At 62.5% G+C, this 55,556-nt stretch carries 53 protein-coding genes, 1 tRNA gene and 2 pseudogenes (2 of these 56 cut by a window edge); 17 read left to right on the plus strand and 39 right to left on the minus strand.

Features of this window, described 5'->3' with window-relative positions:
- The 5 genes and pseudogenes from hyfB to NKJ46_RS10145 form a co-directional block, all read right to left on the minus strand.
- A protein-coding gene (gene hyfB, locus NKJ46_RS10125; protein WP_502903379.1) for a hydrogenase 4 subunit B crosses the window boundary here: on the minus strand, nucleotides 1–1,940 show its 5' portion. 82 nt of this gene lie to the left of the window's left edge; only the first 1,940 of its 2,022 coding nucleotides appear in the window; it begins with the start codon at nucleotides 1,938–1,940; its stop codon lies off the left edge, out of view.
- Nucleotides 1,937–2,251, minus strand: a complete 315-nt coding sequence (locus tag NKJ46_RS10130) for a helix-turn-helix domain-containing protein (protein WP_023675522.1) — start codon at nucleotides 2,249–2,251, stop codon at nucleotides 1,937–1,939. The genes hyfB and NKJ46_RS10130 overlap by 4 nt, the downstream gene beginning before the upstream one ends.
- Nucleotides 2,252–2,626: 375 nt before the next feature.
- A pseudogene (locus tag NKJ46_RS10135) lies at nucleotides 2,627–3,394 on the minus strand (YoaK family protein); the annotation flags it as partial.
- Between the two features lie 115 nt (nucleotides 3,395–3,509).
- Nucleotides 3,510–3,782: a helix-turn-helix domain-containing protein gene (locus tag NKJ46_RS10140; RefSeq protein WP_352664542.1), complete on the minus strand. Its 273-nt coding sequence runs from the start codon at nucleotides 3,780–3,782 to the stop codon at nucleotides 3,510–3,512.
- Between the two features lie 318 nt (nucleotides 3,783–4,100).
- Nucleotides 4,101–4,177, minus strand: a tRNA-Met gene (locus NKJ46_RS10145).
- A 236-nt stretch (nucleotides 4,178–4,413) separates the two neighbouring features.
- Between NKJ46_RS10145 and NKJ46_RS10150 the strand changes: the two genes are divergently transcribed.
- Nucleotides 4,414–5,373 carry a Gfo/Idh/MocA family protein gene (locus tag NKJ46_RS10150; protein ID WP_352488920.1) on the plus strand — a complete coding sequence of 320 codons (960 nt, stop codon included), beginning with the start codon at nucleotides 4,414–4,416 and terminating at the stop codon, nucleotides 5,371–5,373.
- Between the two features lie 12 nt (nucleotides 5,374–5,385).
- Here the strand turns inward: NKJ46_RS10150 and mnmA are convergent, their stop codons facing one another.
- Nucleotides 5,386–6,576, minus strand: a complete 1,191-nt coding sequence (mnmA, locus tag NKJ46_RS10155) for a tRNA 2-thiouridine(34) synthase MnmA (RefSeq protein ID WP_352664544.1) — start codon at nucleotides 6,574–6,576, stop codon at nucleotides 5,386–5,388.
- A 261-nt stretch (nucleotides 6,577–6,837) separates the two neighbouring features.
- On the opposite strand from mnmA, the gene sciP reads away from it, so the two are divergent.
- On the plus strand, nucleotides 6,838–7,113 hold the full coding sequence (gene sciP, locus NKJ46_RS10160) for a CtrA inhibitor SciP (protein ID WP_023679563.1): 276 nt from the start codon (nucleotides 6,838–6,840) through the stop codon (nucleotides 7,111–7,113).
- A gap of 57 nt (nucleotides 7,114–7,170) precedes the next feature.
- On the opposite strand, the gene NKJ46_RS10165 is transcribed toward sciP, so the two are convergent.
- On the minus strand, nucleotides 7,171–8,097 hold the full coding sequence (locus NKJ46_RS10165; protein WP_352664546.1) for an NADP-dependent oxidoreductase: 927 nt from the start codon (nucleotides 8,095–8,097) through the stop codon (nucleotides 7,171–7,173).
- Nucleotides 8,098–8,189: 92 nt separating this feature from the next.
- Between NKJ46_RS10165 and NKJ46_RS10170 the strand changes: the two genes are divergently transcribed.
- Nucleotides 8,190–8,585: a winged helix-turn-helix transcriptional regulator gene (locus tag NKJ46_RS10170; protein ID WP_352664548.1), complete on the plus strand. Its 396-nt coding sequence runs from the start codon at nucleotides 8,190–8,192 to the stop codon at nucleotides 8,583–8,585.
- Between the two features lie 61 nt (nucleotides 8,586–8,646).
- On the opposite strand, the gene NKJ46_RS10175 is transcribed toward NKJ46_RS10170, so the two are convergent.
- Nucleotides 8,647–9,024 carry a flagellar export protein FliJ gene (locus NKJ46_RS10175; RefSeq protein WP_023719275.1) on the minus strand — a complete coding sequence of 126 codons (378 nt, stop codon included), beginning with the start codon at nucleotides 9,022–9,024 and terminating at the stop codon, nucleotides 8,647–8,649.
- A gap of 450 nt (nucleotides 9,025–9,474) precedes the next feature.
- On the opposite strand from NKJ46_RS10175, the gene ctrA reads away from it, so the two are divergent.
- Nucleotides 9,475–10,170: a response regulator transcription factor CtrA gene (gene ctrA / locus NKJ46_RS10180; protein WP_006203583.1), complete on the plus strand. Its 696-nt coding sequence runs from the start codon at nucleotides 9,475–9,477 to the stop codon at nucleotides 10,168–10,170.
- 106 nt (nucleotides 10,171–10,276) lie between these two features.
- Here the strand turns inward: ctrA and NKJ46_RS10185 are convergent, their stop codons facing one another.
- Together NKJ46_RS10185 and chpT are read right to left on the minus strand one after the other, a co-directional pair.
- The gene (locus NKJ46_RS10185) at nucleotides 10,277–10,645 is read right to left on the minus strand and encodes a response regulator (protein ID WP_292659972.1); all 369 of its coding nucleotides are present in this window, start codon (nucleotides 10,643–10,645) and stop codon (nucleotides 10,277–10,279) included.
- A 239-nt stretch (nucleotides 10,646–10,884) separates the two neighbouring features.
- On the minus strand, nucleotides 10,885–11,514 hold the full coding sequence (gene chpT / locus NKJ46_RS10190) for a histidine phosphotransferase ChpT (protein WP_292659970.1): 630 nt from the start codon (nucleotides 11,512–11,514) through the stop codon (nucleotides 10,885–10,887).
- A gap of 340 nt (nucleotides 11,515–11,854) precedes the next feature.
- On the opposite strand from chpT, the gene NKJ46_RS10195 reads away from it, so the two are divergent.
- Entirely contained in the window at nucleotides 11,855–12,436 is a 582-nt protein-coding gene (locus NKJ46_RS10195) for a DUF1134 domain-containing protein (RefSeq protein ID WP_352664551.1), read from the plus strand.
- Nucleotides 12,437–12,583: 147 nt separating this feature from the next.
- Complete coding sequence (locus NKJ46_RS10200; protein WP_352664553.1) at nucleotides 12,584–13,747, plus strand: coiled-coil domain-containing protein; 1,164 nt, start codon at nucleotides 12,584–12,586, stop codon at nucleotides 13,745–13,747.
- A gap of 40 nt (nucleotides 13,748–13,787) precedes the next feature.
- Here the strand turns inward: NKJ46_RS10200 and NKJ46_RS10205 are convergent, their stop codons facing one another.
- Nucleotides 13,788–14,585, minus strand: coding sequence for a TrmH family RNA methyltransferase (locus NKJ46_RS10205; RefSeq protein WP_352664555.1), 798 nt, complete (start codon nucleotides 14,583–14,585; stop codon nucleotides 13,788–13,790).
- 314 nt (nucleotides 14,586–14,899) lie between these two features.
- Here NKJ46_RS10205 and NKJ46_RS10210 point away from each other — a divergent pair, with 314 nt between their 5' ends.
- Entirely contained in the window at nucleotides 14,900–15,904 is a 1,005-nt protein-coding gene (locus tag NKJ46_RS10210) for a L,D-transpeptidase (protein WP_352664557.1), read from the plus strand.
- Between the two features lie 54 nt (nucleotides 15,905–15,958).
- Here NKJ46_RS10210 and NKJ46_RS10215 read toward each other — a convergent pair whose 3' ends face one another.
- From NKJ46_RS10215 to NKJ46_RS10230, 4 genes are all read right to left on the minus strand, one after another.
- Nucleotides 15,959–16,297 (minus strand): ArsR/SmtB family transcription factor, encoded by a 339-nt coding sequence (locus NKJ46_RS10215; RefSeq protein ID WP_292663671.1) that lies wholly within the window; start codon nucleotides 16,295–16,297, stop codon nucleotides 15,959–15,961.
- A 173-nt stretch (nucleotides 16,298–16,470) separates the two neighbouring features.
- Entirely contained in the window at nucleotides 16,471–17,211 is a 741-nt protein-coding gene (locus NKJ46_RS10220) for a HugZ family pyridoxamine 5'-phosphate oxidase (protein ID WP_502903380.1), read from the minus strand.
- 37 nt (nucleotides 17,212–17,248) lie between these two features.
- Nucleotides 17,249–18,010 carry an SDR family NAD(P)-dependent oxidoreductase gene (locus NKJ46_RS10225; RefSeq protein WP_352664561.1) on the minus strand — a complete coding sequence of 254 codons (762 nt, stop codon included), beginning with the start codon at nucleotides 18,008–18,010 and terminating at the stop codon, nucleotides 17,249–17,251.
- A gap of 63 nt (nucleotides 18,011–18,073) precedes the next feature.
- Nucleotides 18,074–18,610 carry a GNAT family N-acetyltransferase gene (locus NKJ46_RS10230; RefSeq protein ID WP_352664563.1) on the minus strand — a complete coding sequence of 179 codons (537 nt, stop codon included), beginning with the start codon at nucleotides 18,608–18,610 and terminating at the stop codon, nucleotides 18,074–18,076.
- Between the two features lie 282 nt (nucleotides 18,611–18,892).
- Here NKJ46_RS10230 and NKJ46_RS10235 point away from each other — a divergent pair, with 282 nt between their 5' ends.
- Nucleotides 18,893–19,882, plus strand: a complete 990-nt coding sequence (locus NKJ46_RS10235) for a glutathione S-transferase family protein (RefSeq protein WP_352664565.1) — start codon at nucleotides 18,893–18,895, stop codon at nucleotides 19,880–19,882.
- A gap of 10 nt (nucleotides 19,883–19,892) precedes the next feature.
- Here the strand turns inward: NKJ46_RS10235 and NKJ46_RS10240 are convergent, their stop codons facing one another.
- Together NKJ46_RS10240 and NKJ46_RS10245 are read right to left on the minus strand one after the other, a co-directional pair.
- Nucleotides 19,893–20,381: an ABZJ_00895 family protein gene (locus NKJ46_RS10240; RefSeq protein WP_352664766.1), complete on the minus strand. Its 489-nt coding sequence runs from the start codon at nucleotides 20,379–20,381 to the stop codon at nucleotides 19,893–19,895.
- Nucleotides 20,382–20,455: 74 nt separating this feature from the next.
- On the minus strand, nucleotides 20,456–20,956 hold the full coding sequence (locus NKJ46_RS10245; protein WP_352664567.1) for an NUDIX domain-containing protein: 501 nt from the start codon (nucleotides 20,954–20,956) through the stop codon (nucleotides 20,456–20,458).
- Nucleotides 20,957–21,009: 53 nt separating this feature from the next.
- Between NKJ46_RS10245 and NKJ46_RS10250 the strand changes: the two genes are divergently transcribed.
- Nucleotides 21,010–21,954, plus strand: coding sequence for a metallophosphoesterase family protein (locus NKJ46_RS10250; protein WP_352664768.1), 945 nt, complete (start codon nucleotides 21,010–21,012; stop codon nucleotides 21,952–21,954).
- Nucleotides 21,955–21,993: 39 nt separating this feature from the next.
- Here NKJ46_RS10250 and NKJ46_RS10255 read toward each other — a convergent pair whose 3' ends face one another.
- The 4 genes and pseudogenes from NKJ46_RS10255 to leuA form a co-directional block, all read right to left on the minus strand.
- Nucleotides 21,994–22,611, minus strand: coding sequence for a hypothetical protein (locus NKJ46_RS10255; protein ID WP_352664569.1), 618 nt, complete (start codon nucleotides 22,609–22,611; stop codon nucleotides 21,994–21,996).
- A gap of 133 nt (nucleotides 22,612–22,744) precedes the next feature.
- Nucleotides 22,745–23,549, minus strand: a pseudogene (locus NKJ46_RS10260) (alpha/beta fold hydrolase).
- Nucleotides 23,550–23,762: 213 nt separating this feature from the next.
- Nucleotides 23,763–25,553: a tetratricopeptide repeat protein gene (locus tag NKJ46_RS10265; protein ID WP_352664571.1), complete on the minus strand. Its 1,791-nt coding sequence runs from the start codon at nucleotides 25,551–25,553 to the stop codon at nucleotides 23,763–23,765.
- Between the two features lie 143 nt (nucleotides 25,554–25,696).
- The gene (leuA, locus tag NKJ46_RS10270) at nucleotides 25,697–27,373 is read right to left on the minus strand and encodes a 2-isopropylmalate synthase (RefSeq protein ID WP_502903381.1); all 1,677 of its coding nucleotides are present in this window, start codon (nucleotides 27,371–27,373) and stop codon (nucleotides 25,697–25,699) included.
- A gap of 872 nt (nucleotides 27,374–28,245) precedes the next feature.
- On the opposite strand from leuA, the gene NKJ46_RS10275 reads away from it, so the two are divergent.
- Genes NKJ46_RS10275 through NKJ46_RS10285 form a run of 3 tightly spaced genes read left to right on the plus strand, consistent with a single transcriptional unit; the run spans nucleotide 28,246 to nucleotide 30,526 of the window.
- Nucleotides 28,246–29,412: an ATP-grasp domain-containing protein gene (locus tag NKJ46_RS10275; protein ID WP_352664575.1), complete on the plus strand. Its 1,167-nt coding sequence runs from the start codon at nucleotides 28,246–28,248 to the stop codon at nucleotides 29,410–29,412.
- Nucleotides 29,413–29,416: 4 nt separating this feature from the next.
- On the plus strand, nucleotides 29,417–30,193 hold the full coding sequence (locus NKJ46_RS10280; RefSeq protein WP_352620494.1) for an esterase family protein: 777 nt from the start codon (nucleotides 29,417–29,419) through the stop codon (nucleotides 30,191–30,193).
- Nucleotides 30,194–30,211: 18 nt separating this feature from the next.
- Nucleotides 30,212–30,526, plus strand: coding sequence for a nuclear transport factor 2 family protein (locus NKJ46_RS10285; protein WP_352664577.1), 315 nt, complete (start codon nucleotides 30,212–30,214; stop codon nucleotides 30,524–30,526).
- Nucleotides 30,527–30,544: 18 nt separating this feature from the next.
- On the opposite strand, the gene NKJ46_RS10290 is transcribed toward NKJ46_RS10285, so the two are convergent.
- The 4 genes from NKJ46_RS10290 to NKJ46_RS10305 all read right to left on the minus strand — a co-directional run bounded on the left by NKJ46_RS10290 (nucleotide 30,545) and on the right by NKJ46_RS10305 (nucleotide 33,742).
- Nucleotides 30,545–31,633, minus strand: a complete 1,089-nt coding sequence (locus tag NKJ46_RS10290; protein ID WP_352664579.1) for an AbrB family transcriptional regulator — start codon at nucleotides 31,631–31,633, stop codon at nucleotides 30,545–30,547.
- A 422-nt stretch (nucleotides 31,634–32,055) separates the two neighbouring features.
- Nucleotides 32,056–32,364: a putative quinol monooxygenase gene (locus NKJ46_RS10295; protein ID WP_352664581.1), complete on the minus strand. Its 309-nt coding sequence runs from the start codon at nucleotides 32,362–32,364 to the stop codon at nucleotides 32,056–32,058.
- 49 nt (nucleotides 32,365–32,413) lie between these two features.
- On the minus strand, nucleotides 32,414–33,211 hold the full coding sequence (locus NKJ46_RS10300) for an SDR family NAD(P)-dependent oxidoreductase (protein ID WP_352664583.1): 798 nt from the start codon (nucleotides 33,209–33,211) through the stop codon (nucleotides 32,414–32,416).
- A 72-nt stretch (nucleotides 33,212–33,283) separates the two neighbouring features.
- On the minus strand, nucleotides 33,284–33,742 hold the full coding sequence (locus NKJ46_RS10305; protein ID WP_352664585.1) for a DsrE family protein: 459 nt from the start codon (nucleotides 33,740–33,742) through the stop codon (nucleotides 33,284–33,286).
- A 101-nt stretch (nucleotides 33,743–33,843) separates the two neighbouring features.
- Here NKJ46_RS10305 and NKJ46_RS10310 point away from each other — a divergent pair, with 101 nt between their 5' ends.
- Nucleotides 33,844–34,932 (plus strand): hypothetical protein, encoded by a 1,089-nt coding sequence (locus NKJ46_RS10310; protein WP_352664587.1) that lies wholly within the window; start codon nucleotides 33,844–33,846, stop codon nucleotides 34,930–34,932.
- Between the two features lie 222 nt (nucleotides 34,933–35,154).
- On the opposite strand, the gene NKJ46_RS10315 is transcribed toward NKJ46_RS10310, so the two are convergent.
- Both NKJ46_RS10315 and NKJ46_RS10320 read right to left on the minus strand, forming a co-directional pair.
- A complete protein-coding gene (locus NKJ46_RS10315; protein ID WP_502894484.1) occupies nucleotides 35,155–36,084 on the minus strand; it encodes a cation diffusion facilitator family transporter in 930 nt (309 codons plus the stop codon).
- Between the two features lie 32 nt (nucleotides 36,085–36,116).
- Complete coding sequence (locus NKJ46_RS10320) at nucleotides 36,117–38,306, minus strand: anthranilate synthase (protein WP_352664589.1); 2,190 nt, start codon at nucleotides 38,304–38,306, stop codon at nucleotides 36,117–36,119.
- A gap of 319 nt (nucleotides 38,307–38,625) precedes the next feature.
- Between NKJ46_RS10320 and NKJ46_RS10325 the strand changes: the two genes are divergently transcribed.
- Nucleotides 38,626–39,396: an isocitrate lyase/PEP mutase family protein gene (locus NKJ46_RS10325; RefSeq protein ID WP_352664591.1), complete on the plus strand. Its 771-nt coding sequence runs from the start codon at nucleotides 38,626–38,628 to the stop codon at nucleotides 39,394–39,396.
- 14 nt (nucleotides 39,397–39,410) lie between these two features.
- Here NKJ46_RS10325 and NKJ46_RS10330 read toward each other — a convergent pair whose 3' ends face one another.
- The 3 genes from NKJ46_RS10330 to NKJ46_RS10340 all read right to left on the minus strand — a co-directional run bounded on the left by NKJ46_RS10330 (nucleotide 39,411) and on the right by NKJ46_RS10340 (nucleotide 42,399).
- On the minus strand, nucleotides 39,411–40,463 hold the full coding sequence (locus NKJ46_RS10330; protein WP_352664593.1) for a M14 family metallopeptidase: 1,053 nt from the start codon (nucleotides 40,461–40,463) through the stop codon (nucleotides 39,411–39,413).
- Nucleotides 40,464–40,564: 101 nt separating this feature from the next.
- Entirely contained in the window at nucleotides 40,565–41,941 is a 1,377-nt protein-coding gene (locus NKJ46_RS10335; RefSeq protein ID WP_352664595.1) for an FAD-containing oxidoreductase, read from the minus strand.
- Nucleotides 41,938–42,399 carry a DUF4126 domain-containing protein gene (locus NKJ46_RS10340; RefSeq protein WP_352664597.1) on the minus strand — a complete coding sequence of 154 codons (462 nt, stop codon included), beginning with the start codon at nucleotides 42,397–42,399 and terminating at the stop codon, nucleotides 41,938–41,940. Before NKJ46_RS10340 ends, NKJ46_RS10335 begins: the two co-directional genes overlap by 4 nt.
- Before the next feature lie 147 nt (nucleotides 42,400–42,546).
- Between NKJ46_RS10340 and NKJ46_RS10345 the strand changes: the two genes are divergently transcribed.
- Complete coding sequence (locus tag NKJ46_RS10345) at nucleotides 42,547–43,104, plus strand: sugar O-acetyltransferase (protein WP_352664599.1); 558 nt, start codon at nucleotides 42,547–42,549, stop codon at nucleotides 43,102–43,104.
- Nucleotides 43,105–43,110: 6 nt separating this feature from the next.
- Here NKJ46_RS10345 and NKJ46_RS10350 read toward each other — a convergent pair whose 3' ends face one another.
- Nucleotides 43,111–44,097 carry a helix-turn-helix domain-containing protein gene (locus NKJ46_RS10350; protein WP_352664601.1) on the minus strand — a complete coding sequence of 329 codons (987 nt, stop codon included), beginning with the start codon at nucleotides 44,095–44,097 and terminating at the stop codon, nucleotides 43,111–43,113.
- 128 nt (nucleotides 44,098–44,225) lie between these two features.
- On the opposite strand from NKJ46_RS10350, the gene NKJ46_RS10355 reads away from it, so the two are divergent.
- Complete coding sequence (locus NKJ46_RS10355; protein ID WP_352664603.1) at nucleotides 44,226–44,873, plus strand: cysteine hydrolase family protein; 648 nt, start codon at nucleotides 44,226–44,228, stop codon at nucleotides 44,871–44,873.
- Nucleotides 44,874–44,952: 79 nt separating this feature from the next.
- Here NKJ46_RS10355 and NKJ46_RS10360 read toward each other — a convergent pair whose 3' ends face one another.
- From NKJ46_RS10360 to NKJ46_RS10395, 8 genes are all read right to left on the minus strand, one after another.
- Nucleotides 44,953–46,632: a formate--tetrahydrofolate ligase gene (locus NKJ46_RS10360; RefSeq protein WP_352466802.1), complete on the minus strand. Its 1,680-nt coding sequence runs from the start codon at nucleotides 46,630–46,632 to the stop codon at nucleotides 44,953–44,955.
- 307 nt (nucleotides 46,633–46,939) lie between these two features.
- The gene (locus tag NKJ46_RS10365; protein ID WP_352488967.1) at nucleotides 46,940–48,064 is read right to left on the minus strand and encodes a DUF2333 family protein; all 1,125 of its coding nucleotides are present in this window, start codon (nucleotides 48,062–48,064) and stop codon (nucleotides 46,940–46,942) included.
- Between the two features lie 15 nt (nucleotides 48,065–48,079).
- Complete coding sequence (locus NKJ46_RS10370; RefSeq protein WP_352664605.1) at nucleotides 48,080–49,384, minus strand: DUF6638 family protein; 1,305 nt, start codon at nucleotides 49,382–49,384, stop codon at nucleotides 48,080–48,082.
- A 198-nt stretch (nucleotides 49,385–49,582) separates the two neighbouring features.
- Entirely contained in the window at nucleotides 49,583–51,493 is a 1,911-nt protein-coding gene (locus NKJ46_RS10375; RefSeq protein WP_352664607.1) for an AAA family ATPase, read from the minus strand.
- Between the two features lie 24 nt (nucleotides 51,494–51,517).
- Nucleotides 51,518–52,663: a hypothetical protein gene (locus tag NKJ46_RS10380; protein ID WP_352565770.1), complete on the minus strand. Its 1,146-nt coding sequence runs from the start codon at nucleotides 52,661–52,663 to the stop codon at nucleotides 51,518–51,520.
- A gap of 35 nt (nucleotides 52,664–52,698) precedes the next feature.
- On the minus strand, nucleotides 52,699–53,787 hold the full coding sequence (locus NKJ46_RS10385; RefSeq protein WP_352615510.1) for a hypothetical protein: 1,089 nt from the start codon (nucleotides 53,785–53,787) through the stop codon (nucleotides 52,699–52,701).
- A gap of 203 nt (nucleotides 53,788–53,990) precedes the next feature.
- On the minus strand, nucleotides 53,991–54,380 hold the full coding sequence (locus NKJ46_RS10390; RefSeq protein ID WP_352664609.1) for a c-type cytochrome: 390 nt from the start codon (nucleotides 54,378–54,380) through the stop codon (nucleotides 53,991–53,993).
- 126 nt (nucleotides 54,381–54,506) lie between these two features.
- The gene (locus tag NKJ46_RS10395) at nucleotides 54,507–55,118 is read right to left on the minus strand and encodes a thymidine kinase (RefSeq protein ID WP_352664611.1); all 612 of its coding nucleotides are present in this window, start codon (nucleotides 55,116–55,118) and stop codon (nucleotides 54,507–54,509) included.
- A gap of 236 nt (nucleotides 55,119–55,354) precedes the next feature.
- Between NKJ46_RS10395 and NKJ46_RS10400 the strand changes: the two genes are divergently transcribed.
- Nucleotides 55,355–55,556, plus strand: partial view of a choline ABC transporter substrate-binding protein gene (locus tag NKJ46_RS10400; protein WP_352664613.1) — the 5' portion only. 734 nt of this gene lie beyond the right edge of the window; only the first 202 of its 936 coding nucleotides appear in the window; its start codon is at nucleotides 55,355–55,357; its stop codon lies beyond the right edge, outside the window.

Here is a 55,556-nt window from a genome sequence, read left to right on the forward strand (position 1 = left end):
TGCAGATGGTTGAGGTGGTCGGTCGCAAAGTCGAGGGCCCGGCCGATAGGCAGGTACAGCGTCTCCCAGATCACATCATGCATTTCGACATTCAGACGAGCCGGACCGGTCTCGCCAGGTGCCGGCATTTCGACGGTTTCCCTTGCACGGAATACAAACGTGCCGAAGACGCGGCGGATAGGCTGCGCGAAGCTGACGGCCGTATACTGCGAGCTTGGGACCACATCCGGGAAGCCACAACCCCAGGCGGGACCCCGACGGAGTGCATGTGATGCAAAGCGATGGATCACATATGTCGCAGCGGATGCGGAAAAGGCGATGAACAGGAACACCAACAGGCCGTTGTAGGAACTGCGGCTCGCTGCAATCGGCACGATAGACAGCCAGGGCTGCGCCATCTGCACAGGCATCCGGCTGCCGATCAGTGGCAGTGTCACCGATGATAGGCCGTCTATCACAAGACCGGGCAGAATGCCGGCCAGGAGACAAAGGGCAGCGAGAACGAACATTGCCGCCAGCGAGTGGCGGTCGACCTCATGCGCCAGTTCCACCGCGGCCGAGCGTGGCCGGCCGAGGAATGTAATCCCGAACGCCTTTACAAAGCAGGCCGCGGCCAGTGCCGCCGACAGCGCCAGCAGACCGCCAACGGCGGGCACCATGACCTTCAGGCCCCATTGCGGCAGATCTGGGCTCTGCAATATGGCCTGAAAGGCCAGCCATTCGGAGACAAAGCCGTTGAAGGGTGGAAGTGCCGAGATCGCGACGCAACCGACGAGAAAGGCAAAACTTGTAAAGGGCATGCGATGGATGAGACCGCCCAGCTTCTCCATATCCCGCTCTCCGGTTGCCGTCAGCACGGCGCCCGCGCCGAAAAACAGCAGGCTCTTGAAAAAGGAATGATTGAGGACGTGGAACAGCGCGGCGGTGAGCGCCAGCGCTGCAGCCGATGGCATGGCGTTCGCCTTGAACGCGAGCGCGAGACCAAGGCTTACGAAGATGACGCCGATGTTTTCAATGGTGCTATAGGCGAGCAGTCGCTTCAGGTCCTTTTCCATCAGCGCGTAGAGGATGCCGAGAACCGCCGTCAGGCCGCCAAGAAAAAGCACGGCAACGCCCGACCACCATGCCCGCTCACCGAGCAGATCGAAAATAACGCGTATGAAGCCATAGACTGCGACCTTGGTCATCACGCCGCTCATGAGAGCCGAGACGTGGCTTGGCGCAGCCGGATGAGCGAGTGGTAGCCAAACGTGCAGCGGGACGAGTCCAGCCTTGGAGCCGGCACCCAGCAGCATGAGAACCAGGACGAAAGCAGCGGCGAACGGCGTGGGGTCGGCAGCTCGCATCGCGTCGAATGTATAGGTTCCATCGGATCCGGCGAGCAGGCCGAACGCAAGCAGCAGCGCGAGTGTGCCGAAGCTCGCCATCACGAGATAGATGTAGCCCGCCCGCGCATTGTCCTGCTCGCGATGGTGCGCCATGACGAGCGCCCAGGAGGCGAGCGACATGAATTCCCAGGAAAGCAGGAAAGTGAAGGCGTCGTCGGCGACCACGACAAGGTTCATTCCGGCTAGGAAAGCCGGGAAGAACGGCAGCACCCGATGCGGCGCAGACTCATGCCTGCCATAGCCGAGGCCATAAAGACTGGCCATGGAGCCGCCGAAGTTGACGACGATGAGGAAGAAAGTCGAGAGCGCATCCAAACGGAAATGAGCGCCAATCCATGGCAATCCAAGAGGCAACACCACAGTCGACGGGGTGACGGGATTGTCGGCGATGCGGCTCGCCAGAACCATGAGCACAGCCGCCGAAATACCTAGCGTCAAGCCGTAGATCAGGCGTGTTCCCGAGTCCGATCTGCGGCTTTCCGCAATCGCAAGCACCGCAGTCCCCAGGAGCGCAGCAACGCCCCACAGGAGGACCGCGGCCCCCGAAATCACGCCACGCTCCTCACGGGGAGTTTGGCATCCGTATCGACCCCGCCCAGAATCTTGGCGGGGTCAAAATCCGCTTTCAGTCGCACGCCGCGCCCGCCGATTTGGCTGGAGGCGCCTTCAGCGATCAATTCCACGCCGGCGAGGTCAAGTGCCCCGATCAGCTTCATGAGAGAATCGACGTTACCCCGAATAATCGACTCGCTGGCTTCCATGCGTTGAATTGTCGGCACGGAAAGACCGGACAATTCGGCAAGCCTGCGCTGGTCGATGCCAAGGAGTGCCCTCGCGGCACGCAACTGTGGAGCAGTTATCACGGTCGCATCCCCTTTTTGATCAGCTTTGAGATATTATCTCTACGCCTTGCAGCATATATTAAAATGCGGCGCATTCAATTAATGATGCGTGACGCATCTGTCTTGAAGTTGTAGAAAACCGGGCGATACGTCCCGCGCCTCGAACCAAAGCATGCGACCAGTCCCGTCACGGCCAGTGTTGTCGCCAGCCATCTCGGGTTGCGCCTGATGGGGCTGGAAATGGGCCTTATCTCGGCCGGCTCTTGCCGTTGGGGCCGGTCTCATCGTGCTTCAGGATCAGCCCAACAGATAGCTGCCGAAATCTAGGAACCGCGCCTTCGCGAATGTGCTGCCAAATCTGGCATGCGGCAAAGCTCTGTAGCGCTACTGCCAAAGCCGCCTCATGCGAACGGAGACGTCCTCCAGGACTGGCATGGAGGCCAGCACGAGGAGAATGGCCGCGAGAAACAATGTCGCCGCGAAGCCGACATGCTTGAAACCCACAGCGCCGATGACGCCGCCCAGAAAGAACAATGCCACAAGCGACGCCAGCAGCCTCAGCTTTCTTCGATCCGCCTTCACGAACAGTTCGTCCGAGTCACTCCCCGAGATGTTCCAATAAAGCAGCTTGCCGAGCTCGATGCCCATGTCAGTCACCAGGCCAGTGACATGCGTTGTCCGGATTCTGGCTTCCGACAGCTTGGTGATGATGGCGTTCTGCAAGCCCATGATGAAGCAAAGCAGCATCACCGTCATCGGCACAAACAGGGCTTCATGACGCGCAAGATGGCTGCCGAGCAGACCGAAGCAGATCAGCAGAACCGCTTCCAGGACAAGCGGGAACGCGTACTCGCCCTGCAGACCCTGCCGCCTTCCCCAGTTGACCAGCACCGCTGAGCAGGCGGCGCCTGCGACAAACGACAACAAGGCCCCCAATCCGGAAAGCGCCAGTTCGACATTGCCGAGTGCCAGGTGATCAGCCATCGACGAAACGATGCCTGACATGTGGGATGTATACTGTTGGACCGCCAGAAAGCCGCCAGCATTGGCGGCTCCTGCGATGAACGTCAGAAAGCGAGCGAGGTGCCGGTCGGCTCTTTCGCTACGCTCTTTTCCGGTCAGCCGGCGCAGATACAGGATCATGAGCGAACCTTGCCTTTCCATGCGGAAAAGCGGGACCGCAAGCTGACATGCCGGGAGAGGCTCATTGGGTGTTTCGGGAAGAAAGGGAAGACGAAGGACGGTGAATGCGTGGCGCCGAGGGCGTGCTTTGTATGATCTAGTCTGGCATGCCCAACAGCGTATCTGGATGCCGGAACCTGACGCCACGGCCGCCATCGTCGCTACGCATATGTTCGCTGAGAAGGTCGACACCGGCGCGGTTCAGCACGTTGATCATTTTCATCAAACTATCGACAACGCCCCGCACATTGCCTTGGCTGGCTTCCATTCGATGGATCGTGGGCAGCGAGAGGCCTCCCATTTCCGCCGGGGTTTTCTGGTCGATGTTGAGAAGGGCGCGGGCGGTACGAAGCTGGGAAGCAGTGATCATCGAGGTGTCAGTGTCTGAATATGAGAAGTGATACTCGCGATAGTATCATTGACGTATCAGACATCAATACAAAGCGAAAAATAATGATCTGCCCTTCGCAGAGAGAACCTTGGCGATTATCGTGTCCGCATGACTCAACGCTACAGACCTTTCAGGATCCGACCGGCACCTGGACCGTCAAGGATGCTCGTACCGGGCGGCCCCCCGAGATGGGCAGCCGAACCATCGTTGGAATGGACCAGCACGATGCCGAGGAACTCGCCGATCTCCTCAACGGGCTGAATGCACAAAGGCAGGAAGCGAAATCATGAAGGAATTTGGTAGCGGGAGAGGGACTTGAACCCCCGACCCCAGGATTATGATTCCCGTGCTCTAACCAACTGAGCTACCCCGCCAGGGCGGCGAAGGCCCGAAATCCAGCTTAAATCGGCAGGCATATCGGCGCGTTCGCCAAGGTCGCGCGGATATAAGGTTGCGAGGCCAAGCCTGTCAAGCATCGAAGTGGCCGCCGCGCCGGCATATTGCTGGCGCCCAAAGCTTTGCCGGGCAGACATTTGGGCGCACAGGCCGGGGTTGAGTTCAGCGAGGCACGTCGCTATGTCTCGGCCACGAAAGCCATGGTCATGAATTGATGAAACCGCGCATTGCAGTCCTCGGTTGCGGATACTGGGGCAGCAACCACATCCGCACCCTCAAGGCGCTCGGCGCGCTGCATGCGGTTTCGGACGTCAATCCGGCGCGTGCGGAGGGTTTTGCCAGCGAGCAGGATTGCCTGGCAATCGAGCCAGAGGCGCTGTTTGCCCGCGACGATGTCGATGCCATTGTCATGGCGCTGCCGCCGCAGTTCCATGCCGACATGGCGGTGCGCGCCGTGCTCGGCGGCAAGGACGTGCTGGTGGAGAAGCCGATCGCGCTGACGGTGGCCGATGCCGAGCGCTCGGTGCAGACGGCCGCCGACAATGGTCGTGTCTTCATGGTCGGCCACGTGCTGCGCTTTCATCCCGCCTTCGAGACGCTGAAGGCGCTGATCGACAATGGCGAGCTAGGCGAGGTCCGCTACATCCACTCGCATCGGCTCGGCCTCGGCAAGTTCCACACCGAAAACGACGCGTTGTGGGATCTGGCGCCGCATGATCTGTCGATGATCCTGGCCATCACCGGCACGGAGCCGGTCGAGGTGCGCGGCGAAGGCGCTGCTCTTCTCGACAATCTGAGCGATTTTGCGCATCTGCACATGCGCTTTCCCAACGGCTTGCGCGGCCATCTGTTTGCCTCGCGGCTCAACCCTTACCGCGAACGGCGGCTGACCGTTGTCGGCACCAAGGCGATGGCGGTGTTTGACGACGTCGAGCCGTGGGAGCGCAAGCTTGCCGTCTACCGCCACGCGGTCTGGCAGGACAGCGGCCAATGGGCGTTCACCGCCAACGAGCCGTCCTATGTCGCGGTCGGCGAGGGCATGCCGCTGACGCGCGAGCTGGAGCATTTCATCCACTGCATCGAGACACGGGCCGAACCGCGCACCAGCGGCGAGGAAGCCATCCGCGTGCTGCGCATCCTGACCGCCGGCACCGTCGCCCATACAAGGTCCTAAGCGAAACGCCGCCTATTCGGCGGGAACCCGCGCCGGCTGGACGGCCAGCCGCGTCAGCATCGCCTCGGCTTCGGCGCCGCGCTCGGAGCGCTCGATGAAGCCGCCGCCGAACACACGCGCCTCGTTGCCATCGTCGGAATAGAGCACGCAAGCCTGACCGGGCGCGATGCCGGATTCGCCGTCGACCAGCTCCACCGAAGTGATGCCGGCGCGGTGATGCAGCACGGCCGGGCGCGGCGGCCGCGTCGAGCGCACCTTGGCAAAAAGCTCAAGCCCGGTCGCCGGGATAGCTGTCAGCGGGCCATCGCCCAGCCAGTTCATGTTGCGCAAGAAGATCTTGTGGGTCTCCAGCGCCTCGCGCGGGCCGACCACGACACGGGCCCGGTCGGCGTCGAGATGAACGACGTAGAGCGGCTCGCCCGAGGCGATGCCGATGCCGCGGCGCTGACCGACGGTGTAGCGCAAAATGCCCTCGTGGCGGCCAAGCACGCGCCCGTCTATATGGACGATGTCGCCCGGATTGGCGGCAGCCGGCTTCAGCTTGGCGATGATGTCGGAATATTTGCCCTGCGGCACGAAGCAGATATCCTGGCTGTCCTGCTTGGCGGCGACTGTCAGTCCCATCTCCTCGGCGATGGCGCGAACCTCAGGCTTCGACAGGCCGCCGAGCGGAAAGCGCAGATAGTCGATCTGCGCCTGGGTGGTGGCGAACAGGAAGTAGCTCTGGTCGCGGTCGGCGTCGACCGGCCGGTAAAGCGCGCGGTGGGCGCCATTGGCGCCGGAACGGATGTAGTGGCCGGTGGCCAGCGCGTCGGCGCCGAGTTCCTTGGCGGTCGCAAGCAGGTCGGCGAACTTCACCGTCTGATTGCAGGAAACGCAAGGGATCGGCGTTTCGCCGGCGACATAGCTCTCGGCGAACGGGTCGATCACCGCCTTGCGGAAGCGCTCCTCGTAATCGAGGACATAGTGCGGGATGCCGAGCGTCTCGGAGACGCGACGGGCATCGTCGATGTCCTGGCCGGCGCAGCATGAGCCGGCCCGATGCGTTGCCGCGCCGTGGTCATAAAGCTGCAGCGTAACGCCGACGACGTCGTAGCCCTCGCGCTTCAGGAGACCGGCAACGACCGACGAATCGACACCGCCCGACATGGCGACGACGACGCGGGTGTTTTCGGGGCGTCGGGGAAGGTCGAGGCTGTTCATGGTTCTTTCGTTCTGCGCGGCGCTTCAATGCCAATGGCCGGAATATAGGTCAAGCGTCCCGGCTGCGCCAGCTTTGCCGGGGCGGCTCATTTTTCCTGCCGGGTTCAACGCGCTTGCCGGCAGATGTTTCAAATGCCGATGAAAAGGCTAACGCCGCGTTCATGATCCTTACCTAACCATTAGGGTCTGCTTAGGCAAATTTTAAAGCTGTGGCGGTAATGTGGTGGGGATTGGGTCTTTGAGTTTTTTGTAGAGAGTACGATGACCGATCTAATTAGACCGCGAGTCAAATATGTTATCGGGCCAGACGGCAGCCCACTTACCATCGCCGATCTGCCGCCGACAAACACACGTCGCTGGGTTATCCGGCGCAAGGCGGAAGTTGTGGCGGCGGTGCGTGGCGGGCTTTTGAGCCTCGAAGAGGCGTGCCAGCGCTACAAGCTCACCACCGAGGAATTCCTGTCCTGGCAGGCGTCGATCGACGAATATGGCCTTGCCGGCCTGCGCACCACGCGCATTCAGCAATACCGGCATTAGATCGGTAAGGGCGCCGATCCGCGCCCTTACGTTTGCGAGGGGCGACGATCTGCGATTTCAGACCGTCAGCACCACCTTGCCGATCGGCCTGGTGGCGAGAAAGGCACGGGCGGCACCAGCCTGTTCGAGCGGAAACGCCTTTGCCACGTGGACGGCCAGCTTTTTCGCGTCGATCAATTTGCCGAGTTCCACCAGAGCGGCACGGTCGGGCACTACGGACATGCGCTCGACGCGGATGTCTCGCGTCCTGGCCTTTGCCTTGGTGGCATCGCTGACATCGAGCAGCGACACCAGAACGCCGCCGGCCTTGAGCACTTCCAGCGATTGCTCCGCATGCTCGCCGCCGAACGGGTCCAGAACCAGATCGATGTCGCGGGCCTTCCCGGTGAAATCATCCCTTGTGTAGTCGATCACCTCGTCGGCGCCGAGCGAGCGGACGAAATCGAGCTTTTCCGGGCTGGCGGTTGCGACGACGTGAGCGCCGTACGCCTTGGCGATCTGCACCGCCAGATGGCCGACGCCGCCGGCTGCGGCGTGGATCAGCACGCGCTTGCCAAGATCGAGCCGGCCATGGCGGACAAGGCCTTGCCAGGCCGTCAGGCCGGCCAGCGGCAGCGCGGCGGCTTGCGCGTGATCTATGCCTTCAGGTTTCGGCGCAAGCTCATCAGCCGGAACTGCGGCGAGTTCGGCGTAGGCTGCCGCCTGTTTGGGAAAGCGCGTCATGCCGAAGACGGCATCGCCGACCTTGAGGCCGGAGACGCCGGAGCCCAGCGCCTCGACAATTCCCGAAACGTCCCAGCCAAGCACAAAAGGCGGCTCGCCAAGCAGCGGATAGTGGCCGCCGCGCACCGCACCATCGACCGGATTGATGCCGGCCGCCTCGATGCGGACGAGCACTTCGCTGGCCTCGGGTGATGGCGCGGGGCGATCGGCAATGACGAGGACGTCGGGTCCGCCGAAGGAATTCTGGATAATGGCACGCATGGAAGGCTCTCCTGCTGGTTTGATATGCCACTATCATTTGTATAGTTACTTTATCTTGTCTAGTATGTACCTTTATGATATATACGCACCTTATGGATAGCGACGATTGTTCCCCTTCTGGTTATGACGCGTTCCGACGGACGTGCCCGTCGCACGCCGTGCTCGAGACGCTCGCTAGCAAATGGGTCTACCTGGTGATCTGTGCGCTGCGCCGGGGCCGGCTCCGCAACGGCGAATTGGCGCGCAAGCTCGAAGGCATCACGCCGAAAATGCTGACGCAGACGCTGCGTATCCTGGAACGCGACGGGCTTGTGCGGCGCGAGGTTTTCCCGGTCATTCCGCCGCGTGTCGAATATGAGCTGACCGAACTCGGCCAGAACCTGGCAGGACTGCTCAATCAGATCAGAGCCTGGTCGGAGCAGCATGTGCCCGACATCAAAAATGCCCGCGCGCGGGCGGCGGAACAGCAAGAAGATCTGGGTGCCTGAGGCGGCACCGTTCGGTGCGCAGCAATAGCACGCAAGCGCGGCGCGCGTTAAAGCCTTGTTTTCAGCCGATCATGGCGCTGCGGCCGCCGGCTTCCGTGTCGCGCGCCTTGGTGTCGCGCGATTCCAGCATCTCCGCCTTGGAAAGCTCCGCTTCGGCTTCGCTCAGCAATGATTCGGCGACATTTCGCTGCTGGGCGAGGTCGCTTTGCGAATTTCTAAGGTTGTCGCGGCGCAGGCGTGCCGCCTTGGCGAAGGTCGGATAAGCAAAGTGATTGATGTCGGTGATGCCGGCCTTCTTCTCCTCCGCGGCGATCTGAAGTTCCAGCTCGACGGCCATGCGCTCGAATTCGGCGATCATCATGTCGAGCTGCAGCAGCTGCCGCCGCTTCTCGCTCACCTGAAATTGCTTCAGCCGAACGAGGTTTTCACGTGACTTCATGATTCGGTACTCCCGGAAACGCACACCTGCACATATCGTCCAATTCACCCGGCAAGGCCCAGGCTTGACCCGTTTCCACCGGCTTTCCCCGAACTATGGGAAACAAACTCCTAAAGTTTTTTGCCGGCGGTAACCATTCGTTTACGGGCATTGTTAATCATACGGCTCAGGACTTAAGGGCGGGTAAAAATTCTGCTTCTCGTCGCGAAACCCGGCCAACGAGTCCGAACAGTCACTTAGTCTGGCTTATTAATGTGCCGCATTAACGGTTTGGGTCTGTGATTCGTTATTGGATTCAACAAGGTGTAGAAAGGGGTTAAAAAATCTAATACCGTCACGGACGGGGAATTAGGTTTTATTAACCATTCGATGGCAGCCTCTGCTCAGGCAATCACTGCTCCGGTCCTGGACGGGTCGTGAAATGGTCCGGCAGCAGAAAAGGGGAATGAAATGCGCGTTCTGCTGATAGAAGACGACAGTGCAACCGCACAAAGCATCGAGCTGATGCTGAAATCGGAAAGTTTCAATGTCTATACGACCGACCTTGGTGAAGAGGGTGTCGATCTAGGCAAGCTTTACGATTACGACATCATTCTCCTCGACCTCAATCTCCCCGACATGTCGGGCTATGAAGTTTTGAGAACACTTCGCCTTTCCAAGGTGAAGACGCCGATCCTCATCCTCTCCGGCATGGCCGGTATCGAGGACAAAGTGCGCGGCCTCGGCTTCGGCGCCGACGACTACATGACCAAGCCCTTCCACAAGGACGAACTGGTCGCCCGCATCCATGCCATCGTGCGGCGTTCCAAGGGCCATGCCCAGTCGGTCATCACCACCGGCGACCTGGTGGTCAATCTCGATGCCAAGACCGTTGAAGTCGGTGGCCAGCGCGTGCATCTGACCGGCAAGGAATATCAGATGCTGGAACTGCTCTCGCTGCGCAAAGGCACCACGCTGACCAAGGAAATGTTCCTCAACCATCTCTATGGCGGCATGGATGAGCCGGAGCTGAAGATCATCGACGTCTTCATCTGCAAGCTGCGCAAGAAGCTCGACGCAGCGTCGGGCGGGCAGAATTACATCGAGACCGTCTGGGGCCGCGGCTATGTGCTGCGTGAGCCTGAAGATATCCGGGTCAGCGCCTGAACCAGGGGTGTGATCTCAAAAAGTGGGCGCCCGGTTTTCGGAAAGATCCTGGCAAAACAACAAGATAGAGCTCATCCGATTTTCATCGGAATGGAACAGGCTCTGATCAGGCGGCAATCTTCAAGGCGCGGAAGCACTCGAGCAATTGCGGCCGGTTGAACGGCTTCAGCAGGTAGCCCTGGGCGCCGGCGCGCTTTGCCCGCATGATCGCCCCGACGTCGACCTCGACCAGCGAAATCAAGACTTGCGGCAACACCGGGCTTTCCATGGCGCGCACGCGGCGGATGAGGTCCTGCGCCTGCATGTCCGGCAAGGCGCCGTCGACGACGATGATATCAGGCATGTCGACCGCGCACATCTCGATCGCCTCATGGCCGCTGGCGGCTTCGATTACCATCATGCCGGAACCGCCCAGGATACGCCTTGCAACCTTCCTGATGACGCTCGAATTGTCGACGAACATGCAGCGTTTCATTCCCGGACCCTCTTTGCCATGCGGCGAACCGGCAGCGTCGTGGCATCTGCCGGGGACCATAGGCCGATCTGGTAAAGAAGCCGAAAAGCCGTTAGGTAAAATTTTCCTGAAGTTTTTTTAGCGGGATCTTCTTTCGCAATGCTTCATGCGATCAAAACTGCAAACCCATCTCACAGGTATTGAGACAGCGCCGCAAATATGACTTGGATAAAATACTTTCCCCGCTCTTCCGGAGAACTTCAGGCTGCAGAAAGGACGATCTCGTCGGCGGTTGCATGGATCGATATCGTCATGTTGGCTTCGCGGGCCAGGAGCAGGGTGTAATAGGGCTGCACCGAATGCGCGTCGATCGGCTCTTCCGGCCTGTGGCCGGAATGCAATTCCAGGAATTTGGGCGGCACGCGCAGCATCGGGCCGCTCGCCGCGAGCGCAAAGCGCGGCTCGGTCTCGAGGTTCTCCAGCGTGACCACCAGCCTGCCGCCGCGCGGAATGGCGGCGTTGGCGACGAGGATGAGATTGAGCAGCAGCTTGACCTTGTTCTTGGGCAACAGCGCGCGGGTCCCGTTCCAGATCAGTTCCGGCTTCTCGTTCTTCAGGAAGGCGAAGGCCACGGCCTCGGCGTCCCCGGTGTCGATCAGCATGCCGGCGGAACCGGCGGCGCCGAAGGCGATGCGGGCGAATTGCAGGCGGGCGGAAGCGTTCTTGGCGCTTTGGCGGATCAGCTTCATGGCGTCTTCGTCGGCGCCGCCTTCGTCGAGCAGCTCAAGCCCGTTGTTTATGGCGCCGACCGGCGAAATGATGTCGTGGCAGACCCGGCTGCACAGCAGCGCTGCCAGGTCGGGTGCGGAAAGGGTGAAAAGCTCGGCCATCGGCAAAAATCCCTGCAAATTTCACAACACAATGACCGGGCGATCATGATCACGCCTGTCCACACGAATCACGCTCTCTCCCAAGCATTCTGAATACACAGCGCTTGTGCGTGCAGCAACAAATCCAAAATCATGGTTGTCGAAAATGGCGTGTTCACGCAGCCGGGTGCTGCGCGGGCGATGCGAAAACAGCCTTCGAACCGCCATCTTCATGTGGGAGTTTAATGGTTGAAAAAGGATTACGGCATAGTTTGCCCCTAACAGTCATCCTTAACGGCCGCCAAAGAGCCGTACGGGTGCGAGGCGTCGGCGAAAGTGCTCCCTGACGGAGATTGGAAGCATGGTTTCCCGATTCTACGACCGGACTTTTTTCCGTGTCATCTCAATGACGATCGCGCTCATCGGCCTTGTCGCCTTTTCGGCATCGGCCGCGCGGGCGCAGGAATACACCGCCCAGGAGATCGTTGATTCCGGTCATAAATTCTTCGGCGCGACATCGGGCGGGCTCGCCACCGTCGTCGAGAAGATTTTCGCCACCTATGGCCTGCCGAACGGCTATCTGCTCGGCGAAGAGGGGTCCGGGGCGCTGATCGGTGGCCTGACCTATGGCGAAGGCACGCTCTACACCAAGAATGCCGGCGACCACAAAGTGTTCTGGCAAGGCCCGTCGCTCGGCTGGGATTTCGGCGGCGAGGGTTCGCGCGTCATGATGCTGGTCTACAATCTCGACGATGTGAGCAGCCTCTATAATCGTTTTGGCGGCGTCGCCGGCTCCGCCTATGTCATCGCCGGCGTCGGCTTCAATGTGCTGAAGAACAACAATGTGCTGCTCGTGCCGATCCGTACCGGCGTCGGCGCCCGTCTCGGCGTCAATCTCGGCTACCTCAAGCTCACCCAGCGCGCGACCTGGAATCCGTTCTGACCTGCATGATCGCGCCACTGCGATTGGAGCTGTGATCCCACGGTCCGAGCTTTGCCGCGGCATACTCTTGCCGTGGCGCCGGATTTCCGTCATGCGAAGATGGCAAAGTCGACCTTTGGCGGTTGCCATGCACAACGGATAGTCATCTTGGTCCAGTCGATCCTGTTCTTTGTCCTCGGCTTTCTCTGCGCGGGCTTTCTGGCGCTGATGATTGCTCCGGCCGTGTGGCGGCGGGCGGTGGCGCTGACGCGCAAGCGCGTCGAGGGCTCGATGCCGTTGACGCTTGCCGAGATCCAGGCGGACAAGGATCGCATTCGCGCCGAGTTCGCGGTTTCGGTGCGCCGGCTTGAAATGACCGTCAAATCATTGCGCGAGAAGGCCGCCGAGCAGCTGGTCGAGATCGGCCGCGACCGCGAAGCCCTGAAGGAATTGGTGGCCGAGCGGCAGGACAAGAACCGGGTCGTCGCCGATCTTACAACCAAGGGCGAGGAGCTTCGCAAGCGCGATGAGCAGCTGCAGCAGCTGTCGGAGCGGCTTGCGGAGACCGAGCGTGCGCTCGAAAAGCGCGGGCTCGAACTGCGGAAACTGGAGCACATGTATGACGACGCCAGTTTTTCATCCAGCAGCCGGCAGATCGAGCTGGTGGCGCGCGAATCCGAGCTGCAGAAGCTGGCAAGCGACATTTCGCTGCTGCGCGGCCAGCGCAAGGAGGCGGACAGGCGCAGCCAGGAATTGGCAGCCGAAAGCAAGGCTTTGCGGGACGCGCTGAAGGCCGAGAAGAAAAGAACTGGCGACCTGGAAAAGAAGGTCGAACGCCTGCTCGCCACGCTGGCCGATCGCGAGGACAGGCTGGAGCGCCGCGAGAAGGAACTGGTGCGCCTTCGCGAAAAGCCGAAAGGCGGTGAAAGGGCGCCTGCGGTGGGTCTTGCCGGCGTGCCAGGCAGTCAGGTCAATGTGGCCGCCAACGGCGACATCGAAAAGACAACCGCCAAGCTCGATGCCGACCGCGAGCGGCTGGAGGCCAGGCTGACGTCGCTGGCACGCGAGAACAGGCGGCTGAAGACGGATCTTGCTGCCGTCGAAACGTCGAAATCACAGGCCGGAGACGATACCGGCAGCGCCAGCGCCGCATTGCGCGAAGAGATGAATGATCTGGCGGCGCAAGTCGTGGCCTTGACGGCAAAGCTCGACGGGCCGGATTCGCCGATCGCCCGGGCGCTTGCAGCGCCTGAGGATACGCGGCCGGGGAGCGGCGGACGCAGCCTTGCCGATCGGGTGCGGGCGCTGCAGAAGGCCGCTTCGACCGACTGAGATTCCGCAGATCCAAGAGCAGGCCCCGACGGCTCTAAATTTACGCTCCGGAAAAATGATGCAGCGCGACGGCTGACGCGGCGGCGACGTTCAGGCTGTCGAAGCCTTGCGCCATACCGATCCGCAGCGTCTGCAGGCGGGCAAGCAGGCTTTCCGGCAGGCCTTCGCCCTCGGTGCCGAGATAGAGCGCCAGCCGCTCGTTTCTCTTGGCATCGCGAATGTCGATCTGCCCGCGCGGCGACAAGGCGAATTGGCTGAAGCCTTGCCGGTCGAGCATTGCGATGCAGCCGGCGGCGTCGGCAAAGCAGGCGAAGGGGACTTTCAAGGCCGCGCCCACCGAGACGCGGATTGCCTTGCGGTACAGCGGATCGCAGCAGGTCGGATCGAGAAGCACGGCATCCGCGCCAAAGGCGGCGGCATTGCGGAAGATCGAGCCCATATTGTCATGATTGGCGATGCCGACCAGCACCACGATCAGCGCGCGGGCGGGCAATGCGCCGAGCAAGGCCTCAGCGGAGATGGCCGGACCTTTGCGGCCGATCGCCAATATGCCGCGATGCATGTGGAATCCGGCGATCCTGTCGATGATTTCGCCGGATGCGACATAGATCGGAAGCCCGGCAGGCGCTTTGCGCAGAACGTCATCGAGGCCAGCCAGCCGGTTTTCGAGTACCAGCACCGATTCTGCCTCGAAGCGCCGGGCGGCAAGCAGTATGTCGAGCACCACCTTGCCTTCGGCGACGAAACGGCCTTGCCGGCCGGCAAGATCTCGCTCCCGGATGTCGAGATAGGCGGCGACGCGGGGATCGTGCGGATCGTCTATGCGGATCGGATTCATGGCTTCCTCGGCGGACCCTGGCGTCGGCCGCGAATCGGGATTCGGTTTCGGAAGGCATGATGGCGGATCCGAAGCTCTGACCGTATCTCAGCGTCCAAATGGATGCACGCCGTTCTAACGGTCAAATCCAATCACTGGACGCTGGGCCCGGACGCCCTGCCTGGCCTCCTGGCTGCACGGCGATATTTGATTCCCGCGGCGCGGCTCTTCGGCCAAGCCGTTTCAATGTAGAATTTTCGATCGGGCGAAGGAACCACACAGGGCCATGCCGCGTCATAGAAGCGGGCTCCTGCTGCGGTCCTGGGAGGACATCGATGATCAGGCTCCTCCTCGTCTTCGCCGCCACGCTTGCCCTTGCATGCGGCGTGGCTCGCACGGCCAAGCTCGATCCGGCCACCGTCAATCAGGCCCGATACACTGTCGGTGAACCGAAGGGTGTCGATCCGACGCTGCTGAAGGCGCAGATCCTTCTGGATCGCGCCCGCTTCTCGCCGGGCCTGATCGACGGCCGCCTTTCTCAGAACTTCGCCAAGGCCGTTGCTGCGTTTCAGGCGGCAAACGGACTTCCGCCCGACGGCAAGCTCAGTCCACTGACCTGGAGCAAACTCATCGCAACCTCTGCCAAGCCGGTGCTGGTGACCTATGAGGTGATGCGCAAGGATGTGCGCGGACCTTTCACCAGGCGTATTCCGGCTCGCTTGGAGAGGATGGCCCGCTTGCGGCGGCTCGGCTACCGCAATGCGGTGGAGAGGTTGGCCGAGCGCTTCCACGTCAGCGAACAATTGCTGCGAATGCTCAATCCGGGCACTAGCCTCAGGAAACCAGGCAGGACCTTGGTGGTGCCTGATGTCGGTAGGGGCGATCCTCCCGCCGGCGTTGCCGCCATCGAGGTCGACAAGGGCGCTCGCCTGGTGCGTGTGCTCGACCGTGCCGGCAAATGGCTGGCGGTCTACCCCGCCTCGATTGGGAGCGAGGAGAAGCCGGCGCCAAGCGGCACGGCAGAGGTCAGGCGCGTGGTGCACAAGCCTACCTACCACTACGATCCGGACTTCGCTTTCAAGGGGGTCAAGACCAAGCGGCCCTTCACCATCGCTGCCGGGCCGAACAATCCCGTAGGATCGGTCTGGATCGATCTCTCTATAGAAAGCTACGGCATCCACGGCACGCCGGAACCGGGCAAGATCGGCACGACCTTTTCGCATGGCTGCATCCGCTTGACCAATTGGGATGCCGAAGACCTTGCCTCCATGGTGCGGCCAGGCACCAAGGTCGAGTTCAAGGACGAGATTGCGCAGGCCGCCGACGAGCGCGTCCAGTAGCAAGGCTGACTTGACAGCAATGCGGATTTGGCAGGGCGTTCTCCGCCCGGCCGCTCAGGTCCCGGCGCGACGCAGCCGGTGAGCCATCTGCGACAGTTCACCTTCGCCGAAAATGCCGTCCAGCATGTGCAGCAATTCGCGCACCGCTTCGGATTTGCAGGAATAATAGATCATTTGCCGATCGCGGCGGGTCTCGACAAGGTCGGAAGCCCTGAGCTTGGCCAGATGCTGTGACAGGGCGGATTGGCTGAGCGACACCTTCTCGGCTATGGCGCCGACCGACATCTCGCCCTCGGCCAGATAGCTCATGATCAACAAACGTTTTTCGTTGCCCATCAGCGTCAGAAACGCAGCCGCGGTTCCGGCGTTGGCGACTAGCTTGTTCGAGACCATAGATCCCCCATACGTTCTTGCTCATCCGCCGCTATGGGGGCAATAGCGTCGAATTCCATAGACTTTCCCTATAGATGCACGCCAGCGATTCAGCGTCACTCGCAAAGGTAGAACATTTCGCTCAAATCTCAAGGCTTGCTTTCCATGCAAGCCGATTAACTGTGCGGCTGTGATTAATTTGCCGATCGGGCAGCCTTTGCCATGTCGACCAGGACAGGCTTGAGGTCGCGTGCCGTTCTCAGCGGCTCGGGGAAGAAAACCCGACAGACATTGTCGCCCGATACGAGATCCATCCCGTCGGCGTCGAACCCGGTGACGATCCAGCCGTCACTCTCGGCCCCGCCGAAATGACTTGCGTAGAGGGCAATCGCATCGAGATGGTCGGCGTTCATGTGGTCGAGTGCCGATTGCTCGCCGGCGGCAAGCTCGTCGACGATCGCTCCCGTCGCGACCAGATCGGTGCGGTCGAGCAGATAGGCCTTGCCGAAGCCGCCGTTCAGGCTGGCGCGCTCCGGTTCGAGCCGGAAGATCGAGAAGTCGCCGAGCCCGGCATAGAGTTTTGCCTTGGGATTGCGGTTGAGGTAGCGCCGCTCGGCGCAGGCGTGTTCGTTCGATCCGCGTTCGAGCCGCACGGCGCGGCAGACGAGCGTCAATCGCGGATGCGCCAGCGGATCGCCCCTGCCGGGTTCGCCGACGAGCAACGAGCAGCGCGGGTCGGCAAGGATGGCGCCGGTATGGGCGGACAGCATCGACACCAGGATCAATGGCGTGCCGTCGATGTCGGTGGCGACGCCGACCCGGCTGGCCAGCGGCGAACCGGTTCCTGGCTCGAGCACCCCCAGCGCGCCGAAACGGGCGCTGCGGATCAGCGTCTTTGCCAGCCTGATCGCCTCGGCGTCGGTCGCGCGGATCACGTCTTTCCTGGGTTCGTCCAAGGCATCACCGTCGCTTTCATTTCGGCGCCATGCGGATGGCGCCGTCGAGGCGAATGGTCTCGCCGTTGAGCATCTGGTTCTCGATGATGTGCAAGGCAAGTGCGGCATATTCCGAAGGCTCGCCCAAACGGGAAGGGAAGGGCACAGCGGCGCCGAGCGAATCCTGCACCTCCTGCGGCATGCCGGCCATCATCGGCGTCCTGAAGATGCCGGGCGCGATGGTGCAGACGCGAATGCCGGAGCGGGCGAGATCGCGCGCCACCGGCAGCGTCATGCCGACGACGCCGGCCTTGGACGCGGAATAGGCCGCCTGGCCGATCTGGCCGTCATAGGCCGCGACCGATGCCGTGTTGACGATGACGCCGCGCTCGCCGCCCTGCAGCGGTTCGAGCCTGGCGGTCCGGTCGGCGACCAGGCGGATCATGTTGAAGGTGCCGATCAGATTGACCTCGATCACCTTGCGGTATTGATCGAGCGGATGAGATCCGTCCTTGCCGATCGTCCTCATGCCGATAACGATGCCGGCGCAATTGACCAGGATGCGCGGTGCGCCGAGCGTCTCTGCCACTTCCGCAACTGCGGCGGCACCGCTCTCGGCGTCGCTCACATCACATCGGACGGCGATGCCGCCGATGTCGGCAGCCACCTTGGCCGCGCGCTCGATACCAAGATCGAGGACGGCAACCCTGGCGCCGCCGGCGGCAAGAGCGCGCGCCGTCGCCTCGCCAAGGCCGGAGCCGCCACCGGTGACGATCGCAATCTGGCCGTTCGGGTTCATCTCGACGTCCTCCTCCGTACCCAGACTATGCCGCCAAGCCACCGTGCGACAGCACTGGCATGGTCACGCCATCGCGGCGATGTGCGCGGCAATCCTTGCCTGGTCGGCATGGCAAACCTCGCCCGCCAGCCTCGCCACCGCGCCCGGCACGATCTCGTGCGCCAAAAGCCGGTCGGGGTCGACCGGACGCGGCATGGAGATCTGCCCGCGCGGCAGCCTCCTGAAGCCGAGCGGGCCGTAGTAGGGTTCGTCGCCGACCAGCATCACGGCCAGTGCGCCAGCCTTGGCAGCGGCTTCCAGCGCGATTGCCACCAGCCGGCGGCCGATGCCGAGATTTTTGAAGGCCGGCCGCACAGCGAGCGGCCCGAGCATCAGCGCGCGGCCGGCACCGGCGGCGATGCGCGTCATCCGTACCGAGGCGACGACGATTGCGCCATCGACGGCCACGAAGGACAAAGCGCGTTCGTGCGGGCCACCTTGGCGGATCTTGTAGGCGGCAAGCACGAAACGGCCCGGCCCGAAGGCCTCGTCGTTGATGGCTTCGATTTCAGGATCATGCGCCGGAGTTTCCGGCAGGTATTTCACGTCGGCAAGGCTCATGGTCTTTGCGTTCCGGTATACGAGGAAAGGTTTGCTGCAAGCGGCAGCGTTCGCCAGTCAGCGCTTCATCAAGCGCGGGCGCTCTTTCGTCGTCGGTCGAACCGGATCACGGCAAAGTCGAACATGCGGATTGTCCGCTAGCACCAATTTTCAGCCGCCGCAATCGGCAGGCGCACCCGGCACGCACTCGACGACGCAGCCGTTGACGATCTGTTCAGCGTCGGGGATTTCCACGGCGCCGCTTGGTGCCCTACATCAAGCAGCAACGCGAAAGGATATTGCATGGGATTGCTAGTCGAAGGCCAATGGCAGGACCACTGGTACGATACCGGGGAGAGCGGCGGCAAGTTCGTGCGGGCGCAGTCGCAGTGGCGCGACTGGGTGACCCGCGATGGCACGCCGGCTGATGGGCGAAAACGCGGTTTCAAAGCCGAGCCCGGCCGCTACCACCTCTATGTCTCGCTCGCCTGCCCGTGGGCGCATCGGACGCTGATCTTTCGCGTGCTCAAAAAACTCGAGGACCTGATTTCCATCTCGGTCGTCCATCATTTCATGGGCGCCGACGGCTGGACGTTCTTGGCCGAGGACGGCGCCACGGGCGACACGCTCTACGGCCTCGATTTCCTGCACCAGATCTACACCAGGGCCGATCCCGGCTATTCGGGCCGGGTCACCGTTCCCGTGCTGTGGGACAAACGCGAGCAAACCATCGTTTCCAACGAATCCTCCGAGATCATCCGCATGCTCAATTCGGCCTTCGACGAATGGGGCGATGCCAAGCTCGATTTTTATCCGCAACCGCTGCGCGGCGAGATCGATGCGATCAATGCGCTGGTTTATCCCGCGGTCAACAATGGCGTTTACCGTGCCGGCTTCGCCACCACGCAGGCAGCCTACGAGGAGGCATTCGGTGAATTGTTTTCGGCGCTCGACATGCTGGAGGACCGTCTGTCAAAGCAGCGCTATCTCGTCGGCGGCCGCATCACCGAGGCGGATTGGCGGCTGTTCACGACACTGGTCCGCTTCGACCCGGTCTATGTCGGCCATTTCAAGTGCAATCTGCGCCGCATCGCCGACTATCCGAACCTGTCGAATTACCTGCGCGATCTCTACCAGATGCCGGGCGTCGCCGGCACGGTGAATTTGCACCACATCAAGTCGCATTATTACCGCAGCCACGAGACGATCAATCCGACGTGCATCGTGCCGGTCGGGCCAGAGCTCGACTATTCCGCGCCGCATGATCGGGCGCGATTCAGGAAGGCTGCGTGAGACCGGCGACCTAGCGGAAGGTTTCGGAGTCCATCTTTGCCCTTCTAACGAGTTCAGCTTTCAATATGGTATTTCCAAATCGATTGGAGTAGCCGAGCGACGTTGCCAGGAACGCCACGATGCCGCCGATCATGACGGTCTGGACTGACATCTGGAGCGGGATTGCGCGTAATGATCCCGACAGCAGAATCAGAGCCATTCCCAAAGCCATTTCTATCAGGGTTGAGAAGCCGACCATTTTCCAGAATTCAGCGCGAGTAAAAAGGCGGGCATGTCGCTTTAAAAAAAAGAAATATGTCCCGAAGGCCGCAACAAATTGTATTACGAATTGGATGCCTCTTCCAATTCTTTCTAACCTGGATGGATCTACCCCAAGCATCATCGTCAACACTAATCCTGTTGAAAACAATATTATTACATAAATTCCAGTAAAAAGTAAGATATATAGTACAATTCTAAATCTATCGTTTTTGTTTATGTTCCATTTTTCCCAACCGATTAGTTATACCTGTCTTGGAGAGCAATGGATGCTGTCATCCTGAATCGAAGCAGCAAGGCTGTTGGATAGGTGGTCTACCAGTAAGGCGATACCGAATTCCCCTCAAAAACTTCGGCAATCCGCCGCAAAGTCGCTGGTGTCGTGCCTTCCGGCAAGCGGTCGAGCGGGAAGAAGCCGGCTTCGGCGATCTCGCGATCGGGCAGTTTCGGTGCTGTCTGGTTGAACTCCTCGACCAGATAGAGGCCGACATGGTCGCGGCGGCTGGCGCGGCGGTTGAAATGCAGCGATTTCAGCACCGGCGGTCCAGTCAGCGCGATGTTGCCTTCCTCGAAGACTTCGCGTGTCAGCGCTTCGATCATCGTCTCGCCCAACTCGACGCCACCGCCGGGCAGGTGCCAGCCAGGAACATAAGTGTGGCGGATGAGGAAGACGGAATTGGAGGCGCGGTCGTGGATCAAGCCGCGCACGCCGAGCGTCATCGGCCGCCGCAGCACGAAGTACAGGTGAAACAGCCGTGCTCTGACGCCTGGCCATCCGGTCTGGCGCAGGGCTTGCTCCGGATCCGGCGCCGTCATCGTCCGCGAAACCGTGAGTGGAAAGCGGGGCGCGCCTCGCCTATGAAGAAAAGATGTTCAGGCTCGCGCATATTTCCGATGTCCATCTGGGGCCGCTTCCCGATGTAACCTATCGCGATCTCGCCTCCAAGCGCGTGGTCGGTTACGTCAACTGGCAGCGCAACCGCCGTCGCCACATGCACGACGCCGTCATCGACACCATCGTCGCCGACATGAAGGCCAGCGGGCCGGACCATCTCGCCATCACCGGCGACCTGGTCAATCTGGCGCTCGACGGTGAGATCGAGATGGCCAAGCACTGGCTGGAGACGCTGGGCTCACCCAACGACGTATCGGTGGTGCCGGGAAACCATGATGCCTATGTGCCGGGCGCCTTCGACAAGACCTGCCGGTCGTGGGCGGCGTGGATGACCGGCGACGGCGTCAGTACGCCGGTCGACCGCAACACTTTTCCCTATCTGCGGGTACGCGGCGATGTTGCGTTGATCGGCGTCTCGACGGCGCGCGCCACGGCTCCCTTCATGGCCAACGGCTTCTTTCTCGAAGGCCAGGCGGAACGGCTGCGCGACATGCTCGACGCCACGGGCAAGCGCGGCCTGTTCCGGGTGATCATGATCCACCACCCGCCGTTGCGCGGTGCCGTTTCGCAGAACAAACGCCTGTTCGGCATCTCGCGCTTCCACAAGGTTCTTCACCGGCACGGCGCCGAGCTTGTGCTGCACGGCCATTCGCATGTGCCGTCGCTGTTCTTCATCGGCGCCCGCAAGACAAAAATCCCGGTGGTCGGGGTCGCTGCCGCCGGGCAGGCCCCCGGCAGTTCGCATGCACCGGCGCAATACAATCTGCTCGACATCGACGGTGAAAAGGACAATTGGCGGATCAGGCTGACGCGCCGCGGCCTGACCGGGCCGGCATTGCCGCCCAGCGACCTGCAGACGCTGGAGCTTGGCGTCGAGGCCGAGGCGTCGATGGCTAGAGCAATTCCAGGAAAAGTGTGAAACGGTTTTCCGTCCGGAATTGCGTCAAAACAAAGAGCTTTAGAAACTGATTTTCATCGCGACGATGCGGTCCCAGAACAGCACGAGCGAAATCGCCAGGCCGACCAGGGCGCCGGCGGCGATCAGGCCGAGGCCCGAGAAGAACGCCGACCAGCCGTTGGCGTGCGCAGCGATCCGCAGCGGCGGCTCGGCCTCCGCCACCAGGGCGCGTTTCAGGCCGGCGACGGCCTGCTCGATGCCGCCTTCCATCATTCTCTGGCGTTCGACGACTCGCTCGGCGACATAGCGCGTCACCTGGTCGGCAACGACCTTCATGTCGGTCGATTCGGCGAGCACGACGCGGCCGATGCGCGTGTCCTTGAGAAAGCGGTAGGTGCGGCGGTCGCGTCCCATGGCGACATGGCTGACGGCGTCGATCCACAGCCGTGGCTGCAGGCCGGACGAGACGGCGAAGTCGAAACTGTCCATGTCGGTGGGCACGTCGCTAAAGACCGGCGCGAGTTCGGCGGCAAGCATATCCAGCCGCATGCGATGCGCTTCGCGCATGTCGACGACGACGTCGTCGCGGTCGGCGAAGGCGTTCTTGACGTCGCGAATGGCATCGGACAGTTTTCGCGACTGATCGATCTGGGTGATGTTCTCGCCTGCGTCCTTCATCGGCGTTGCCTCGCGGGTTTGGTTAACACCGAATTAACACAACCGCCGGCAAAATGCACTTGCGAGATCGATGGGCGGGCAAGGGTTCGCTGGATGAGCACCAGCGCCGCCGCCGCGCCTGTGCGAGGACCGATCAGCTCGCCGCAGCGGCGAATCCTGAACGAAGTCGCCTGCTGCGGCGGCGCATATTACGACGGACGGCCTCGACGACCAGGCCGGGCGCTTCCTCGACCAGCATATGGCCGGCTTCCAGCACGTGGTGCAGATGAAAATGCTTCGGCACGCCGTCCGCCTGGCTGACGGGCAGCATTGCGTCGTCGGTTCCCCAAACCACCATGATTGGCATATTCAGCGTTTCAAGCCGCTCGTTCGGGATGACGCCTTGCCGATCATCCCTGGTCATGGCAGCTGCGAGCTCGACAAGTGTCCGTAACTGGCCGGGACGCTGCCGCATCTCGTTGACGAGATCGATCCTATGCTGCGAAGGCCGGCTTTGCGGTCCCGACATGGCGGCAAGACAGGCGTGGATTTCATCCGTGCCGGCAGCGGCGGCGTAGCGACGCAGCAGCGGACCATTGATTTCAGGACCGAAACCGCCGGGCGCCAGCAGCGCCAGCGAAGCCATCTTTTCCGGCTCGCTCAATGCCATCAAGACGGCCACGGCGCCGCCCATCGAATGGCCGACGACATGGGCCCGCTGGATCCCGCGAGCGGAAAGATCGGCAAGGACGGCACTAGCGGCGATCCTGGCCGGACCGCCTCCGGAAAAAATCGAGCGACAGCCCGTGACCCGGCAGATCATAGGCCAGGGTCCGCGCGCCGGGCGCCAGGGACGCGGCCACGTCGCGCCAGTCGTCGTGGCAGCCACCGAAGCCATGCAGGAAGGCAATCGTTGTCGGGCCGGTGCCCCGTTCGGCAGCGTAAAGGGATGGGGTCATGCAAACTTTATGGCTTGGTGCCGGGATCAATCAGGATGCCGGGGGCGGTCTTACGCGAGGATCAATCTTTACGGGGGATCAGTCTTATGCGGAGATCAGTCTTATGTGGGGATCAGCCGGGCCGGTTCAATGAAGTCTGAATTGCGCTTTGGCCGTGCGGATGGCCAGTAAAATTTTCGCGATAAGCTGATGTCGTTCACGCGCCGGGAGACGTCAGCTGGCGCCGCCAAGGCCGGCGGCGCGCAGGGCCTCCACCAGCCGGTTGGTCAGATCGGCGGGATATCTTCGCTCGACGAAGGTTGCGCGCGGATCGGCTGCGAATTTCGGGAATTTGGTGGTCAGTTCCTGCAGCAGCCTGCTCACCAGCTTCTCGCGGCCGGCAGCCTTGGCGCCGATCAGCCGCGCCGCCAGATAATGCGATTTCATTTCCGTCGTTCGCAAGCCGTCGCTGGCAAGCGTGGCCTTGTTCATGTCGCCCATCATGAATTCTCCGGCGAACAGCCCGTAATCCCACCATGTCGGATGGGCGCTGGCGATATCCACGGCGTGAGCAAGGATCGGGGTGCCCTCGCTGTACCTGCCGGCGAAAACCAGCCCGTAGCCATAGGCGGCGGCCATTGCGAGATCGTAGGGATTGAGCTCATAGGCCTTGCGCATCCAGCGGATCGATTCCGCGGAATCGCCCATGCGCGAATTGAGATAACCAAGGGCGCGGTGCGCGTAGGGGCTGGTCGGGCCCATCTGGATGGCGCGATGGGCAAACGTCATCGCTTTGTCGATCGTCGCGTCGGCGGGGTAGGGATAGTGGTCGGTGACCGCTTCGAGATGCAAGGACGCGAGTTCCGAATAGACGAGCGACGACTTCGCCTCCCGGTTGGCAAGATCTTCGAGGCAGCGGTAGGCGGCTTCGTGCGTCTGGGCATTCTGGTCGAGATAATATTTGCCGTTGAGCACCAGACACGCCGTCAGCCCGGTCTGGATGCCGCTCTGCTCGATGTAGTTGTAGATCGTGCCCGAGGCGGGAAGAGCCGAGCTCAAAATGCCGGAGATCTGGTCCTCGATGGCGGTGTTCGCGCTGTCGCCGGCGGTCAGGTTGCGTGACAGCAGCACGCGGCCGGTCGCCACGCTTTGCAGCTCGAGCATGATGTCGCCGCTGCGCGGCCCGGGCAGGACGTCGAATACGAAGCTGGCGGCGTCGGTCACTGGATCGGGCGGGCTGTCGGCATCACGGCCGATGAAATTGATGGTATCGAAGCCGCTGAGGCCGGCGCGCAGCGATGCAGCGACACGGCGAGCCACGTCGCTGTCGGCCTTGATGGCGATGTAGACCTGGGGGAGGGTTTCAACCGGAGGCGCTGCTATGCTGCCGGTCGCCACCGCGGTCTCGACCGCCGTGTCGCCGCCGGTCAGCAATACCACGCTGCCCTGGCGAAGGATCAGCACACCCAGCATGAGGATGACCAGCGCGATCGCCAGCCAGAAGAACTGCAAATGGCGCTGCAGCGAAGGTGCAGCAGGGGCCACGGCTGGAACGCTCAGCAATGCAGCCGGATGTGCCCGGTTGCGGGCATCCTGTGGCGATCCGGGCGGGGCCGTCGCCGCCGCCTCCTCTGTCGCCGGCTGCGGCTTGCCCTCTGCCTCGGCCTCCGCCGGCAAGCGAATGGCGTTGAGTTCGTAGGATGGAACATAGCCGCCGCGCGGAATAGCGATGCGGACCGGTTCGGCAACGCCCTCGTTGGCGAAATACTGCTGTAGCAGGTCGCGCAGCCTGCCGGCCTGCACCCGCACCACCGCATCGGTCGACGGGTCGAAATCGCCGTCCTTGCCGAAGACGTCCATCGCTATGGAGAAGCCCTTGAGCCTATCGGCTTCGCCTGCCTGCTCGCGCTCGACCAGGTAGCGGAGCAGCTTGCGCGCGCGCTCGGATCGTCCGAACGTTTCGCTGGCAAGCAATCGCTCCAACGTTTCGCGCACTGCGGGGGCGGCAGGCGTGGTATGCTGCAAGTGTCGATCCCTTCGAATTCGGCACAGGTTGAGGTACGATCATATAGCGCTGGCGCCGCCATACAAGCATCTGCTTATGGTGCGATAGCGTACCCACCGGATAAATATCCGGTGGGCTGATGGCGCGAGCCTGGCAGTCCCGGCTAGCCGCCCTTTCGGCCGACGATGCGGTTGGCGGCCGAAACCACGGCTTCGAGCGAGGCGGCGACGATGTTGGTGTTGATGCCGGCGCCGAACAGCTTGCCGCCCGGATGTTCCATCTCGACATAGGAAATGGCCGAGGCATTCGAGCCGCGCTGCATGGAATGCTCGGAATAATCGAGCACCGACATCGGCACCCCGACATGGCGCGACAGCGCATCGAGGAAGCCGTCGATCGGGCCGGTGCCGGTGCCTGATATGGTCACCTCCTTGCCTTTGTCGAGGATCACCGCTTCAACCACGCGCCGGCCCTTGACCTCGGTGTCGGGGTAGGTGTGGTGGTCGAGGAATTTCAGCCGCGCGCCGGGCTGGTCGACGTAGGTGTCGAGAAAGCGCTCGTAGATGCGCCTGGCCGGCACCTCCTTGCCTTCGGCGTCGGTGATCGCCTGAATGGCCTGGCTGAACTCGATCTGCAGGTTGCGCGGCAGGTTGAGGCCGTAATCCGCGTGCAGCACATAGGCGATGCCGCCCTTGCCGGACTGCGAGTTGATGCGGATGATGGCTTCGTAGCTGCGGCCGACATCGGCCGGGTCGATCGGCAGGTAGGGCACCTCCCAGTGCGGCGTATTGGCCTTGCGTAGCGCCTTCATGCCCTTGTTGATGGCGTCCTGGTGCGAGCCGGAAAAGGCGGTGTAGACGAGCTCGCCGACATAGGGATGGCGCTCGGGGATCTTCAGCTGGTTGGAGTATTCGTAGACGTCCTTCATGCGGTTGATGTCGGAGCAGTCGAGCCCGGGATCGACGCCTTGCGTGTACATGTTGAGCGCCAGCGTGACGATGTCGACATTGCCGGTGCGCTCGCCATTGCCGAACAGCGTGCCTTCGACGCGGTCGGCGCCCGCCATCAGGCCGAGCTCGGTGGTGGCGATGCCGGTGCCGCGGTCATTGTGCGGGTGCAGCGAGATCAACAGGTTCTCGCGGTTGTCGAGATTGCGGCACATCCATTCGATGCGGTCGGCATAGATGTTGGGCGTCGACATCTCGACCGTAGAGGGCAGGTTGATGATCAGCTTGTTTTCCGCTGTCGGCCTGACGATCTCGGTGACGGCGTTGCAGATCTCCAGCGCCACTTCGAGCTCGGTGCCGGTAAAGCTCTCCGGCGAATATTCGAAACGGTAGCCGCCGCCGGCATTTGCCGCCATGTCGGTGATCATCTTGGCCGCATCGGTGGCGATGCGCTTGATACCGGCGACGTCCTTCTCAAACACGACGCGGCGCTGCAGCTCGCTGGTCGAGTTGTAGAAATGGACGATCGGGTTGGTGGCGCCCTTCAGCGCCTCGAAAGTGCGGGTGATCAGTTCCGGCCGGCACTGCACCAGCACCTGCAGCGAGACATCGGCGGGCACGTTGCCCTGTTCGATGCACCAGCGGGCGAAATCGAAGTCGGTCTGCGAGGCCGACGGGAAGCCGATCTCGATCTCCTTGAAGCCCATGTCGAGCAGCAGGGCGAACATGCGCGCCTTGCGTTCCTGACCCATCGGATCGATCAGCGCCTGGTTGCCGTCGCGCAGGTCGACCGAGCACCAGATCGGCGCCTTGTCGATCACTTTCGAGGGCCAGGTGCGATCGGCAAGGCCGACGGTCGGATAGGGCTGGTATTTGCGGGCGGCGTCCGGCATGCCCTTTCCCGCAGGCTTGCTGATTTCCTGTACATTCAGACGGATATCTTCTCGTGCGTTCATCGTCTTTTCTCCCGGCGGCTCGCGGATCCGGCTTCAGGCGGATTGGTGGCGAGCGGCGCCTTTACCAGAATTTCGTTCGCTTGATGTGACGTGCCAATTTTGTAACTGGCCAAGGAGCGTGCGCGTGAGCGGCGAATTCGACCGCCGGGCGCTCCTTCAGCGAACCCGGCGATCGCCGATAAGGCCGAGAAGCAGCAGGGTGGAGGCAAGCGCGCGAACGGTCTGGCCGGCAATGCCGGTCGGACGGGACGCAAAAGAGGTGGCTCGCGGGCTCATGGCGGATTTCATACAGGAGCGGGCAAAGCGAGGCAAGTGGGAGCATATTCGGAGTAGGCACCGGCGGCGAAACCGCCGATCTCCCCCCTTGCGGGGGAGATGGCCGGCAGGCCAGAGGGGGGTGCTGTCCCGCCGACCTGTCAGCTCACCGTAGCCACGCCCTTTGGATTTTCCGGCTCGTAGGGCTTCCTAAGCCGGACGCTGGCGATCCTACACACCCCCCTCTGTCCTGCCGGACATCTCCCCCGCAAGGGGGGAGATTGGATGTCGCCTTGGTTTTCGCCAACATTCAAAGTTGAGGGCTGGGCAACTTTGTTCTTGCTTTGTGCCGGCAGCTATGCTACTAATCTCGGTATGGTGCTAATTGGCTCCAACGACCCGCCGTCGAGGCGGGTTTTTTATTTCACGGTTTGGCGTCACCTTTCGCGGACCCAACCGCTCACCTGATCCAGTTGCTCTTCCCCGAGCCCGGCAAATGCGCCAGAGTCGATTGTCGGCGGGGGTGCGATGGCTCGCCGCCGGGAGGGATCGTCATGAACTTCGTGTTCTTCTCGCCGCATTTTCCAGCCAACGGCGCCGATTTCTGCGACCGGCTGAAGAAGGCCGGCGCCACTGTGCTTGGCATTGGCGACGCGCCGTTCGATGCGCTGGACGGCAAATTGAAGGCAGCCCTTTCGGAATATTACCGCATCGACGACATGGAGGAGTACGAGCCGGTGTTCCGTGCGATCGGCCATTTCATCCACAAATGGGGCCGCGTCGACCGGTTCGAATCGCTCAACGAGCATTGGCTGGAGCTGGAAGCCAATATCCGCACCGACTTCAACATCTTCGGCACCAAGCTCGACTTCGTGAAGAATTTGAAACGCAAGAGCCGCATGCGGGCGTTCTTCCGCAAGAGCGGCGTCGAAACCATCGCGCAACGCAAATGCTCCGACCGCGCCGGCGCCATGACCTTCATCCGCCGCGTCGGCTATCCCGTGGTGGTGAAGCCGGATTCCGGCTCCGGCGCCTCGAACACCTTCAAAATCTCCAATGCCGGCGAACTCGACAGGTTCTTCAGGGACAAGCCGGAAGGCGTCAGCTTCGTCATGGAGCAATTCATCGAAGGGCTGGTGGTGACCTATGACGGGCTGGTCAACCGCGACGGCGAGGTGGTGCTGGCCGCCAGCCACCGCTACGACCAGAGCGTCATGGAGGTGGTCAACCGCGACCGCCATATGAGCTATGTCTGTTTTCCCGAGATCAGCCCGGCGGTCGAGGAGGCCGGCAGGAAAATCCTCAAGGCGTTCGACGTGCGCGAGCGGTTCTTCCACATCGAGCTGTTCGAAACCAGGGACGACCGGGTCATCGCGCTGGAGGTCAACATGCGGCCGCCTGGCGCCTGGATGACCGATGCCATCAATTACACCTTCGATATCGATGTCTATGCCGCCTGGGCCGACATGGTGGTCAAGGACGCCGCCGGCGGCCCTTACAGGGGCAAGTATTTCACCGCCTATGCCAGCCGCAAGCGGCACCTCAACTATGTGCACAGCCATGCCGACGTGCTAGCCGCCCATGGCGACATGATCGTCCATCATCACGCCATCGAGGAGGTTTTCAGCCGCGCCATGGGAAACTACGCCTATCAGCTGCGCTCCACGGACCCGAAGGCGCTGCGCCGGGCGGTCGACTACATCCATGCGGAAAAGGCGTGAGGCGATGGACGTTTCCTACCACAAGGGTTTTGGCCGCAACCTCGGCCGCGACATGGAATACAAGCGCTACGGCCATGCCGGCCGACCCGTGGTTGTGTTCCCGACTTCGCAAGGGCGGTTCTACCAGTTCGAGGATTCCGGCGCCGTCTCGGCTCTCGCCGAGTTCGTCGACACCGGTCGCATCCAGCTGTTCACGCTGGACGGCATCGATGCGGAATCCTTCTTCGACCGCCACGCCGAGCCGGCCCATCGCATCGCCCGGCATGAAGCGTATTTCCGCTATGTGCGCGAGGAGGCGCTGCCGGAACTCCTGTCTGTCGCAGCCGAGGCCAATGGCGGGCGTACGCTGAAGCCGCTATTTTGCGGCTGCTCGATGGGCGGCTATCATTCGTCGAATTTCGTCTTCCGCTTTCCGGAACTGGCCAGCGGGGTCATCGCGCTGTCGGGGGTCTACTCGACCCACGATTTCTTCGGCAGCGCGCTCGACGGACAGATTTTCTTCAACTCGCCGCTCGACTACCTGCCGGGTATCGTCGATCCGGGGCTGCTTGTCAGGCTGAAGGCGCTGCGGCTGATCTTCTGCTGCGGGCAAGGTGCCTGGGAGGAACGGATGCTGGCCGATACGCAGGCGCTGGAACAGATCCTGCGTGACAAGTCGATCCCGGCCTGGGTCGACTATTGGGGCGGCGATGTCGCCCATGACTGGCCGTGGTGGCACAAGCAACTGGTGTATTTCTTCGCCCGCTGGCTGGACGACGATCTGATGCACCGGCTGGATTAGGTCACCTGGAGGAAGGAAATGACCACGCCCGATGCCATCCGCCGCTTTGTCGAAGCCACCAATGCCGGCGACACCAAAGCTTTCCTCGAGACGTTCACCGCCGATGCCTTTCTGAGCGACTGGGGCAGGTCGTTCCGGGGCCGCGACCAGATTGCGCGCTGGAACCAGTCGGACAATATCGGCGTGCAGTCCAAACTTAGCATCATTCGTATCGAACCGGCGGGCGATACCTACAAGGTCCGCATCGCGGTCACAGGCAACGGCTTCAACGGCGAGGGCGACATGGCTTTCACGCTGGACGGCGACCGCATCTCCAGCCTGGTGATCAGCTGACGCGCTGCCCGGCCGGTCTTACTCCCGCAGGCTTCTCGCCACCAGCCGCGCCACGCTTGGGCCGACCAGAAGCACGATCAGGAAGCGTGCCGATTGCAGCGCCATGACGAAGGAGATGTCGACATGCTGCGCGGCGGCGGCGATGATGGCGACGCTGTCCATGCCGCCGGGGCTGGTCGCCAGATAGGCGGTCAGCGGATCGATGCCGAGCAGGCGGCTGATCAGGAAGGCGAGGCCGCCGCAAAAGACGATCAGGGCAATGATCGAGCCGACGATCTGCGGCAGCGCGCGGGCCGCGTGGCGCAAAATGGCCCTGGTGAAATTCAGGCCGATGCTCCAGCCGATCATCGTATAGCTCAAGGCGAGCAGCCAGGGTGGCAACTGCATGGTCACGCCGAGCCCGAGATGGATCACGGTGCCGAAAATGAAGGTGCCGAGGAAAAACGGCGACGGCAGCCGGAAAAGCTTTCCGGCGAGGCCGCCGACCAGCGCCACGCCGAATGTTGCGGCCAAGCCTTGCGGGTCGACCGGTGGGAACCAGACGATGGCCGGCACCTCGATGCCTGAGGTGTCGACCCACAGCTTGGCCACCAAGGCTGCCGTCATCGAGACGCAGATGACGCGCAGATATAGCATGAAGGCGACGAGGCGCTGGTCGGCGCCGAAGGCACCGGCCATCAGCACCATGGCGGTGGCGGCGCCCGGCGACGAGCCCCAGACCGCCGTGGTGCCGGGCAGGATGCGCCAGCGGCTGATCAGCCAGCCAAGCAGGCTGGATGCCGCGACCGTCGCCATCACAACGCCGAGGAACAGCGGCCATTCCCTGTAGAAGACGGGAAAGATATCGGCCGAGATCGAACTGGCGACCAGGCAGCCGACGACCGCCTGGGCTGAGCCGAACAGAACCCGCGGCACGCGCACCGTGGCGCCGTTGGTGCCGGCAGCGATGGCCGCCAGCATCGGTCCGATCAAGAGCGCGGCGGGCAGGGCGGCGAGTTCCAGCGCGCCGGCAAACAGCACCGAGACCACCACCAGGACCGGCCACTGCCAAGCCTTGTGGATCCGCGCCAGATGCTCGATGGCCGGCGGGTTCGGGGAAGAATCCATAAATCGGCTCTTAGACCGGTCGCGGAAAAATGCGAACCCTTTTTGGGAGGAAAAGGGCTTGGGTGGTAATACGCTGAACCTTGGAGATTAGCTGAGACATCCATCCCTTCGTCATCCTGGGGCGGAGCAAGGAGCGAAGCGACGCGGCGCAGACCCCAGGATCCATGCCGTGACAACTGTGGCACGCGAAGGCGGATCAGAATCGAGTGCTTCTTGGCACCGACAGCACGTCCTTTACCAACCGAGTAGGCACCGCTGCGGATGCAAGCGCCATTCTGAACCGCTGCATTCTTCGGCTGATGTAACGGCATGGATCCCAGGGTCTGCGCGACGTCGCTTCGCTCCTGCTCCGCCCTGAGATGACGAAGGCGCGGTGGCAACTCGGCTAATCGCTAGCGAAACCGGATCCCCTATCCTCATCCTCAGCTCACCTTGCTCTCCGGTAACCCGAACCCGCCAACAGGATGCGTCTCCACCTGGAACTCGAAGCCGGCGATGATCGGCCGTGCCTTGGCGATTGCCGCCTGGACTTCGGGCAGCTGCAGCGAAGCCTTGTGGCTTTCGGCGTCGGTCCACACTTCGGTCACCCAGATCGCGTCGGCATCGGCCGGGTCGGTGGCGATGATGTAGTTCAGGCAGCCGGGCATGGCGCCGGTGCTGGCGAGCAGGATATCCATCATTGCGTCACGCTGGCCGCGCATCGCCCGCATCTTGCCGATCAGTCCGTACATTCGCTTTGCTCCGTTGAGATGACGCAACCAGGAGTATGCAGTTCGCCGTCTACGGCATCAACTGCCCGCCATTGACCTCGATCACCTGGCCGATGATGTAGCCGCTCAGCAGATCGGAGGAGAGGAACAGATAGGCGCCGACGCAGTCCTCGGCGGTGCCGGCGCGGCCCTGCGGGATGGTGGCGATCATGCCTCTCATCTGGTCGTCGGTCGAGTAGCGCTCGTGGAAAGGCGTCGCGATCGTGCCGGGCGCTACCGCGTTAACGCGGATGTTGAAACTGATCAGCTCCTTGGCCATGCCGCGCGTGATGTTGGAGACGAAGGCCTTGGCCGAGCCGTAAAGGCCGGCGCCGCCACCGGCGCCGTTGCGCGCGGCGATCGAGGAGGTGTTGACGATGAAGCCGCCCTGCCGCTTCAGCCATGGGATCGCCTTGCGCGAAGCTGTCAGCACCGAACGCGCGTTGAGGTCCATCACCGCGTCGTAATGCGCCTCGGTCTGCTCGGCATAGGGCACGCGGCCGAGCATGCCGCCGGCATTGTTGACGAGGCCGTCGAGCCGGCCGAAATGTTGCGCACTGTCCTCGACGACGCGCTCGACATCGGCGGGGACCGAGAAATCGCCCTGGACGAGGAACACGTCACCGCCACCGTTGCGAATGGTCGCGGCCAGGTTTTCGGCAGCCGTACGGCTCGAATTATAGTGCAGCGCGACGCGGCATTTCTGCGCGGCATAGGCAAGTGCAAGCGCCGCGCCGATGCCGGTCGAGGCGCCGGTGACTAGGACCGCCTTTCCGGCAAGGTCGGGGATGACCAGAGAGGGGCTGACAAGGGTGGTGGTGGCTGGCACGTCTATTCCTCCGGGGGACTCTGCCTACTCTTCGTAGGCCCTCGCAGTCCTCGCGTTCAAGTCCGTAAAAGCCTATGGCCTGAGATAGGCGTAGCCCTGGCGTTGCAATTCGGCGAGCTTGACGACGCCGCCCCGGTCGGCTGCATGGAAGCCGTCGAGCAGGTCGGCCAGGCCGATATCCATGCCGTGCATGGTGTTGGCGCAAGCGTGCGGGCTGAGCCCATCCTGGACAAGGCCGGCGAACCGCCCGGAAATGGCAGCCGATATGCCTTTCGACTTGAAGGCGGCAAGTGCCGGGCCGTGCACGACAAGCGCGATGTCGACCTTGCCGTCGGTGCCTTCGAAGTGGTTCTTGATGTTGCCGAGCACGAAATTGACCTTGTCGAGGTCGCTGAGGTGATAGGCGACCTTTTGCCTTTCCTCTTCGGCAGCCGCCGGCTTGACTTCACTAGCTGCAGCCTTGGTGGGGCGCAGCCCGAAAAGCCCGGCGGCCCCGGCAAGACCGACGCGGAAAATATCGCGGCGTCGCATGGCTTCATCTCCCATTTGGCCGGCCCGCGCAAATTGCGTGGCCTCGGCCTCGATCCTAGCATAAATTGACGCCACGTCTTGTCGGGGCAGGGGGAGCCAGCATGATATCAAGGACCATTGTGGGCGCCGGGCTTGGGGTTGCCTTGCTTGCCGCCGTCGCCGGTGCTGCTTTCGCCGACGACACGCTCAAACTCACCGAGCTCAGCCCCGACGGCAAGGACGCCTGCTTCGGCCGCGTCTACGACGCCGCGCATCTCAAGTCGCATCCGCACCAGAAGGTGGCGCGCATCTTCTTTTATTACGGCCGCGATCCGGTCAGCCGGCCAAACGAGGAGCCAAGCACTGGCATCGATTCCTCCTACAATGGCTTCATGGCGACGACGGTGCGCGGCGCCGAGGCGCCGGAATGGCTCGGCGGCTGGTGCAGCCATGAGTCGGAGGACGGCAAAACCGGTGCGATCCGCTGCGGCATGGACTGCGATCGCACCATGGCTTCGCTGAAGGTCGACGACAAAGGCCGGCTGATCGTCTCGGACGTGCAGCCCGACCTCTATCTCGACGCCGGATCGGAAGATGAGCTCGGCGAGGCGGAGTACGAACGGCAGGCGCTGGGCAAGGACGACAACAGCTTCGGGCTCGACCCGATGCCGGCCGCCACCTGCAAGGCCGAGTTCGCGCACATCGACCCGATCGACCCGGCCCTTGGCCCGCCATTGCGCGAGCGGCTGAAGCCGGACCGAGCCTTCTGCTACGGGCGTGACTACGATGCCGCGCATCTCGGCTCGCATCCCGATCAGCTGACCCAGACGATCCGGGTTTATCGCGGACCGGTCGAGCTGGCGTCTTTCGCCAAGGAGGGCGATCCGGCCAATTGGCCAAGCGGCGCCGATATCGCCGTTTCGGTTACCACGCGGCAGAAATCGGCCAAGGTCACGCAGGTCTACAACTGCCAGGGCGAGGGCGACCAATGGCGCTGCGCGGCGAGCACGAAGACGGGTGCTGCCTCCTCCGACATCGCGCAAAAGGAGGTCTTCCTTCGCCGCGGCGCCAACGGCACGATGATGCTGGCCAACCCGAACAGCGGCCTGCCGATCGTCGATCTGTGCTCGAAGGCGGCGGAAGGCGACACCAGCTCCGACGACAAGGTCTACCGGCTGGAGCCGATGCCGCAGGCCGCCTGCGGGCTATAGCAACCGCAATGCTGGAGGGACAGCGCCCCCCTCTGTCCTGCCGGACATCTCCCCCACTTGGGGGGAGATCGGCCGTCACCGCCGCTTTCGCCAATCACCATCGTCGCAGGAGTGAGCGGCGCGCTGAAGCTGCCAATCTCCCCACTTGTGGGGGAGATGTCCGGCAGGACAGAGGGGGGCGCGAAGGATCACCACTGAGCGATTTTTCTCCGCGACGCCACCTCACGCGAACGGCACGGCCGTCGTGCCCTTGGGGAGTTTCGCTTCATCGTCGGGCTCGACATGGATGATGACGCGGACGGAAGGGATCTCTGCCTGCAGCGCGTCCTCGATGCGGTCGCAGATGACGTGGCTGGCGCCGACCGACATGTCGGCGTCGACGACCAGATGGAACTCGATGAAGGTGGCGCGGCCGGCGATGCGCGTCTTCAAATCGTGGACCTCGAGCGCGCCCTTGCAATTGGCCGAGATGATGTCGCGGATGCGGATATGTTCCTGGGTGTCGACGGCGCGGTCCATCAGCCCGTTCATGGACGAGCCGATGACGTGCCAGCCCTGCCACAGAATGTTCAGCGCCACGATCACGGCAAGAGCCGGATCGAGAACCTGCCAGCCGGTCAGCACGGCGCCGACCAGGCCGATGAACACACCGACCGAGGTCGCCACATCGGTCATGATGTGCCTGCCGTCGGCGACGAGAGCCGGTGATTTTTCGCTTCGGCCGGTGCGGATCAGCGTCAAGGCCCAGACGGCGTTGATGACCGTTGCGACGCCGTTGACGGCAAGGCCGGTCCATGGCTGTTCCAGCGGGGCGGGATGCTGCCAGGACCACCAGACCTCATTGAGGATCAGCAAGGCGGCAAGCACGATCAGCACGCCTTCGAGGACGGCCGAGAAATACTCGGCCTTGTGGTGGCCGAACGGATGGTCCTGGTCGGCCGGCTTGTAGCTGACCTGGATCGCCCAATAGGCGGCTGCCGAGGCAATGACGTTGACGATCGATTCCAGCGCGTCCGAATATAGCGCAACCGAGCCGGTGACGTACCAGGCCACCAGCTTCAGGCCGAGCACGACGCAGGCGACAACGATCGACCAGAAGGCGAGGCTGGCGACCTTCTGCCTGGCGGCGGCCTTGATTTCTGCCGCGGTCACTGGGGAAAAGATCCCAACACTGAGCCCTCGAATTAAGCGGCCTTTTCCTTGGCCTTGCGCGGCAGGTGCGCGACGATGTTCTCGATGATGCGCATGCCGGCATTGTGGCCGAGCGTCATGATCGATTCCGGGTGAAACTGCACCGCAGCGATCGGCTCCTTGCGGTGCTCGAAGGCCATGATGATGCCGTCTTCGGTCTCGGCGGTGACGACAAAACCATCGGGCAGCCGCACCGGATCGGCGAAGATCGAATGGTAGCGGCCGACCGTCACCTCCTTGGGCAAGCCGGAGAAGATGATGCCCGGCTTCGACACGCGGATGCGCGACGGCTTGCCATGCATGGGGATGTGCAATTGCCGCAGCTCGCCGCCATAGGCTTCGGCCAGCGCCTGCAGCCCGAGGCAGACGCCGAAGATCGGCAGATCGCGCGCACGGGCCCGCTTGATGGTCGCGGCGCAGTCGAAATCCTTCGGCGTGCCGGGGCCGGGCGACAGCACGACCAGGTTTGGCTTCAGCCGGTCGAAGATCTCGTCCGGCACCGGTGTGCGCACCGTCGAGACATTGGCGCCGGTCTGGCGGAAATAGTTGGCGAGCGTATGGACGAAACTGTCCTCGTGGTCGACCAGGAGGATGTTGACGCCGTCGCCGACACGCGCGGTGCTGCGTTCGGTGCTGGCGGCATTGCCTAATTTGGCGTCGCGGATGGCGGAGAGCATGGCGGATGCCTTCAGTTCGGTTTCGGCTTCTTCTTCTTCGGGAATGCTGTCGAAGAGCAGCGTGGCGCCGGCGCGCACCTCAGCGATGCCGTCCTTGATGCGGATGGTGCGAAGCGTCAGGCCGGTGTTCATGTCACCATTGAAGTTGACCATGCCGATCGCCCCGCCATACCAGGCGCGCGGGCTCTTCTCGTTCTGCTCGATGAAGCGCATAGCCCATAATTTCGGCGCGCCGGTAACGGTGACCGCCCAGGCATGCGACAAGAAGGCATCGAAAGCGTCCATGCCTTCGCGCAGCCGTCCCTCGATGTGGTCGACGGTGTGGATCAGGCGCGAATACATCTCGATCTGGCGGCGGCCGATGACGCGCACCGAGCCCGGCTCGCAGACCCTCGATTTGTCGTTGCGGTCGACGTCCGAGCACATGGTGAGTTCGGATTCGTCCTTCTTCGAATTGAGCAGCTTCAAGATCTGCTCGCTGTCGGAAATGGCGTCGTCGCCGCGCTTGATGGTGCCGGAGATCGGGCAGGTCTCGACGCGCCGGCCGTTGACGCGCACGAACATTTCCGGCGAGGCGCCGATCAGATATTCGCCCTCGCCGAGATTGATGAAGAAGGAATAGGGCGAAGGGTTGATGCTCTTCAGCTTGCGGGAAATCTCGGAGGGCTGGGTTTCGCAGCGTTCGTAGAACATCTGCCCCGGCACCACTTCGAACAGGTCGCCGCGCTCGAAGCTCTTCATCGCCTTGCGCACCAGCTTGGCATATTCGCCCGGCTCGTGGTCACCGCGCGGCGGGATGCGGTCTGCGGTCCTGAACGGCTCGACGACTTCGTCGCGCGGCAGGCCTTCGGTCGAGAAGCCATCGCCGGAATAGTCGTAGCGGTCGGTCCAGGCCTTGGTCGAATAATGGTCGACGACGAGGATTTCGTCGGGCAGGAACAGCACGAGATCGCGCTGGCTTGGCTTGCGCTCGAGCTTGTAGTCGACCGGATCGAACTGGAAGGCGAGGTCGTAGCCAAAGGCGCCATAGAGGCCGAGATTGGCGTCCTCCTCGGTCTTGAACAAGGCGGTGATGGCGCGCAGCACGGTGAAGACGGAGGGAACGCGGCTGCGTTCCTCTTCGGTGAAGATACGACCGGGCTTGGCGACCTCGAGGCGGATGAGTTTGTTGGACGTCTCGGCGATCGTGACATCGTCAAGGCCGGCAAGCACCGTGCCGATCACCGGTAAAAGCACCTCGCCGCGGCGGTTCAGCGCCTCGATGCGCATGGCGCGGCCGCGTGCCGAGATCACCACCGGCGGATCGATGATGGCGGTGTCCCAGCGCGTATAGCGGCCGGGATATTCGTAATTCGAGGAAAACACGGCGCCGCGGCGCGAATTCAGGCCATCGACATAGCCGTCGATCGCCACTTCATATGGCCGGTCATGGCGCTGGCGGGTAATCGCCACGCCACCCGCGGTGACGAAGCGCTCGGCGCCATTCTCCAGAATTTTCGTCGTCATTGCCGTCTCCATCAGCGTCTTTGGGGCAACGGACCCGGGAATGGCTTGAAAAACAAATGGCCGCCCGGACATTCCGCTGCGGCCACCCTCTATTGTCACGCGAACGCGTTCGAACAGGCCGCTGTCAGCGAGCCCACCACCAAATGGTCTTGATCGAACGCATATTCATGGCGAAATCCATAGCCGCGAAAAGCGGTGTGCGCAACAGGTTTGAAAGTCTGTGGGGTGGCTGCCGCTTTCGCAACCCATGGCACATGGCCAAGACCGGCAGTCCTGCCTAGACTCTGCATCACACAGCAAGAAGACGGGAAGACATCAAATGACCGAGCAGATCGACCGCGCACGGACGTTCCATTCCCTCCATGTCAAGGGAAACCCGATTGTCCTCTACAATGCCTGGGACCCAGGCTCAGCCAAGATCATCGAGAAAGCAGGGGCCAAGGCCATTGCCACCGGCAGCTGGCCCGTCGCGGCCGCTTTCGGATTCGCCGATGGCGAGAAAATCCCGTTGGAACTGGCGCTCGAAAACATCAAACGCATCGTTGCGGCGGTGGATGTGCCGGTAAGCATGGACCTCGAGGGGGGTTACGGGGTCGCTCCGGAGGTTGTCGCCCGCAGCGTAGCGCTCGCCGTGCAGGCTGGGGCCGTCGGCTTTAATTTCGAGGATCAGATTGTCGGCGGCAGTGGGCTGCACGACATCGCCATACAGGTGAGGCGGATCGAAGCCGCCGCAGCGGCGGTGAAGGCGTCGGGTATTCCGGCCTTCATTAACACCCGAACCGACATTTTCCTGAAGACTAAACCGAATGCGCACGACAGGGCTCTTCTCGATCAGGCGATCGAGCGGGCGCACGCCTACGAAAGGGCCGGAGCGCATGGCTTCTTTGCGCCGGGGCTTGCCGATGAAGGCCTGATCGAGGCGCTCTGCGAGGCAACGGCATTGCCGGTCAACATCATTGCCCTGGCGCATGTGCCGCCGCGCCAGAGGCTTGCCGAACTCGGCGTCGCCCGCGTGAGCCATGGTCCGGTGCCGTACCGGCAGATGGCCGAATGGCTGGAGGCCAAGGCGCGACAGGCGATTTCGGGCTAGTCTGGCAGGGTGCGTCAGTCCTCCAGCGTCCCCGACCTTGCATCGGCGCTCGTCCTGTCGCCGACCAGCTTCAAGAGGTCTTCGCCGGCGCGGATGATGCGCCGGGAACGCCGGGTCAGGATGAGGCCCGCCTGCGGCGCCAACACTTCCGTGCGGCCGTCGGGCTCACCGGGCGCGTGGACGATGGTGGCAAGTCGCGCACCCTTGGTGACGCGATCGCCCGGCTTCACGTCGAAGAGGATCGCGCCCGAGCGGGGCGCCGGCATCATCTCGATGTTTTCGATAGGTGCGACGAGCCCAACGAAGCTGCCAGGCGCGGACAGCGCCTGATCCCGGATGACGCCGCGCGCCACCAGCAGCCGGTAGAGCCCCTCGGCATCGGCGCCGGCCAGGGCGCCGTCGACATCGAGTATGCCGCGATATTCGACGGTGGTGGCGACGCGCCGGTCGAGGCGCGCCACGTCGGCGGGAACGTTTTGGTATGGCATGATCGAGGCGCCTTCGAAGGTGCCGTCGGGATCTTCGTCCCACAGCATCACCGCATCGACGCCCATGGCCGCCGCACAGTCCGCCATGGCCGGCCACAGGCTGGTGTGGACGTAGAGATAGGCGAGGCCTTCATCGTCGCAATGCAGGTCGAGCACGATGTCGTGGCCGATGGAGAGCTGCAGCAGCCGCGCCTTCAGCCGCTGGTCGACCGTGCCGTGCGCCGGCAGCAGCGAGAGGTCGGGCGCGGCGAGCCGCGGAAAGCCACGGTTGAAATTGGTGCGCGTGCCCAGATGAAAGCGGCCCTGATGGTCGCCGTAAAGATATTGCGCGCGGCCGATCGGATTAGCCCAGGGCACGATGGTCATATTGCCGGTGATGCGGCCCTCGGCTTCCGCCTTTTCCAGCATCGGCATCAGTGCATCGATGGCGACGACGCCCGGCAATTCGCCGGCATGAAGTGCCGCCTGCAGATAGGCGGAAGGCGGCGCCGTCTTGTCTGTTCCGGTGAAGCGGAAGACGGGGAATTCGTAGGAAACGCCTTCGCTGTCGCCGGCGATGCGTTCGATGGATTTCTGCATGGGATGCCTCCGGGAGAAGAGGCGGAACACATGCCCTTTTGCCCCTGGGCTGTCGATTGGTCCAGCCGGCGCCGCTATGGGCGCACGACTCTACCCGGCGCTCACACCAGCGGCTTGAGTTCCTGGGCGATGGTCGGCAGAAGCTCCGAGACGTTCGGGTGGATGTGCACGGCGCGCGCCAGTGTGCTGACCGGCGCCTTGGCATACATCAGGTCGAGCACGCAGTGCACCGCTTCGTCGCCGCCCGGGCCGAGCACCGAACAGCCGAGGATCTCCCTGGTGTCGGCATCGACCAGGATCTTCATGAAACCTTGCGTCTCACCTTTTTCGACGGCACGGCTGACGCGGGTCATTGGCCGCTGGCCGACCAGGGCGCGGCGACCGGATTTCCTGACCGCGGCTTCGGTCATGCCGCAGCGGCCGAGTGGTGGGTCGATATAGAGCGCGTAGGCCTCGATGCGGTCGCTGACCTTGCGCGGATCGTTGTCGAGCAGGTTGGCGGCGACGATCTCGTAGTCGTTGTACGAGGTGTGGGTGAAGGCGCCCTTGCCGTTGCAGTCGCCCATTGCCCAGATGCCGGGCACGCTGGTGCGCAACTGGTCGTCGACGACGATGAAGCCGCGTTTGTCGACCTCGACGCCGGGTTTGTCGAGGCCGAGATCGTCGGTGTTTGGCGTGCGGCCGAGCGCCAGCAGCACATGCGAGCCGACCGCAGCTGCCTTGCCTGGCGAGAAGGTCACGGCGATTTCGTTGCCTCGCCTGGCGAAGCGGATGTCGTCGGCGCCGAGATGGACGGCAATGGCTTCGTTTTCGAGGATCGACAAAATGGCGTCCGAGACATCCTCGTCCTCGCGGCCGATCAGGCGCGGGCTTTTTTCGATGACTGTGACTTCGGAACCGAAGCGACGGAACATCTGCGCGAATTCGAGCGAGACATAGCTGCCGCCGACAACGATGAGATGGCGCGGCAGCACGTCGAGATCCATCATCGACGAGTTGGTGAGGTAGGATACGTCGTTGACACCGGGCAGGTCGGGCACCGAGGCGCGGCCACCGGTGTTGAGGAATATCCTTTCGGCGCTCAGCAGATCGTCGCCGACGCGCACCGTATTGGCGCTCACGAAACGCGCATGGCCGCGATAGAGCGTGCATTTGTCCATGCCGGCAATCCAGTCTTCGAGATTGCCGCGTGCGTCGTTGGAGACCTTGTCCTTGCGCGCCTTGATCGCCTTGTAGTTGACGCCGACGGGACCGGAGAGCGTCACCCCGTAGTCCGCGGCGGAGCGGGCAAGATGCGCGGCATAGGCGCTTGCTACCATCGTTTTGGTCGGCGTGCAGCCGGTGTTGACGCAAGTGCCGCCGACCAGCTTTCGCTCGATCAGCGCCACGCTCATGCCGGCCGCATTCAGCCGGCCGGCGAGCGGTGGGCCGGCCTGCCCGGCACCGACGATGATGGCGTCGAATGTCTTTGCCGTCATGCCACCGCCGCCACGATCAGAAGCCCGCCGACGATCGCCACCGCGTCCTCGATGAAGGCGGCGGGCGGGTCCTTGCCGAAGGCGGTGGCCAGGCGCTTGCGCGCCTCGGCGCCGCCCAGCGTGCCGATCACCGCACCGATGACGCCCGCGATCAGGCCGCCGATGATGGCGCCACCGGTGGCGCCGATCACCGCGCCGGTGAAAGCGCCCAGGACGATGCGCGTGCCGAATTGCTGCGGCACCTTGCGGCTCGGCGTCGATGGCAGCTGGTCGGTGACCAGTTCGGCGATGGCCAGGATGGTGAAGATGCCGACGGCGATCCAGTGGCCCATGAAGCTCGCCCAGGTGCCGGCGACCGGCAGCCAGCCAAGCCAGGCGCCCCAGGCGACCGCTGCGGGCGCGGTCATGGCGCGAAGCCCGGCAACGATGCCGATCAGGAGTGCAAGAATGTACAGCATGATCGATCCCCTCGATGGCCGGCTTGGGACAGGTCCGAGAAGGCAAGCTACCATAGGTCGGGTATTTGACCAGAGGTGGTGTCGCCGCCGGTGCTTTCGTATTTTCACCACTTGTGCTTTGGCAAAGTTGAAACTGGAGTTGCGGCCATGAGGGGGAGCGAACGCACGAAAATGGCGGCGGGCGAGTGGTATTGCTGCCTCGATCCGGAACTGGAGGCGCTGCGCATTACGTCGCGCGACGCGGTGTTCGAGCACAACAGCCTGCCACCCCGGCAGCGTGGCGATATCGGGCCTGGATTGCGGACGTTGCTCGGCGCTGCGGGCGAGGGCGCCCGGATCGAGGCGCAATTCCACTGTGCCTATGGCTTCAACATCTTCCTCGGCGACCGCGTTTTTCTCAATGCCGGCTGCACCATCCTCGACACGGCGCCAGTCCGCATCGGCAAGGGAACGCTGCTCGGCCCCAATGTGCAGATCTATTGCGCCGAGCACCACAAGGAGGCCGCCGGACGACGGGCAGGGCTGGAGATGGCCAGGCCGGTCGAGATCGGCGACAATGCCTGGATCGGCGGAAGTGCCATCATCCTCGGCGGGGTCAGGATCGGCGATGGCGCTATCGTCGGCGCCGGTGCCGTGGTGACGCGCGACGTCGCGGCGAACATCACTGTGGTTGGTAATCCGGCACGGATAATCAGGAACGGCTGAGCCGGATCAACGTGAAGCGCCGCGTCTATTGAGATCGACACTCCTCGAGAATTCGCGCCGGTACTGCGCCGGCGAGGTTCTGAGGCGCGCTGCGAAATGCTGGCGCAGCGAGGTGGCGCTGCCGAAGCCGGCCTCGAAGGCAACCGTGTCCATCGATTTTTCAGTTGCTTCCAGCAGCCGCTGCGCCAGCTGGACGCGCTGGTCGGTCAGCCAGTCGCCGAAACTGGTGCCGATCGATTTCTGGAAACGGCGCGTGAACGTCCGGCGGGTGAGCCCGGCGTGACCGGCAACGCTGTCCAGACTGTGCGGCTCACCCAACGTTTTGCGCACTGTTTCGAGAGCCTGGGTAAAGCGGTCCGCATTGCCGGTCCTGGCGATGGGACGTTCGATGAATTGCGCCTGCCCGCCCTGCCTATGCGGAGAAAGCACGATCTGCCGGGCAAGGCGAAGTGCCGCCTCCGCGCCGTAACGAGCCCGTACGACGTGCAGGCAGCAGTCGAGCCCGGCGGCGACGCCGGCGGATGTCACGACATCGCCATTGTCGATGTAGAGCACTTCCGGTTCGACGAGAATGTCGGGATAGAGTTCCTGCAGCTGATCCGCGTAGGCCCAGTGCGTCGCCGCTCGCCGCCCTGAGAGCAGTCCGGTCGCCGCGACAGCGAACGTTCCCAGGCACAGTCCGACGATCAGCGCGCCGCGCCGGTGCGCGCCAAGCAACGCGTCGATCAATGCCGCTGGAGGCGAGCTCCCGAGATCCTTCCAGCTTGGCACGATGACGATGTCGGCGTCATCGAGCGCGGAAAGCCCGTGCGGGACGCTGATGGTCAGCCCGGCATCGGTGCGGATCGGGCCGTCCTCAATCGCGCAGACCCGGAAGTCGAAGCGCGGCAGGCCAAGCGTCGTGCGATCCGCGCCGAACACGAGACACGGCACGGAGAGATGAAACGGGCTGATGCCATCGAAGGCGATGGCGGCAACGGCAGGATCGGTCATGGCAGCACCAACAGGAGTAACAGCCAATTGTCCCAATTCTTTCGAATAATGTCAATTGGGACACTTTTTGCAATCCCGTGCCGAGCTTATCGTCCACCCATCAATGTCCAACGGGAAAGGAAAACCCCATGTCGCAACCAGCCAAAGGCAAAGCTCCACGCCGCGCCCTCATCGTCATCGATGTTCAGAACGACTATGACGGCGGCAACCTCGCCATCCAGCATCCGCCCTTCCGCGACAGCGTCGTCAATGTAGCGCGAGCGATGGACGCGGCCACCGAGGCAGGCGTCAAGGTGGTGGTCATCAAGCAGTTGGCGCCGGAAACCTCACCGGTCTTCGCCAAGGGCAGCCATGGCGCCGAGTTGCACCCGGAAATCGCCAGGCGAAACCGCGACCACTACATCGAAAAGAACTTGCCCAGCGGCTTCACCGGCACAGACCTCGAGGAGTGGCTGCGCGCCAACTCTATCGATACGATCACAGTCATTGGCTACATGACGCATAATTGCGATCTGTCGACGGTCATCCACGCCGTGCATATGGGCTTCGAGGTGGAGTTCCTGTCGGACGCGACGGGGTCGTTGCCGTACGCCAACAGCGCCGGTTACGCTTCGGGGGAGGAAATCCATCGCGTGGTGACGATCGTCCTGCAGTCGCGCTTCGCGGCCGTTCTCAAGACCGCCGAGTGGATCGATTGCCTGAACACCGGCGTGGTACCCCAGCACGACACACCTTATGCCTCCAACCAGCGCGCGCTGGCGCGAAGCGCTGCGTAGGGACGAGATCGTCGCGAAGACGCCAAAAAGGGCGCCGCAGCGTTGCGGCACCCTTTGCGGTTCGAGCGTTTGATTATCCCTAGAACAGGCCTTCGATCTGGCCCATTTCGTTCAGGAAGATCTTTTCCGAGGATGGTGCTTTGGGCAGGCCGGGCATGGTCATCACCTCGCCGCAGATGATGACGACGAAGCCGGCGCCGGCAGACAGCCTGACCTCGCGCACCGGCACGGTGTGGCCGGTCGGCGCGCCGCGCAGATTCGGATCGGTGGAGAAGGAATATTGCGTCTTGGCCATGCAGACCGGCAAATGACCGTAGCCGGCGTGCTCCCAGGCGTGGAGCTGGTCGCGCACCGATTTGTCGGCGATCGCTTCGGAACCGCGATAGATGCGCTGGACGATGGTGTTGATCTTCTCGAACAGCGGCATGGCGTCGGGATACAGCGGGGCAAATTGCGACGCGCCGGATTCGGCCAAAGCCACGACTCTTTTGGCCAGTTCCTCGATGCCGGCCGATCCCTGAGCCCAGTGCTTGCACAGGATCGCCTCTTCGCCCATCGAGGCGACGTAATCCTTCATCGCCTGGATCTCGGCCTCGGTGTCGGAGTAGAAATGGTTGATGGCGACCACTGCCGGCACACCGAACTGGCGGATGTTCTCGATGTGGCGGCCGAGATTTGCACATCCCTTCTTGACCGCCTCGACGTTCTCCTTGCCGAGATCTTCTTTCTTGACGCCGCCATTCATCTTCATGGCGCGAACCGTGGCGACGATGACCGCCGCGGCGGGCCTTAGGCCGGCCTTGCGGCATTTGATGTCGAAGAACTTTTCGGCACCGAGATCGGCACCGAAACCGGCTTCGGTGACGACGTAATCGGCAAGCTTCAGCGCCGTCGTGGTGGCAACGACGGAGTTACAGCCATGCGCGATGTTGGCGAAGGGGCCGCCATGCACGAAGGCCGGGTTGTTCTCCAGCGTCTGCACGAGATTGGGCTGCATGGCGTCCTTCAAGAGCACGGCCATGGCGCCATCGGCCTTGAGGTCGCGGGCATAGACGGCCGACTTGTCACGGCGATAGGCGACGATGATGTCGCCGAGGCGCTTTTCCAGGTCCTTCAGGTCGGTCGACAGGCACAGGATGGCCATGACTTCCGAGGCGACTGTGATGTCGAAACCGGCCTCGCGCGGGAAACCGTTGGCGACGCCGCCGAGCGAACAGATGATCTCGCGCAGCGACCGGTCGTTCATGTCCATGACGCGGCGCCAGACGACACGGCGGGTGTCGATGCCGAGCTCGTTGCCCCAATAGATGTGGTTGTCGATCAGCGCCGACAGCAAGTTATGCGCGGTGGTGATGGCATGGAAATCGCCGGTGAAGTGGAGGTTCATGTCCTCCATCGGCACGACCTGCGCGTAGCCGCCGCCGGCGGCACCGCCCTTGACGCCGAAATTCGGTCCGAGCGAAGCCTCGCGGATGCAGACGATGGCCTTCTTGCCGATGCGGTTGAGGCCATCGCCCAAGCCCACCGTCGTCGTCGTCTTGCCTTCGCCGGCCGGTGTCGGGTTGATGGCGGTGACGAGGATCAGCTTGCCGTCCTTGTTGCCCTTCACCGACTTGATGAACTCGGCCGAGATCTTCGCCTTGTCGTGGCCGTAGGGCAGAAGATGTTCGCTCGGAATGCCGATCTTTTGGCCGATCTCCTGGATCTGCTTCTTCCTGGCGCCGCGCGCGATCTCGATGTCGGACTTCACTTCGGCCATGACGGCTTCCCTCTGGATTGGACGGATTTGACTAGTGTGGTCGCAAGAACAGCCCGGCATTGCAGGCGCGAGCATGTTCTACCCCTGTCGCTGCCGCGGCGTCAACTTTCATGCAACTATGTTTCCTGCGAAGAAAATACCTCTGCCGCCGGCCGCTCTGCTACAGGTTCTTTTTTGCGCCGGTTGCAGCGCCGTATAGAAGCCAGAGCAGGCGCGGTTCCGCCGTCTCAAAACAGCCGCCTAATACGCGAAAAGCGACAGAAGCAACGGCGCAAATTCACCAGCGCCGGCCGTGCGGAACGATCCGCTACTGCGTCAGCACGTTGCTGATCTCGACCATGTTCGAGCGCACCCTGAGTATGTAAAAGCCCATCGTCGTCAGATGTGTCGGCAACAGCCAGCCGTCCTCGCGGCCATTGGCGATGATGAAGGGCTGGATGCGCAGCGCCGAGACGAATTGCGCGTCCATCGTATCCCACAGGTTCTGCAGGTGCTTTTCCTTGATGACGTCCTCAAAGTCGGCCTGTGCGCCTTTCATCAGCCCGTAATAGGCATAGAGCTGGCCATAGGCGAACCAGAAGCGGTCGTCGGCGCGGGTGTCGAACCAGCCATTATTGTGGTTTTCGGCACGCTCCTTGAGGATCGCCGAGGTCGAACCGATATCGGACGAGATGCGGTCGATATACTGCTTGAGATTGTCGGCGCGGGCATCGAACGTCGCCTGGCAGGCTGCGAGGCGGGCGTTGAAGGAACGCAGCTTGCGCACTGCGTCGCGATAGTAGCTCGGCGTCGGCGTCTTGGGACCGAACGGGTTCAAGCCGAAGTACCAGGTTTCCTCATCAAACTGCAGATTGCCGCGGGCGTCCTGCAGGTCGGCGTCGATCTGCGAGGTGGTGCGGACGCGGCCGAGATTATCGGCAAGCTCGGTCGCCGTGCGCCGCACCGCCTGGTTGATGCCGCGCTGGAACGAAGCCTTGTTGTCCATGAACGGCGTGTGGTCCCAGTCGATGCCGAACAGGCCGAGCTTGTAGAGGATCATCGACGACACCCAGGCATTCTGGTTGACGTTGAAGTCGGTCAGGTCGGCCGCAACCTGGGCAATGGCTGAATTTCCGCAGGTCTTGGCCGTGTCGGTGCCGGCGCCGGCGGAAACCTGTTCACCGGCGGAGCTGTTGCGTTTTTCGAACGTGTATTTGTCGACGTAATTCGGGTCGAAATTGTTCCACCACTGGGTGGCGTAGAAGAAATTGACATAGAGGCCGATCAGCACGAGCACAGCCAGGCCGAGCACCGCCTTCAGTATCCAGCCGCGTTGCGTGTACCAGCGCCCCGCCCACAGGAACGGCCACAGGATCGCACCGACGACCAAGCCGATGCCGCGGCCAATCCACTGGAAAATCCGGGTGAAGAAACTCACGATCGGATCAAGCATGGCGATATCACCCCCTCAGTCAGTCAAGCCGTAGAGGCGTGTGCGAAACGCCACCTTGTCCTTCAGATATGTGGTTTTCAGAACGTCCACAACATGCGATCTCCAGGCGTCGCTGAAGCCTTCATAATCCCTGTAGAAGCCCGGCTTGTTGAAGACGTAACGCGAGACGAAGTCCTGCGGCACGAAGTCCGAGATCAGCTGGTTGGTCAGCCAGGCGTCGGGATGGTCCGGCTTGGCGCGGATGACCAGGAAGCGCTGCTGCGGGAACACGTCCTCGATCTTGAGATGGCCGAGCTGGGCGATCTCGCGCTTGGCGGCGTTGAGGAAGGGAAAATTGCCGTCCCTGGTAATCAGATCGGTATGGCCGTGGATCCAGGTCTGCAGCCAGACCTTGTCGACGTCGGTCAGATTGCGGTCGGGATCGGCGTCGCGGATCAGCGCGCGCACCACCATTTCGGCGCGATGCTCGAGATAACCGGAGGTTTCGATCCATGAGGCGCGCGGCAGCTCGATGCGGCCGGTCGAGGCGAGGAACTTGAATACCTTGTCGGCGTCGTGGATCGAAAGGTAACTCACCTGCCATGGCCGCGAGCGGCGAAAGCCCGGCGCTGCCGGGTCGCTGATCACCGTCGTCACGTCGGGATCGACGAACACATAGAGCCCGCCGAAATGGCTGGTCCAATAGGCGTTGTGGCGGAAGATCACCTGGTCCGGCACCAGCGCATTCTCGCGGATGTCGCCGCAGATCTTCGCCAGCTCGACCATGTGGGCAAGCATGGTGTTGTCGCGCCAGGCATCCGGCTCCTGCTTCAGCCGGTCGACCAGCTTGCCGAGTTCGGCGGCCTTGCCGAGCACGTCCTCCGCCGACAGCACCTTGAATTCGACCTGGTTGATCGACAGCAGGTCCTCGATGTCGTCGACCTTGGGGACCGAATCCTCGATCTCGCCATAGATGACGTCCTTGATCGTCAGCGCATCGATGGCACGCTGGTTCTTGGACATGAATTCGTACATCAGCAGCGAGGTGTTGGAAAAAGCCGTGTGCACCACCGGCAGGTCGATCTGCGACGGCGTCAGGATGATGAAGCGGCGGTTGACCTCGTTCGGATCGAGGTAGCTGTAGTCGCCGCATTCCTCGGCGACCTGCGGCGAAAAGCCGGTGCGGTCGATCTCGAAGCTTTTCAATTTGGTCGGCTTCAAGCCGAACGCGACCATCGCCTTGTTGTAGCGCTGGATCAGGTGCGGCTCGTCGATCGTCAGCAGCCGGCCGTAGATCAGCTCGTTGTCGCGCAACAGATCGGGCTTCTTGGCGGGGCTCATGCTTTCTTCTTCCCGTTCACGGGGAGAAGGTGTCCGAACGGCGGATGAGGGGCGCGAACGCTCCTTCTCCCCTTGTGGGAGAAGGTGGCCGAGCGAAGCTCGGTCGGATGAGGGGTGTTCCAGCTTGACGAATACCCCTCATCCCTCGCCTTCGGCGACACCTTCTCCCACAAGGGGAGAAGGGGGCGTCGGCGCATCTCACGCATTCCACAGCCCTTTCTTCTTCATCTCCTCGATCTCACGGACGGCACGCTCCCGCAGACGGGTGTCGCGGATCATCTTGGTCACCGCCGCATCGTCGGACTTGTCGGAGTAGCGGAATTCGGAATCCGCGTAGCGGTTGATCTCCTGCATGACCATGTCCATCGAGAATGGCCCGCGCAGCTCCTCGATCATCGCTTTCTTGTCGTCGTAACCCTTGTGCATGAAGGCTTCCGGCTTTTCGAACCACTCGTCCGGCAATTCGATGTCCATGGCGCGCATCTTGATGGCGTCGGTGACGTTCTTGATGGCGCGGCCGGTAAAGCGCGGCTCGGCATCCTTGATCATATGCAGATAAGTGCCGATGTCGGCCATCGTCTTTGGCGCGCCGTTCTCCTTCATGTAGCGCTCATAGACCTTCATCAACCCGTCTTCCTGCGGCTTCTCATGCTCCTCGTAAGCTTCCATCACGGCGCGCTGGATTTCTTGCGCCGCATAGAGCTTGTGGTCGCCGAGCGGGATCTTGTGGTTCTTGCCGGCGAGCAGGACGAAGATGTCGATGTAGTCGTCGCGGCTCTGCGGGCCGTCGACCAGCCAGCGGGCGCCGGCGCGCTGGCGTAGCGCGTCGTCGACGTTTTCGGGATAGTTGGAAAACATGCCGAACGAGCAGTTGCCGCGCACCACGGTCGCCGCACCTCCAAACGCGTCCATAAGCACGCCGGTGATTTCCTGCTGGCCGGCGGAGGCACGGTCGTCTGAGCGGCGTGCGGCGACCTGGTCGATATCGTCGATGGTGCCGAAGCCGATGACGCGCGGGTTCAGCACATTGTTGATGAACTGGCGGCAGTTCTGGCCGGACTTGCCCTGGTAGGACGAGATCTGGTCGACGCCGAAATTCTCGTAGGCGAAGGGATAGCCGGCGACCTGGCAATAACCATTGAGAAGGCCGGCGATCATCTGGATCAAGGTTGTCTTGCCGGTGCCGGGCGCGCCATCGCCGATGAAGGTGAACAGGAAGCCGCCGAGCTCGACGAACGGGTTCAGCTCGCGCTCGAAATCGTAGGCCATCAGCATCTTGGCGAGCTTGACCGACTGGTATTTGGCGATGTGGTTGCCGACGACCTCTTCCGGTTTTTTGAAGGTCATCACCAGCGGCTTTGCCCGCTTGCCCGGCGCGACGTCGAAACCGTCAAGGGTAAAATCGTCGACGTCGATGCGGATATGCGCGTTCTCGAACGGGCCGATGCCGTCGAAGCGGCCCTTTCGCGCCAACAGCCCGTCGATGGCGACGCGGGCGAAGGCGCGGGCGCGGGTCATCAGGTCGGCATCGTCCTTCGAACCTGCTATCGACCTGTCGAGCCCGGCTACGATCGACTTCACCGCATCCTGTGGCGTGTCGAACAGAAAGTCCGGCTCGGGCGTGTCGTTCGGCGCCTCGCCGTCGCTGTCGATCAGCTGGAACAGATAGGAGGCAAGGCTGAAGGCGGAGATGTAGGCAGAGGCCGACAGCAGCTTCTTGAAGGTGGCAGCTTCATCGCCTTCGAGCGGCGCGCGGGCATTTTTCGCCTGCAGGCTTTCGAGGTCCGAGCCCTCGGCGAAGACATCCGATATGGCCAGCGCTATCGCCAGCCCGCGCCGGGCGCGAAACAACAGCGTGTGCTGCGGGATGGTCAGCAACTGGTCGTCGGAATGAACGGCGGCGACGGTTTTGGCGAGCTCGACCTCGCGCGTGCGGCGCACCGAGCCGACCGAGACGGTCGAGACGAAGCGGCGGTTGGTGCCGGCAAGCGCGGTGCCGGACTCGCGCGATGGGTCTTCCAGCACGACGATGCGGGTGATGAAACTTTGCGCAGTGGCACGGTGCTTTTCAATTGCCGCTTCCGGAATGGTGGTCAGGCCGGTGTCCATGGAGGATGCTCCGCGATTTGACGGTCAGACGTCGCTGATGACCTGCCCTTTGGACAGGATGTGGACCTTGTAGCCCGAAAAGATCTTCTGCGCCTCGCCGGCGGCATAGAGCGCCTGATAGGCCTCGTGCGGGATCAGCGCATGGTTCTCATAGCTCGACACGCCTTGCCGCGCGGCCTCGAGATCGTCGGTATTGATGAAGAATTCCTGCGTCGTCTTTTCGCTCGAAAACAGCCCCTTGCGGCCTGGCTTTTCGGCCTTGGAAAAGACCTCCTGGATGGTCCAGGTCAGCAGCCAGGCGTTTTCCGGCTTGCGGACCTTGGCCAGCACTTCGCTCACCGTCGAATTGTTGTCGGTAATCCCTGCAGAATAGAACGGGCCGAGCACGACGCGACGCAGCTGCTTGGGATGCAGCGGCTCGAAATCCTTGTCGAGGTTGACCGCGATGGTCGCCGGCGACAGCGCGTAGGCGGAATTCTTCTCGGTGAAATCGTCAAAACGGTGGGCAAGCTCGGGATTGAGCAAGCCGTCGACCGGCAGCGGAATGTCGACCCTCTCATTAAGCTTGCCGCTGGAGTCGACAAGCTGCCGGATCATGTCGTCCGAGGAATCCTCGACCGTCACCATATAGACAAGCGGCAGGTTGGCGCTGCCGTCGAAGCAGGCCCAGTGGACCAGATAATAGGGTCGCAACGTCTTCGGATTGACCGACACCTTGACCGTCTGGGCCAGGGTGAACGGGCCGAAGGTGGTCTCACTCTTGACGTCCTCGAGGTAAAGCCGCTCGGCCATCGACTTCTGCAGCGCTTCGGGGAATTCCTTGTGGCGCAGGATGAAGTCCGCCATTTCCTCGCGTAGCTCGTCGGCCAGCGGGAGATTGGCGAGGCGCGCATCGGCCTGGAGCCGGTCGTTCTCCAACTCGAGCAGGTTCTGGAAGACCGGGAAACCGCTTTCGGCGCGCGAGATGCGGAACGTCTCGGTGAAGCCCAGCCGGTTGCGCCAGCACGAGAACGACTTGTCGAGCCGCGCAATATATTCGGCGACGACCTTGGCGACGATGCCGTGCCGGTAGAGCGGCGAGCGATCGTCGCGCATGAACACTTCGAGGCCGCCAAGTGCCGCCGCGATCGCCGAGAAATAGCGCGCCGCGGCTTCGTTTTCGGGGGTCATGCTGCCAGCCCTTGGGAGCAGTGCACGTGCAGCAATTACGACTGCACGTAATTTGCCGAATTGTGCTTCTTCATCACATCGTCGAAGCGGCGGGCGAAGGCATCGTCGGCGAGCTTCTTGCGGCGCTGGATGTCGGCGGTGGCGACCATGTTCTTCTCATGCATTTCAAGCAGATCGCCAATGTGCTTTTGTGAGGCGGCACCGATGCCGGCCATGGTCTCTTCGGCGGTGTTGTCGACCTGGCTGCCCAGCGTGTTGATCTTGTGGGCGACATCCTGCTGGGCGGCGGTCTTCAGTGAATCTTCCAGCGCCTTGTATAGAACGATGCGCTGCTCGGTATCGATGGTCAGTTTGTTAATCAGCGTCGATTGCGCCGCGATCTGATTGTTGAGCGAATCGACGAAGGTCTGGAACATCGAGGTGTAGCGCTCCAGCGTCTGGCTTTCGGCCAGCAATTCCTGCTCCTTGGCCTGCTTCTCGTTGTATTCCGTGGCCAGTTTCGAGCGTTCGCCTTCAAGCTGCGTACGCTCCTTCTGGCTGGTCGAGGCGGCGATCTTGTTCTCGATGTCGAGCAGCATCGGGTTGAGTTCCTCGATGCGCTTCTGCACGGTCTCGAGATTGGACATGGTGGTCTTGCGGCGCTCGATCACCTGCGACAGGCTGGCCTCGGAGGTCTTGTAGCGGGTGTCGAGAACCTGCTTCTGCGCCTTGAGGATGCCGACGATGGTATCGGATTTCGCCAGCAGCTCCTGCAAATTGCCGGCCAGCGACATGTTGCGGACGCGGTCGGTGCGCAGGCGCTGCTTGCGCTGGCTGGAGAAGACACCGACGAAATTCTCCCAGCCGGTGTAGTTCTTCATGCTCTCGAATTCGGCACCGAAGACGTTGGTGGCGTCCTCGAGGCCGATGATCAGGTCGGCAATATTGCCTTCCATCACCTTCTGCTGCTTCAGCACATCCTCGATGCGGGCGTTCTCGATGTCGAAATTGGCGTCGCCGATCTTCTTGTCGGCGGTGGCGAGCGTGTCGAGCACGCTACCGGACTGCTCGATCTTGGTGCGCATGTCCTCCACGACCTGCTTGGTCTTGGCAATCTCGGCATCGAAATTCTGCAATGTCGCCATTGGGGCCTCCCGCTTCGGCATCGGTTTCGTTTCGCAAACCGCCGCGAATATATGTGCCGGGTTTGGCGAATGAAAGACGGAAGACATGGGATTACAGGAAAACAAAAGAATTTCAGGAGGCCGACCGCAGGATAGTCAGGCAATGATTACGGTGTAACTGCCGTCCGGTCAGACACCGCTTCAACCATGCTCGGGAGCGACGCTCAGGGCTTGGGATCGGCCTTGAGGTAGGCGATGACGTTGGCGATGTCGTCGTCGCTGGTCAGGCCGGAGAAGGCCATTTTGTTGCCGGGGACCTTCTGGCGGGGCGCGCGCAGGTATTCGGCAAGGTTTGCTTCGTCCCAGACCAGGCCGGCGGCGCCCGCGTCCTTCATCCCCTGCGAGTAGCGGCTGAGGTAACTGTCCGCGGTGCCGGCGGTCCGGCCGACGACACCCAGCAGATGCGGGCCGACCTTGTCGCGGTCGCTCGTAGCCTCATGACAGGCCATGCATCTGTTGAATACCTTCTTGCCGAGAGCGGCATCGCCGTCGGCATGCGCGGCAAGAGCGCCGACAATGAGGAAAGCAGCAGCAGACGAAATGGCTCGAAGCATGGGAACTCCCGACGGCTCTGGCTGAGAGGTTTTGAAATAGGAAGCAGGCCTTAACAAGCGCCGCACGATGGCGCGATTGGCGAACGAATGTCGGCCGAGAGGTCGGATGAAAGCAATAGCGCTGGTTCAGGCTTTGGTGAAGCCGATGAAATCGTCGGGCACGGCGCGGCCCACTTCTTCTTCCCAATGGCGGCGGCAGAGCGAGACATAGACATCCTTGCCGATCGCCACCTGTTCGCCCTGTTTCGCCACCTTGCCGTCGGCGCCGAGGCGCACCACCATCGTCGCCTTGCGGCCGCAACGGCAGATGGTGCGCACCTCGCGCAGGTCGTCGGCGATCGCCAGCAGGGCGCGCGAGCCGGAAAACAGCTTGCCCTGAAAATCGGTGCGCAGGCCGTAGCACATGACAGGGATGTTCAGCCGGTCGGCGATGCGGGCGAGTTGCCAGACCTGCTCCTCTTCGAGGAATTGCGCCTCGTCGACGAAGACGCAATGGACCGTGGCGTGGTCGTGATGCTCGGCGACCCGGGCAAACAGATCGTCGCCGTCGCGAAACATCTCGGCTTCCGTCTCCAGGCCGATGCGCGACGAGATCAGCCCGGTATCGCCCTTGCGGTAGTGGCCGGCGATGAACAGCATCGTCGTCATGCCGCGCTCGCAGTAATTGTACGAGGCCTGTAACAGCATCGTCGTCTTGCCGGCATTCATCGTCGCATAATGGAAGTACAGCTTGGCCATGCCGTCCTTTTAAGCCGAGTTGCAACAAAGCGGGGAGGGGGAGCGCCTACATTCCACCGGGAAAAGGCGACTTCCATCCGGAAAGCGGCGGGCGTGTCGCTGATCGGCCAGCCTGCGCCGTTGTTCGTGATTGCCTTAGTGCTTGAAACCGCAGCAGAATGATGTTTGGCTGGCGTGACAAGGCGGAGATAAAACCGTCGCTTCGCTTCACCGAGAACTGAAATGGGAGAATTTTCATGTCGCGTATGAGTTCATTCGTCGCCGGCCTCGGCCTGGCGGCTTTTCTATCCACGACTGGGGCCTTTGCCGGCGATCCGGAAAGCTGCAAGACGGTGCGTCTGTCCGATGTCGGCTGGACCGACATCCAGGCGACCACCGGCGTCGCCTCGGTGCTGCTCACGGCGCTCGGCTACGAGCCGCAGGTGATCCAGCTTTCGG

It is taken from the genome of Mesorhizobium sp. M0166, from assembly GCF_040322255.1.
Classification (GTDB): Bacteria; Pseudomonadota; Alphaproteobacteria; order Rhizobiales; family Rhizobiaceae; genus Mesorhizobium.

Bases quoted from the DNA above. Each gene is read 5' to 3' on its own strand.
- sciP (WP_023679563.1), top strand. From the start codon at position 6,838: ATGACCGATCTAATTAGACCGCGAGTCAAATATGTTATCGGGCCAGAC.
- NKJ46_RS10375 (WP_352664607.1), bottom strand. From the start codon at position 51,493: ATGGACACCGGCCTGACCACCATTCCGGAAGCGGCAATTGAAAAGCAC.
- NKJ46_RS10195 (WP_352664551.1), top strand. From the start codon at position 11,855: ATGGTTTCCCGATTCTACGACCGGACTTTTTTCCGTGTCATCTCAATG.
- NKJ46_RS10165 (WP_352664546.1), bottom strand. From the start codon at position 8,097: ATGCGTGCCATTATCCAGAATTCCTTCGGCGGACCCGACGTCCTCGTC.
- NKJ46_RS10185 (WP_292659972.1), bottom strand. From the start codon at position 10,645: ATGAAACGCTGCATGTTCGTCGACAATTCGAGCGTCATCAGGAAGGTT.
- NKJ46_RS10235 (WP_352664565.1), top strand. From the start codon at position 18,893: ATGGGATTGCTAGTCGAAGGCCAATGGCAGGACCACTGGTACGATACC.
- NKJ46_RS10340 (WP_352664597.1), bottom strand. From the start codon at position 42,399: ATGCTGTACATTCTTGCACTCCTGATCGGCATCGTTGCCGGGCTTCGC.
- NKJ46_RS10325 (WP_352664591.1), top strand. From the start codon at position 38,626: ATGACCGAGCAGATCGACCGCGCACGGACGTTCCATTCCCTCCATGTC.
- mnmA (WP_352664544.1), bottom strand. From the start codon at position 6,576: ATGAACAGCCTCGACCTTCCCCGACGCCCCGAAAACACCCGCGTCGTC.
- NKJ46_RS10335 (WP_352664595.1), bottom strand. From the start codon at position 41,941: ATGACGGCAAAGACATTCGACGCCATCATCGTCGGTGCCGGGCAGGCC.
- NKJ46_RS10295 (WP_352664581.1), bottom strand. From the start codon at position 32,364: ATGTACGGACTGATCGGCAAGATGCGGGCGATGCGCGGCCAGCGTGAC.
- NKJ46_RS10275 (WP_352664575.1), top strand. From the start codon at position 28,246: ATGAACTTCGTGTTCTTCTCGCCGCATTTTCCAGCCAACGGCGCCGAT.
- NKJ46_RS10310 (WP_352664587.1), top strand. From the start codon at position 33,844: ATGATATCAAGGACCATTGTGGGCGCCGGGCTTGGGGTTGCCTTGCTT.
- NKJ46_RS10150 (WP_352488920.1), top strand. From the start codon at position 4,414: ATGAAACCGCGCATTGCAGTCCTCGGTTGCGGATACTGGGGCAGCAAC.
- ctrA (WP_006203583.1), top strand. From the start codon at position 9,475: ATGCGCGTTCTGCTGATAGAAGACGACAGTGCAACCGCACAAAGCATC.
- NKJ46_RS10370 (WP_352664605.1), bottom strand. From the start codon at position 49,384: ATGAGCCCCGCCAAGAAGCCCGATCTGTTGCGCGACAACGAGCTGATC.
- NKJ46_RS10305 (WP_352664585.1), bottom strand. From the start codon at position 33,742: ATGCGACGCCGCGATATTTTCCGCGTCGGTCTTGCCGGGGCCGCCGGG.
- NKJ46_RS10380 (WP_352565770.1), bottom strand. From the start codon at position 52,663: ATGACCCCCGAAAACGAAGCCGCGGCGCGCTATTTCTCGGCGATCGCG.
- NKJ46_RS10205 (WP_352664555.1), bottom strand. From the start codon at position 14,585: ATGAATCCGATCCGCATAGACGATCCGCACGATCCCCGCGTCGCCGCC.
- NKJ46_RS10390 (WP_352664609.1), bottom strand. From the start codon at position 54,380: ATGCTTCGAGCCATTTCGTCTGCTGCTGCTTTCCTCATTGTCGGCGCT.
- NKJ46_RS10255 (WP_352664569.1), bottom strand. From the start codon at position 22,611: ATGAAGGACGCAGGCGAGAACATCACCCAGATCGATCAGTCGCGAAAA.
- NKJ46_RS10365 (WP_352488967.1), bottom strand. From the start codon at position 48,064: ATGCTTGATCCGATCGTGAGTTTCTTCACCCGGATTTTCCAGTGGATT.
- NKJ46_RS10245 (WP_352664567.1), bottom strand. From the start codon at position 20,956: ATGACGGCGCCGGATCCGGAGCAAGCCCTGCGCCAGACCGGATGGCCA.
- NKJ46_RS10280 (WP_352620494.1), top strand. From the start codon at position 29,417: ATGGACGTTTCCTACCACAAGGGTTTTGGCCGCAACCTCGGCCGCGAC.
- NKJ46_RS10175 (WP_023719275.1), bottom strand. From the start codon at position 9,024: ATGAAGTCACGTGAAAACCTCGTTCGGCTGAAGCAATTTCAGGTGAGC.
- NKJ46_RS10140 (WP_352664542.1), bottom strand. From the start codon at position 3,782: ATGATCACTGCTTCCCAGCTTCGTACCGCCCGCGCCCTTCTCAACATC.
- NKJ46_RS10355 (WP_352664603.1), top strand. From the start codon at position 44,226: ATGTCGCAACCAGCCAAAGGCAAAGCTCCACGCCGCGCCCTCATCGTC.
- NKJ46_RS10230 (WP_352664563.1), bottom strand. From the start codon at position 18,610: ATGAGCCTTGCCGACGTGAAATACCTGCCGGAAACTCCGGCGCATGAT.
- NKJ46_RS10250 (WP_352664768.1), top strand. From the start codon at position 21,010: ATGTTCAGGCTCGCGCATATTTCCGATGTCCATCTGGGGCCGCTTCCC.
- chpT (WP_292659970.1), bottom strand. From the start codon at position 11,514: ATGGCCGAGCTTTTCACCCTTTCCGCACCCGACCTGGCAGCGCTGCTG.
- NKJ46_RS10330 (WP_352664593.1), bottom strand. From the start codon at position 40,463: ATGCAGAAATCCATCGAACGCATCGCCGGCGACAGCGAAGGCGTTTCC.
- NKJ46_RS10290 (WP_352664579.1), bottom strand. From the start codon at position 31,633: ATGGATTCTTCCCCGAACCCGCCGGCCATCGAGCATCTGGCGCGGATC.
- NKJ46_RS10385 (WP_352615510.1), bottom strand. From the start codon at position 53,787: ATGGCGACATTGCAGAATTTCGATGCCGAGATTGCCAAGACCAAGCAG.
- NKJ46_RS10285 (WP_352664577.1), top strand. From the start codon at position 30,212: ATGACCACGCCCGATGCCATCCGCCGCTTTGTCGAAGCCACCAATGCC.
- NKJ46_RS10360 (WP_352466802.1), bottom strand. From the start codon at position 46,632: ATGGCCGAAGTGAAGTCCGACATCGAGATCGCGCGCGGCGCCAGGAAG.
- NKJ46_RS10170 (WP_352664548.1), top strand. From the start codon at position 8,190: ATGGATAGCGACGATTGTTCCCCTTCTGGTTATGACGCGTTCCGACGG.
- NKJ46_RS10225 (WP_352664561.1), bottom strand. From the start codon at position 18,010: ATGAACCCGAACGGCCAGATTGCGATCGTCACCGGTGGCGGCTCCGGC.
- NKJ46_RS10345 (WP_352664599.1), top strand. From the start codon at position 42,547: ATGAGGGGGAGCGAACGCACGAAAATGGCGGCGGGCGAGTGGTATTGC.
- NKJ46_RS10320 (WP_352664589.1), bottom strand. From the start codon at position 38,306: ATGACGACGAAAATTCTGGAGAATGGCGCCGAGCGCTTCGTCACCGCG.
- NKJ46_RS10395 (WP_352664611.1), bottom strand. From the start codon at position 55,118: ATGGCCAAGCTGTACTTCCATTATGCGACGATGAATGCCGGCAAGACG.
- NKJ46_RS10210 (WP_352664557.1), top strand. From the start codon at position 14,900: ATGATCAGGCTCCTCCTCGTCTTCGCCGCCACGCTTGCCCTTGCATGC.
- leuA (WP_502903381.1), bottom strand. From the start codon at position 27,373: ATGCCGGACGCCGCCCGCAAATACCAGCCCTATCCGACCGTCGGCCTT.
- NKJ46_RS10215 (WP_292663671.1), bottom strand. From the start codon at position 16,297: ATGGTCTCGAACAAGCTAGTCGCCAACGCCGGAACCGCGGCTGCGTTT.
- NKJ46_RS10350 (WP_352664601.1), bottom strand. From the start codon at position 44,097: ATGACCGATCCTGCCGTTGCCGCCATCGCCTTCGATGGCATCAGCCCG.